General features: G+C 40.4%; 45 protein-coding genes (1 of these 45 running past the window's edge). 24 read left to right on the forward strand and 21 right to left on the reverse strand.

Annotated elements, in window-relative coordinates; translation table 11 throughout:
• Nucleotides 1-209: 209 nt before the first annotated feature.
• The 3 genes from HH219_RS18515 to HH219_RS18525 form a co-directional block, all read right to left on the reverse strand.
• On the reverse strand, nucleotides 210-548 hold the full coding sequence (locus HH219_RS18515) for a hypothetical protein (protein WP_169328293.1): 339 nt from the start codon (nucleotides 546-548) through the stop codon (nucleotides 210-212).
• 98 nt (nucleotides 549-646) lie between these two features.
• A complete protein-coding gene (locus HH219_RS18520) occupies nucleotides 647-1,588 on the reverse strand; it encodes a DUF4238 domain-containing protein (protein ID WP_169328294.1) in 942 nt (313 codons plus the stop codon).
• 247 nt (nucleotides 1,589-1,835) lie between these two features.
• Nucleotides 1,836-2,351 (reverse strand): hypothetical protein, encoded by a 516-nt coding sequence (locus tag HH219_RS18525; RefSeq protein WP_169328295.1) that lies wholly within the window; start codon nucleotides 2,349-2,351, stop codon nucleotides 1,836-1,838.
• 249 nt (nucleotides 2,352-2,600) lie between these two features.
• On the opposite strand from HH219_RS18525, the gene HH219_RS18530 reads away from it, so the two are divergent.
• Nucleotides 2,601-3,563, forward strand: a complete 963-nt coding sequence (locus HH219_RS18530; RefSeq protein WP_169328296.1) for an integron integrase — start codon at nucleotides 2,601-2,603, stop codon at nucleotides 3,561-3,563.
• Between the two features lie 93 nt (nucleotides 3,564-3,656).
• Here HH219_RS18530 and HH219_RS18535 read toward each other — a convergent pair whose 3' ends face one another.
• The 4 genes from HH219_RS18535 to HH219_RS18550 all read right to left on the reverse strand — a co-directional run bounded on the left by HH219_RS18535 (nucleotide 3,657) and on the right by HH219_RS18550 (nucleotide 7,403).
• Nucleotides 3,657-4,325: a GntR family transcriptional regulator gene (locus HH219_RS18535; RefSeq protein ID WP_054205919.1), complete on the reverse strand. Its 669-nt coding sequence runs from the start codon at nucleotides 4,323-4,325 to the stop codon at nucleotides 3,657-3,659.
• 344 nt (nucleotides 4,326-4,669) lie between these two features.
• A complete protein-coding gene (locus HH219_RS18540) occupies nucleotides 4,670-6,166 on the reverse strand; it encodes an aldehyde dehydrogenase (NADP(+)) (RefSeq protein ID WP_169328297.1) in 1,497 nt (498 codons plus the stop codon).
• 13 nt (nucleotides 6,167-6,179) lie between these two features.
• Complete coding sequence (locus HH219_RS18545) at nucleotides 6,180-7,181, reverse strand: 4-hydroxyproline epimerase (protein ID WP_169328298.1); 1,002 nt, start codon at nucleotides 7,179-7,181, stop codon at nucleotides 6,180-6,182.
• A 3-nt stretch (nucleotides 7,182-7,184) separates the two neighbouring features.
• Entirely contained in the window at nucleotides 7,185-7,403 is a 219-nt protein-coding gene (locus tag HH219_RS18550) for a hypothetical protein (protein WP_054452175.1), read from the reverse strand.
• 269 nt (nucleotides 7,404-7,672) lie between these two features.
• On the opposite strand from HH219_RS18550, the gene HH219_RS18555 reads away from it, so the two are divergent.
• The 3 genes from HH219_RS18555 to HH219_RS18565 all read left to right on the forward strand — a co-directional run bounded on the left by HH219_RS18555 (nucleotide 7,673) and on the right by HH219_RS18565 (nucleotide 11,023).
• Nucleotides 7,673-8,962, forward strand: a complete 1,290-nt coding sequence (locus tag HH219_RS18555) for an FAD-dependent oxidoreductase (protein WP_054205915.1) — start codon at nucleotides 7,673-7,675, stop codon at nucleotides 8,960-8,962.
• 25 nt (nucleotides 8,963-8,987) lie between these two features.
• On the forward strand, nucleotides 8,988-10,208 hold the full coding sequence (locus tag HH219_RS18560; RefSeq protein WP_169328299.1) for a Xaa-Pro peptidase family protein: 1,221 nt from the start codon (nucleotides 8,988-8,990) through the stop codon (nucleotides 10,206-10,208).
• 155 nt (nucleotides 10,209-10,363) lie between these two features.
• Complete coding sequence (locus HH219_RS18565; RefSeq protein WP_169328300.1) at nucleotides 10,364-11,023, forward strand: DsbA family oxidoreductase; 660 nt, start codon at nucleotides 10,364-10,366, stop codon at nucleotides 11,021-11,023.
• A 93-nt stretch (nucleotides 11,024-11,116) separates the two neighbouring features.
• On the opposite strand, the gene HH219_RS18570 is transcribed toward HH219_RS18565, so the two are convergent.
• Nucleotides 11,117-11,617 carry an ATP-binding protein gene (locus HH219_RS18570; RefSeq protein WP_169328301.1) on the reverse strand — a complete coding sequence of 167 codons (501 nt, stop codon included), beginning with the start codon at nucleotides 11,615-11,617 and terminating at the stop codon, nucleotides 11,117-11,119.
• 154 nt (nucleotides 11,618-11,771) lie between these two features.
• On the opposite strand from HH219_RS18570, the gene HH219_RS22325 reads away from it, so the two are divergent.
• From HH219_RS22325 to HH219_RS18600, 7 genes are all read left to right on the forward strand, one after another.
• On the forward strand, nucleotides 11,772-11,906 hold the full coding sequence (locus tag HH219_RS22325; protein WP_282960320.1) for a hypothetical protein: 135 nt from the start codon (nucleotides 11,772-11,774) through the stop codon (nucleotides 11,904-11,906).
• Between the two features lie 824 nt (nucleotides 11,907-12,730).
• On the forward strand, nucleotides 12,731-13,309 hold the full coding sequence (locus tag HH219_RS18575; protein ID WP_169328302.1) for a hypothetical protein: 579 nt from the start codon (nucleotides 12,731-12,733) through the stop codon (nucleotides 13,307-13,309).
• Nucleotides 13,310-13,337: 28 nt separating this feature from the next.
• A complete protein-coding gene (locus HH219_RS18580) occupies nucleotides 13,338-13,904 on the forward strand; it encodes a hypothetical protein (protein ID WP_169328303.1) in 567 nt (188 codons plus the stop codon).
• A 48-nt stretch (nucleotides 13,905-13,952) separates the two neighbouring features.
• A complete protein-coding gene (locus HH219_RS18585; RefSeq protein WP_169328304.1) occupies nucleotides 13,953-15,182 on the forward strand; it encodes an HlyD family efflux transporter periplasmic adaptor subunit in 1,230 nt (409 codons plus the stop codon).
• A gap of 58 nt (nucleotides 15,183-15,240) precedes the next feature.
• Nucleotides 15,241-15,918, forward strand: a complete 678-nt coding sequence (locus HH219_RS18590) for an ABC transporter ATP-binding protein (RefSeq protein WP_169328305.1) — start codon at nucleotides 15,241-15,243, stop codon at nucleotides 15,916-15,918.
• The gene (locus HH219_RS18595; RefSeq protein WP_169328306.1) at nucleotides 15,905-18,244 is read left to right on the forward strand and encodes a hypothetical protein; all 2,340 of its coding nucleotides are present in this window, start codon (nucleotides 15,905-15,907) and stop codon (nucleotides 18,242-18,244) included. The genes HH219_RS18590 and HH219_RS18595 overlap by 14 nt, the downstream gene beginning before the upstream one ends.
• A 170-nt stretch (nucleotides 18,245-18,414) precedes the next feature.
• Nucleotides 18,415-19,827, forward strand: a complete 1,413-nt coding sequence (locus tag HH219_RS18600; protein ID WP_054452188.1) for a TIGR00366 family protein — start codon at nucleotides 18,415-18,417, stop codon at nucleotides 19,825-19,827.
• 148 nt (nucleotides 19,828-19,975) lie between these two features.
• Here HH219_RS18600 and ppiC read toward each other — a convergent pair whose 3' ends face one another.
• The 4 genes from ppiC to HH219_RS18620 all read right to left on the reverse strand — a co-directional run bounded on the left by ppiC (nucleotide 19,976) and on the right by HH219_RS18620 (nucleotide 24,974).
• Nucleotides 19,976-20,254 (reverse strand): peptidylprolyl isomerase PpiC, encoded by a 279-nt coding sequence (gene ppiC / locus HH219_RS18605; RefSeq protein ID WP_054205907.1) that lies wholly within the window; start codon nucleotides 20,252-20,254, stop codon nucleotides 19,976-19,978.
• A 93-nt stretch (nucleotides 20,255-20,347) separates the two neighbouring features.
• Nucleotides 20,348-20,773, reverse strand: a complete 426-nt coding sequence (locus tag HH219_RS18610) for a DCC1-like thiol-disulfide oxidoreductase family protein (RefSeq protein WP_169328307.1) — start codon at nucleotides 20,771-20,773, stop codon at nucleotides 20,348-20,350.
• Between the two features lie 63 nt (nucleotides 20,774-20,836).
• On the reverse strand, nucleotides 20,837-23,215 hold the full coding sequence (gene ygjK, locus HH219_RS18615; RefSeq protein ID WP_054205905.1) for an alpha-glucosidase: 2,379 nt from the start codon (nucleotides 23,213-23,215) through the stop codon (nucleotides 20,837-20,839).
• On the reverse strand, nucleotides 23,205-24,974 hold the full coding sequence (locus tag HH219_RS18620) for an MFS transporter (RefSeq protein ID WP_064436072.1): 1,770 nt from the start codon (nucleotides 24,972-24,974) through the stop codon (nucleotides 23,205-23,207). Before HH219_RS18620 ends, ygjK begins: the two co-directional genes overlap by 11 nt.
• 68 nt (nucleotides 24,975-25,042) lie before the next feature.
• On the opposite strand from HH219_RS18620, the gene HH219_RS18625 reads away from it, so the two are divergent.
• Complete coding sequence (locus HH219_RS18625; RefSeq protein ID WP_064436071.1) at nucleotides 25,043-27,535, forward strand: hypothetical protein; 2,493 nt, start codon at nucleotides 25,043-25,045, stop codon at nucleotides 27,533-27,535.
• A gap of 50 nt (nucleotides 27,536-27,585) precedes the next feature.
• On the opposite strand, the gene HH219_RS18630 is transcribed toward HH219_RS18625, so the two are convergent.
• From HH219_RS18630 to HH219_RS18645, 4 genes are all read right to left on the reverse strand, one after another.
• Entirely contained in the window at nucleotides 27,586-29,724 is a 2,139-nt protein-coding gene (locus HH219_RS18630; RefSeq protein WP_169328308.1) for a TonB-dependent siderophore receptor, read from the reverse strand.
• Between the two features lie 123 nt (nucleotides 29,725-29,847).
• Complete coding sequence (locus tag HH219_RS18635; protein WP_054204175.1) at nucleotides 29,848-30,300, reverse strand: hypothetical protein; 453 nt, start codon at nucleotides 30,298-30,300, stop codon at nucleotides 29,848-29,850.
• A gap of 274 nt (nucleotides 30,301-30,574) precedes the next feature.
• Nucleotides 30,575-31,801, reverse strand: coding sequence for an MFS transporter (locus tag HH219_RS18640; protein WP_064435880.1), 1,227 nt, complete (start codon nucleotides 31,799-31,801; stop codon nucleotides 30,575-30,577).
• On the reverse strand, nucleotides 31,801-32,634 hold the full coding sequence (locus HH219_RS18645; protein ID WP_169328309.1) for a nicotianamine synthase family protein: 834 nt from the start codon (nucleotides 32,632-32,634) through the stop codon (nucleotides 31,801-31,803). Before HH219_RS18645 ends, HH219_RS18640 begins: the two co-directional genes overlap by 1 nt.
• Nucleotides 32,635-32,765: 131 nt before the next feature.
• Here HH219_RS18645 and HH219_RS18650 point away from each other — a divergent pair, with 131 nt between their 5' ends.
• Together HH219_RS18650 and HH219_RS18655 are read left to right on the forward strand one after the other, a co-directional pair.
• Nucleotides 32,766-33,935, forward strand: a complete 1,170-nt coding sequence (locus HH219_RS18650; protein ID WP_169328310.1) for an efflux RND transporter periplasmic adaptor subunit — start codon at nucleotides 32,766-32,768, stop codon at nucleotides 33,933-33,935.
• A complete protein-coding gene (locus HH219_RS18655) occupies nucleotides 33,932-37,069 on the forward strand; it encodes an efflux RND transporter permease subunit (RefSeq protein ID WP_169328311.1) in 3,138 nt (1,045 codons plus the stop codon). Before HH219_RS18650 ends, HH219_RS18655 begins: the two co-directional genes overlap by 4 nt.
• A gap of 74 nt (nucleotides 37,070-37,143) precedes the next feature.
• On the opposite strand, the gene HH219_RS18660 is transcribed toward HH219_RS18655, so the two are convergent.
• Nucleotides 37,144-39,918, reverse strand: a complete 2,775-nt coding sequence (locus tag HH219_RS18660) for a collagenase (protein ID WP_169328312.1) — start codon at nucleotides 39,916-39,918, stop codon at nucleotides 37,144-37,146.
• Between the two features lie 294 nt (nucleotides 39,919-40,212).
• On the opposite strand from HH219_RS18660, the gene HH219_RS18665 reads away from it, so the two are divergent.
• Nucleotides 40,213-41,244: a LacI family DNA-binding transcriptional regulator gene (locus tag HH219_RS18665; RefSeq protein WP_054452207.1), complete on the forward strand. Its 1,032-nt coding sequence runs from the start codon at nucleotides 40,213-40,215 to the stop codon at nucleotides 41,242-41,244.
• A 373-nt stretch (nucleotides 41,245-41,617) separates the two neighbouring features.
• Here the strand turns inward: HH219_RS18665 and gtfA are convergent, their stop codons facing one another.
• Complete coding sequence (gene gtfA / locus HH219_RS18670) at nucleotides 41,618-43,090, reverse strand: sucrose phosphorylase (protein WP_169328313.1); 1,473 nt, start codon at nucleotides 43,088-43,090, stop codon at nucleotides 41,618-41,620.
• Between the two features lie 175 nt (nucleotides 43,091-43,265).
• Here gtfA and HH219_RS18675 point away from each other — a divergent pair, with 175 nt between their 5' ends.
• The 5 genes from HH219_RS18675 to HH219_RS18695 all read left to right on the forward strand — a co-directional run bounded on the left by HH219_RS18675 (nucleotide 43,266) and on the right by HH219_RS18695 (nucleotide 50,420).
• Nucleotides 43,266-44,495, forward strand: a complete 1,230-nt coding sequence (locus HH219_RS18675) for an MFS transporter (protein WP_054452210.1) — start codon at nucleotides 43,266-43,268, stop codon at nucleotides 44,493-44,495.
• A 168-nt stretch (nucleotides 44,496-44,663) separates the two neighbouring features.
• Nucleotides 44,664-47,060 carry a TonB-dependent receptor gene (locus HH219_RS18680; protein WP_169328314.1) on the forward strand — a complete coding sequence of 799 codons (2,397 nt, stop codon included), beginning with the start codon at nucleotides 44,664-44,666 and terminating at the stop codon, nucleotides 47,058-47,060.
• 63 nt (nucleotides 47,061-47,123) lie between these two features.
• Nucleotides 47,124-48,074 carry a carbohydrate kinase gene (locus HH219_RS18685; protein ID WP_054452214.1) on the forward strand — a complete coding sequence of 317 codons (951 nt, stop codon included), beginning with the start codon at nucleotides 47,124-47,126 and terminating at the stop codon, nucleotides 48,072-48,074.
• 180 nt (nucleotides 48,075-48,254) lie between these two features.
• Nucleotides 48,255-49,793, forward strand: a complete 1,539-nt coding sequence (locus HH219_RS18690) for a catalase (protein ID WP_169328315.1) — start codon at nucleotides 48,255-48,257, stop codon at nucleotides 49,791-49,793.
• A 105-nt stretch (nucleotides 49,794-49,898) separates the two neighbouring features.
• The gene (locus HH219_RS18695) at nucleotides 49,899-50,420 is read left to right on the forward strand and encodes an ankyrin repeat domain-containing protein (RefSeq protein WP_169328316.1); all 522 of its coding nucleotides are present in this window, start codon (nucleotides 49,899-49,901) and stop codon (nucleotides 50,418-50,420) included.
• 44 nt (nucleotides 50,421-50,464) lie between these two features.
• Here the strand turns inward: HH219_RS18695 and HH219_RS18700 are convergent, their stop codons facing one another.
• Entirely contained in the window at nucleotides 50,465-52,966 is a 2,502-nt protein-coding gene (locus tag HH219_RS18700) for a S8 family serine peptidase (protein WP_169328317.1), read from the reverse strand.
• Between the two features lie 577 nt (nucleotides 52,967-53,543).
• Here HH219_RS18700 and HH219_RS18705 point away from each other — a divergent pair.
• The 4 genes from HH219_RS18705 to HH219_RS18720 are packed head-to-tail and all read left to right on the forward strand — an operon-like array spanning nucleotide 53,544 to nucleotide 56,711.
• Nucleotides 53,544-55,058: a curlin gene (locus HH219_RS18705; RefSeq protein ID WP_169328318.1), complete on the forward strand. Its 1,515-nt coding sequence runs from the start codon at nucleotides 53,544-53,546 to the stop codon at nucleotides 55,056-55,058.
• A 56-nt stretch (nucleotides 55,059-55,114) separates the two neighbouring features.
• Entirely contained in the window at nucleotides 55,115-55,495 is a 381-nt protein-coding gene (locus HH219_RS18710; RefSeq protein WP_231658990.1) for a curli production assembly/transport protein CsgE, read from the forward strand.
• A 16-nt stretch (nucleotides 55,496-55,511) separates the two neighbouring features.
• Complete coding sequence (locus HH219_RS18715; RefSeq protein ID WP_054204189.1) at nucleotides 55,512-55,925, forward strand: curli assembly protein CsgF; 414 nt, start codon at nucleotides 55,512-55,514, stop codon at nucleotides 55,923-55,925.
• Complete coding sequence (locus tag HH219_RS18720) at nucleotides 55,926-56,711, forward strand: CsgG/HfaB family protein (RefSeq protein ID WP_054204157.1); 786 nt, start codon at nucleotides 55,926-55,928, stop codon at nucleotides 56,709-56,711.
• A 406-nt stretch (nucleotides 56,712-57,117) separates the two neighbouring features.
• Here the strand turns inward: HH219_RS18720 and HH219_RS18725 are convergent, their stop codons facing one another.
• The gene (locus HH219_RS18725) at nucleotides 57,118-57,411 is read right to left on the reverse strand and encodes a hypothetical protein (RefSeq protein WP_249118558.1); all 294 of its coding nucleotides are present in this window, start codon (nucleotides 57,409-57,411) and stop codon (nucleotides 57,118-57,120) included.
• 17 nt (nucleotides 57,412-57,428) lie between these two features.
• Nucleotides 57,429-57,671: the 3' portion of an HIT family protein gene (locus HH219_RS18730; RefSeq protein ID WP_054204155.1), read on the reverse strand. The gene runs 234 nt beyond the window's last position; only the last 243 of its 477 coding nucleotides appear in the window; the start codon falls outside the window, past its right edge; it ends in the stop codon at nucleotides 57,429-57,431.

Here is a 57,671-nt window from a genome sequence, read left to right on the forward strand (position 1 = left end):
CAAATTCAATTAAAAAACGAGCTCCTGTAATTAACTCTAAGCGTTTTTAAAGCATTAGGTAATGCATTTGGAACCCATAAAACAGGCTGTTTTTCTTAAAAAAGAGTAATTCTACAGCCACAACGCCCTAATAATGGGCAAAAAATTGTTTGCTAAAATGTTGAGGAACGAAAACAGCAAACTGTTTTTTGTCCTTATTAATTAGCTTGTTATATGCCATTACAGCTTAAAGTACCGAAAACTGATGCAGGAATCACCTCACACTTTTCACCTGTACTAGTAACCTTAATAGCATCACCGCATTGCGTTGATTTTTTAATTAACGCAGACGCTATATATTTTTTAGAACCACAAATTTTGACAGCTTTACGATGCCAATATGGAACTAATTGTTCAGGATCGCTGGCTGGTGCAATTACAGATAAACCATAATTTGTGTTACTACCAGCAACTTCAGTTACCTGATATTCAATATCTATGTTTGCAAAGCTACTCCAGCTAGTAATTAAAGCTAGTGGAAATAGCACAATAGTCAGCGATTTCATCATTGGCATATAACGCTTTGCTAAGCGGCAATAAAATTGTTGGCTAAAATAAGCGAGGAACGAGAAAAAGCCAACTGTTTTTTGTCCGTTTGAGCAACTTGTTAGGCTCCGATTTCACGGAGCAACTCTTTGCCATTTAAAATATCATTATCTTTACCAAAAAACTTGAAATCAAATTTAGGGGCATATATTTGAGCATTTAAGTTAAATAACATTTTACTATTAAGAACAGCGACTAAATTTTCATTAGCTTCAATTGTTTTATCTTCCCCGTCAAACTCTCCTATTAAGGCTAAGTCTTGTGAGATAGGGAAGTAAACTTCAGTTCCTTTTAAACCAAACCCTGGGCTAGAGCGATATAATGGTGGAACATCATCCGGCTTAATCCATGAAAGGTTCATTGGTCTATCGGTGGTAATGAATGGCCCTGATTCATCGTTAGAAGTTATTAACATCCATTGCCTGCCAAATAAACAAGGTAATATTGCATCAATTTGCACCATTTCCATTCTAATCTGGTGCTCTCTTGCAAGCTTTATAGTATATTTTTTAGATTCAAAAAACTCTTTAGCTTCTTCGTAACTAACTTTAGCTTTTGGCTTTTCATCGTCATCTAATTTATTAATTTGGCCTTCCCATGCTTCTTTAGAATCCAGTGTCATTCCCATAATTCGTTCAGCAATTTGAGCCTCAAATTGCCTCATATGCTCTCTTCTTTCAGGAGAGCGTACAGCGATAAGTCCAATGAGATTAAGTATTATGTCCTTGGTCTCACCTGAAAAATCTAAGGTATCTTTTAGCTTTTTAAGTGCGGTAGCTGCCAAGCCTTCAAATTTTGAAAGCTCAGATTCTATATGGTTAGGGTCAACCCCTTCAATTTCCACTCGATTAAAGTCGCGTACTCCACCAACATTTCTAGGTGTCGTTTCAAAAGATTTTTTCCCTTTCAAATCAATTACCGCAAGTCTAGATTTTTTGGATTTACCTCGCGTAAACCCTTTTAAATAGCATTGAGATAAGAAATGGTGGTGCCTTGCAGTCATAGGAGCCTAACGAGCCTGTAGAATTACTCTAACAGCCAAATTCAATTAAAAAACGAGCTCCTGTAATTAACTCTAAGCGTTTTTAAAGCATTAGGTAATGCATTTGGAACCCATAAAACAGGCTGTTTTTCTTAAAAAAGAGTAATTCTACAGCCACAACGCCCAAATAATGGGCAAATAACAGTTGGTTAAAATAAGCGACGCAGGAGCAAAAACCAACTGTTATTTGTCCTGATTAATTTTCTTGTTAGCTTTCTTTGTAAAACTTCTCGAAAAGCCTGCTGAACCGTTTACCTTTTGAAAAATAAAACAAGAATCCAAAAGTAAATATAAAATAAAACATAAGCCCCCAACCAACAAGTGAGCTATTGTTTGGGATTAAATAAATTCTAACTAGGAAAAATACCAGTAAAACACCTGAGAAAGTAACTAGCATTGTTTTAGCTTTTTTATCAGTGCAGATGTACTGCAACAATTTTAAATTTTTGGTTATAAGAAAAGAAACCGATACAAATAAAAGTAAGGCTATTTCAATTTTACCGTTGTGCATATAAATAGCTAAAAAGCATGGAGAAAATAAAAGAGGTAATACTTGTTTTTTATATTCTTCTATTTTTGTTCTTTTATTAAATCCTTCGGGGTTTTTATGCTTCTCGATATCTTCAGTACCTGCCGTTGAAGAGCAACCGCAATTTGTACAATGAGTTTTATTTGAGTCATTACCAAAACTACAGGCGTTACATGTCCATCTATAACCTTTCATAAAACTCCATTCTTGATGAGAAAGCTAACAATTTTGTCTATGACATTTGTCGTTTTATAAACCGACAAATGTCCATATATTACAATGCATTTATCTTAGCCCTCAAATAAACACCTGTAAACAATTAGTGAACTTTGTCTAACTTTTTACAAGTGCAAAAATACCCCAAAATGGTAGAGATCAGTAATATTGGACAAAACACAAACAACTGTCTATATATACAGTAATTTATTTTTGGAGATTCATCCTATGAAGTCACCTTTTTTAACTATGATTTCGGAACAAATGTATTTAAAGCGCTATGCTAAAAGTACCATTAAAGCTTACTTATACTGGATAGCTGCATTTATTCGCTTTAATTCTATGCGACACCCAACAACAATGGGAGATAATGAAGTAGAGCTTTTTTTAAATCATCTAGTTAACCAACAAAATGTTGCACCTAATACGCAAACGCAAGCTTTAAATGCGTTAAGCTTTTTATTTAAGGAGGTCATTAAAAAGCCACTATCGCTATCCTTAGATTTTATCAAGAGCAAACGAGCAACTAAACTCCCCGTCGTTTTAACACAGCAAGAAGTAAACCTTTTTTTTAAAGTGTGCTCTGCAAAACATTATTTACCTTGTGGGCTTCTCTATGGCAGTGGCATGCGGCTAATGGAAGTACTGCGTTTGCGTGTGCAGGATATTGATTTTGACTATAACTGCATCCGCATATGGGATGGTAAAGGAGGAAAAAACCGTGTTGTAACGCTTGCAACTGAGCTCATACCGCAAATACGGACACAAATTCAATTAGTAGATAGTTATTTACAGTTAGACCTAAATAACCCGCTATTTTGTGGCGTGTTTATGCCACATTTATTACGTAAAAAATATCCAAATCATAACAAACAACTGGGCTGGCAGTATTTATTTTCATCCTATAAACTCAGCATTGATCCCCAAAGTAAGCAATTGAGAAGACATCATATAGATGAAAAACAATTACAGCGCGCGGTTAAAAAAGCAGCTTGTGATGCACAAATTAATAAACACGCCACTCCGCATACTTTACGACACTCATTCGCTACGCACTTATTACAAAGTGGTGCTGATATTCGAACGGTTCAAACGCAACTAGGCCATAGCGATGTGCGAACAACTCAGATATATACGCATGTTTTACAACAAGGTGCAAATGGTGTGATTAGTCCATTCTCTAGGTTATAAAACAGGTAAAAAGGACAGCCGTATATTTTTGTCAAATAAATTTAACGCGTTAAAGCACATTATATGAATGTGCTAGCAAAAGTTTACGAAAAGCTACCTTTTTTCGTCTTCTATTTTAAGTAGTAGCTTTTTAATGTCGTTTTTGGCACCCAATATATGTTTTTTCAAAAAGTCACAGGCTTTTTTAGTATCTTTTGCGCGGCAAAACTCTAGTAAAGTACGGTGTTCTTCTGGCGCTGTGGTTAGGCCACCGGCTAACAATATATGCATACGAACATAACGCTCTGAATTTTTACTATACATGTCAACCAGCTCACGGGTTTGTGGTCTCTCTGCGCGGCTATAGAGTTTGCCATGAAAACGGCTATTTAAATCGCCCGTTGCTAGGTGAGTATCGCCTGCATCCATCGCGCTTTCAAGCTCAGTTAAAATAAGCTCTGCGTCGATTAAATCTTGATCTGTTAAACCACCTATTGAATGGCTTAGTAGCTCGGCTTCAAGCAACGCTCTTAAATCAAAGATTTCATCAATTTGTGATGCTGAAAGCTCTGTGGCCGTGGCTCCTTTGTGTGCTTCGAAGTTAACAAGCCCTTCGGCTTCAAGCTGCAATAGAGCTTCACGTACAGGAATACGGCTTACGTTCATCTCTGTTGCCAGTGCCGCTTGACGTAAAGGTTCGCCGGCTTTAATTTCACCAGAAAGAATTTTTGCGCGAATTGCTTCTGCGACTAATTGGGTACGGGTTTTGTGCTCGATAGCCATGGTGATCCTCTTATACCAATCGTGTTAAGTTACTGACCAATTATAGCTACAGGTAAATGGAGTGATAACAAGGCATAAATTTTGACATGGTGTTGATCTCGGCAATTGCTCCTGCATTGCTCTACCTCCTGCATCCATGCAGTCGTACATGAAAAATTTATAACGCAGTTAGCGCTTTATTTAGCTCGCTAGAATGGTTAAATATTTAAGTCGATTGGTATTATATTGCATTTGGCATACATTATACTCAAATTCACTCATATGCCAAGTTAGAATCTGCCTGAACCCTCTATAAATAGGGGATAAGCGGGAAAATACAATCTGTAAATCCCGCCCAATAAATCTTATGCTTGATAACAAATTGGTCGCATAAAACGTAACATTGCATTTGTGCCCACAGAGGTGCTGCGTACATCGGTTGAGCTGGGGAATGGCCCACCGTGGTTCATTGAACCGCACACTTCAACACCTGTTGGCATCTGATTTTTTATCAAACGACCTACTTTATATTGCAGCGCTTCGATAAGGCTATCGGCTTTGTTTAAATCAGCTTCAGTGCCATGAACACTGGCTGTCAGCTGCCCTTGTAATTGGTTTATCAATGTCATGAGCTGGGCTTCACTGTCGTAGCGCACCACTAATGCAGCAGGACCAAACACTTCATCTTGCAAAGCAGGGGTTGTTAAATAATCATCGGCATTGCACGCGAATACATGCGCATTGGCATGAAACGCGTGCTCAAGCTTGCCTTTACCCAATACGCTTAGCTGATCAAGTTGGCAACGTTCTGCTATTTGGTGTTTAAACGTGTTAACAATCCCAGGGGTGAGTAAGGTGTCTGATGGGGCATCATTAATACACGCTGAAATGTTTGCTTCAAGTTCATCACATCCCGTTGGTACTAACCACAGACCTGGGCTGGTACAAAATTGCCCGTGGCCCATAAGCATTGACTGGCAAAGTGACTGTGCGATTTCTTTGCTGTTTTCAATCGCTTTATTGGGCAAAATAACTTGTGGGTTAATACTGCCTAATTCGCCATAAAATGGGATGGGCTCTTCACGCTTGGCGATCGTTGCTTGTAGTTTACTTGCCACATTAAATGATCCGGTAAAACCCACCGCTTTAATTGCTGATGCTGCAACTAGCTGATGCGACATGTCATACGCTTTGCTTTGTATCATTGCAAATACCCCTAAAGGCATCGCACATTCTTTTATAGCGGCAAGCGCTGCACGTGCCATTAACTCACCTGTACCAGGGTGCGCTGTGTGGTTTTTTACAATCACTGGGCAACCTGCTGCCAGTGCTGCTGCCGTATCGCCACCAAGTGTTGAAAAGGCATACGGAAAATTAGATGCACCAAATACAGCAACAGGCCCCAGTGGTAAATAGTTAAGCTCAGTATGTGGTTTTGGTAACGGTGCTCTTGTTGCATCGGCCTCATCCACTATTTTTAAACCCAGTGGTGATGCAGGGTTTTCGCGCAAGGCACTGGCAAACGCTTTAAGTTGATTTACGGTGCGCATGCGCTCGCCTTGTAAGCGTGCAAGCGGTAGGTTGGTTTCTTGATGTGTTTGCTCAAGTAGCTCATCGCCAAGCGCTAATATTTGCTCTGCAATGCACGTTAAAAAATCAGCTCGTTGTGCAAAACTGGTTTTACGGTACTCATAAAATGCCGATTGCGCGGCCTCTATGGCACCGTCTAATTCAGTGGCACTGAGATTAAAAAAGCGCGTTGGTAGTGGTTCATTGCGTGCTGGAGAAAATGCGTTAAATTCACCATTCGCTGAATCACCAACCCATTGCCCTGCGACTAAACTTTGTCCTGTTAATGTCATGCTCTGCTCCTCATTAAATTACTTGAAACCCAAATGCGTATGGGTCATCGTCATCCACAGTGATCGCGCTTGTGCCCGTCACCCTAGACCAGCCTTGAATACTTGGTAAAATAGCTGTTATGCCTGCGATTTTTGTTACGTGTTCAATGCAACCAATAAACTGGCTGCCAATATAACTTTCGTGAATAAACGTTTGCCCTTGAGCCAACTGCCCTTTGGCAAATAGCTGTGCCATACGCGCGCTGGTGCCTGTTCCACATGGCGAGCGGTCAATGGCTTTATCGCCATAAAAAACAGCATTTGCGGCATCTGAATTGGCACTTTTTGGTGTGCCTGTCCATAAAACATGGCTTGCACCTTGAACGGTTGGATCAAGCGGGTGAGTACATTGAACTTTCGCGTTTATCGCATCACGCACCAGCGGGCTATACTGCAAAATTTGCCCAGCGGTTAAATGTTCAATGCCTTTATAATTACACTGTGGCTCAACAATAATGTAGAAGTTGCCGCCATAAGCGATATCTACTGTCAGCTCGCCTAATTCAGGCACTTCAATAACGATCGACTGGTGTGCTAAATAGGCGGGAACATTATAAATTTTTACCCACTGCACTTTGCCATCAGTCATTTCATAATTGATTTGTACACGCCCAGCAGGCGTGTCCAACAGCAGGATTCCGGGTACTTTTGCATGTAATAAGCCATGCTCTAAAGCAAACGTGACTATGCCCATTGTGCCGTGGCCGCACATGGGTAAGCACCCTGATGTTTCAACAAATAAAATGGCTGCATCGCCATCTTCTGTGGTGGGCGGATATAAAAACCCGCCCGACATCATGTCATGACCACGAGGCTCAAACATCAGTGCTTGGCGTATCCAATCATGATTTTGCAAAAAATCTTGACGCTTCTCACTCATACTCAGCCCGCTCAATTGTGGATGACCACTGGTTATGAGCCTAACGGGGTTACCACAGGTATGCCCGTCAATACAAAAAAAGGTCCCTTTGAGCATAACTTAGTCCAATTTAAATTTTGTTAAGTTAATAGGGCTTGCCATCACTTGACTATAAAGCGAGACGTCAGCTGCTTGCTCCTTTGCCATTACAATCATGCCGTGAACACCTTCGTTATTAAGTTCATCGATCATTTTTACTGTTGTTGCACAATTAATGGCGTCGTCTGCATAAAACTGAGTCGTTACTGCTGCACAGACACCTTGCCAAGTTACTGTCATTTTAATTACCTGATTGATGTTTAGACTTGATATAGTAAGTATATTGTATACAATAATCAATATCCCAACTTAAAGTTTGTTAGAAGGTTTATCTTTAGAGGCTTTTTAAAAGTTGGGAAAAACTATTTAAGCAGCTGAAAAACAATGCTTATTTACTGATTTAAAACAGCAGGATTTTTTTCATAAATCACGGTTTAAAGTGAGATGCAATGTATTCGCGCCTGTAAATCAAGTGCTTAGTATTACTTTTATAGAAGAGGTAAGTTATTTTGGCGGATAAAAAAAACCAGCAAGTCGCCGTTATCGGCGCCGGTATTATTGGTATTTGTAGCGCATTACAATTACAGCGCGCAGGTTTTGCAGTCACCTTATATGATGAAAGTGGTTTAGCGCAAGGGTGCTCAAAGGGCAATGCAGGCCACTTTGCTACTGAGCAAGTGTTTCCGCTTGCGCACCCTTCTCTATTAAAAAAGCTACCCGGTATGTTATTCAATCCATTAGGGCCACTTCGGATTGATTGGCGTTATGGGTTTAAAGCCCTGCCTTGGTTTTGGCAATTTGTTAAAAATATGCCAAGTACAACTTACCGTGCTAACACACAAGCACTTAAGGCATTAAACCAACTAGCGATCCCCGCTTATGAGCGCTTACTCAGTGAGTATCATTTAGGGCATTTATTAACTAAAAAAGGCAGCTTATTGACCTTTGAAACCACTCCTCTTAGTAAAATTGAATCCATGCTAGACAGCTATCTTGATCAGGGTATTGCAGTGGAGTTACTTGATGACGAACACGTACGCCTACTAGAGCCCAATTTGGCTAAAACAATTACCTACGCTTTATTATTTAAAGACGTGGCCCACAGTGTTGATCCGCATTTATTTTGCCTGCACTTAGCTGAGCAATTCAGCGCTTTGGGCGGCCAATTTTGCCAACAAAAAATAACCGCGATACAACCAGTAAAGCAAGGTTATACACTCAATTATCATGATCAAAAAGTCACAGCTGATAAAGTAGTCATCGCCGCAGGCGCATGGAGTAAAACACTCCTTAAACCTTTAGGCTATAAAGTCCCCCTTGATACTGAACGTGGTTACCATTGTATGCTAGCCAGTAATTACGGCCTTTCACGCCCAGTGGCCTCTGCCGAACGTCACTTTATTATGACCCCGATGAGTCAAGGCCTGCGTATTGCAGGCACCGTAGAATTTGCCGGCACCGAGCGTAAAATGAATAACAAACGCGCATTGGCATTATTACCTAATGCTAAAGCACTCCTTAATAAGTCAGCCATTTCATTACATGCTAGCAGTACCTGGATGGGGTGTAGGCCATCGCTACCAGATTCATTACCTATCATTGGCAGCGCCCCAAACCACGATAACCTGTATTTTGCTTTTGGCCACCAGCACTTAGGATTAACGCAAGGCGCTGTAACCGCAGAATTAATAACCGCACTGTGTTTAAACCACCCGCCGCAAATAGATATACACCCTTATTGTGTTAGCCGCTTTTCAACGCAACCCGCTTGCAGTAAAGCACAGCCACACGCACAATAGCCGCATATAAATAAAGGAGAGCACCATGACAACATTCGGAATTGGTACGCAAAATAAAGAACACGCACTCGCAAGCCTAAGCGATATGACGGGCGATTTAACGCCTATTCAAGCTGATGAACACCTAGCACGTATTGCCAACGCACAAACCTACATGCAAACTAATGGTATTGATGCAATTTACCTAAATGCAGGAACTAACCTAACCTACTTTACCGGCATGCGTTGGTATGCCAGTGAACGAATGGTGGGTGCAATATTACCGGCTAAAGGCGACGTACAATACATAGCTCCGTTTTTTGAAATTGGCTCACTTAATGGTTTTAAAGTTATTGATGGGCCTATTCGTGGTTGGCAAGAACACCAAAACCCTTATGCCTTATTTGTTGAAATACTCGCAGAAATGGGCATTGCTGCTAATGGCACTGTTGGCATTGACGAAAGCGCACAGTTCTTTATTTTTGATGGTATAAACAAAGCACAAACCGGCTTAAAGCTAGTTAATGCGCAACCCGTTACCGCACATTGTCGTATGCATAAATCAGCCAACGAATTAGCACTGATGCAACGCGCAATGGACATGACTTTAGCAGTACACCAAGCAACAGCCAGCATGCTACATGAAGGCATTAGCACGAGCGAAGTAGAAGCTTTTATCAAACAAGCGCATCAAAAAGTCGGCGCGCCAGGCAATTACTTTTGTATCGTATTATTTGGGCTGGCAACGTCATTTCCTCATGGCGTAAAAGACCCACAAATTCTTAAAAAAGGCGATATGGTATTGATTGACACGGGGTGTAAAGTGCATGACTATCTATCAGACATTACGCGTACCTATGTATTTGGTGAAGCAACGCCACGCCAACGCCAATTTTGGGATTATGAAAAAGCCGCGCAAATTGCCGCCTTCAACGCCGCAAAAATTGGTGCGCCTTGTGAAGCAGTCGATGCCGCCGCGCGTAGTTACTTAGCCGCGCAAGATTTAGGCCCAGAATATCAAACGCCAGGTTGCCCGCATCGCACTGGTCACGGCATTGGTTTAGACATACATGAATGGCCTTATTTAGTGGGTGGCAATAAAACCCCACTCGCAGCAGGCATGTGTTTTAGTAACGAACCTATGTTAGTTGTACCTGATGAATTTGGCGTACGCTTAGAAGATCATTTTTACATGACTGATAACGGCCCTAAATGGTTTACCCAGCCGAGCCACAGCATAGAAGACCCATTTGGTTTAGCTGATTAATTTACTCTCAACTAGCCTATCATTATTCACTGCACGGTAAATTCTTACCGTGCAGTTTACGCACTTATTTTTATAAATTGAAAATCACGCCACTTGAATTAACCCCTTAACGCCTGCATATAGACCTGTACACACTGTAAAAGATAAGCTCACCGATGAAAAAGCTAAAAATCGACATCGTTTCAGACGTAATGTGCCCGTGGTGCATTATTGGTTATAAAAACCTTGAAACAGCCCTTAAGCAATTAAGTGACGAATTTACAGCTGAGATCAGCTGGAAACCATTTGAGTTAAATCCGGATATGCCAATCGAAGGGCAAGATTTAAACGAACATTTAGCACAAAAATACGGCCTGAGCGAAGAGCAAGGCGAGGAAAACCGCAAACGTATTTTAGAAATGGGCGAACAAGCGGGTTTTGCCTTTAACTTTGATGGTAAACGCATCATGATCAACAGCTTTGATCTGCACCGCTTACTCACTTGGGCTGCCAGTGAAGGCAAACAAACCGAGCTAAAACTGGCATTATTTAAAGCCCACTTTACCGATTTAGTCTTTTTGAACGAGCAAGAAAACCTACTTGATGTAGTACAAAGTGTTGGCCTTGATAGAGCCCGCGCAAAAGAGATTTTAGACTCAGGTGAGTATTTTCAAGACGTTCGCAGCGAGCAAAACGCGCTACAGCAAATAGGTATCACCTCAGTGCCAACGTTTATTATCAACGATCAATTCGCGCTTACTGGCGGCCAACCAAGCGACGCATTTGTGCAAGCATTTAAACAAATAACCGAGCAAGAAGCGCAGCAACAGGAATAAAATAACAAGCCACGTAATTCAGAGGGTACCCCATTAACTTTACGTGGCTTTTTTAAACTAATGATAAAAAATTTTTGTGTCTAAATTTTTATTCTAAGTTTTACTTCTTATTATCTCTTTATAATTACTAAACTCGCTCGGGCTTGGCTCTTCAAAATACTGGGTAACGTGATTAAACACAGCTTCAGTGTCAAATGCCGCTCTATTTGGTTGTTCAATGCATCGCTGGGCAATTTGCTGAAGACATAACTCATTCGATACCTTTAAGTAAGTAAACTCAATTTTCGCATCAGTCGTAATAGCTAAACTTTTTAGCCAAGCTCGTTGTTTTTTAGTATTAGCGGGGAAGTCCATCACCACACTCGCCCCTGTTTGCAAAATATTTTGTACATGGGCCTTGAGTAAAGGTTTGAGTAAACCTGAAAGTTTAATGTAATCGGCAAATACTTTTATCTGTTCTGGATAAAGTGCATTCAGCCACTCATCTTCACTGAGCAGCACAGCATTACGCGCATCAGCCACCCTTTTCGCTACGGTAGACTTACCGGCTCCCATTTTGCCGCAAAATAACAGTAAAGATCCGATTGTAGTCATTGAATTCCCTTATTAGATTTTTGTTTATATTACGGGGTTAAAATGGAGATAAAATTGAATACATTCTTAAATTACTTATAATGCAAAAACGATGCAACTAGATAACAGCATTATCTTATTGTTTTAACATTAATCATTGTAAAAGGACTTTAAAATGATAAAACACCTTCTAAAACTTGCCTTTACTGCATTGCTTTTTACCCATACAACCAGTGTTGCCGAGGCTAACGACGCAGAGGAAATTATCCGCTTTACAGATAATAGAACAATGGCGGCGTGGCACTACTAAGCGCTTTGATATCTTTGAACCGTTTTTTTAAATGCCGGAGGCCATGCTTACACATTAGCGGGCTACTTATTTGATATCAAAAACAATCACTGGCTCAGCTATGAAGAAGCCATTAAAGTTGCCCCTGATTTAAATGGTGTACTCAGCCAACAACAACTCAATATCAATATTACCACCGAGGAATTACTCGTTTTACAAATATACAAGTGCCTGCAAACACCCACTATATATATTTATACTTTGATAAGCCCGTTAACGCCAAAAAAAGACGTATATGTTTGCTGCTCACTATTCTTCCAATCCTGACATTAAAGAACTATTAACAGAAAGTTACGAGCGCCGTAAACGCTTTGCACTGACCATGCAAAAACACGCGACTATCCGTGGTATTTAATTGAGATCCAATTAATCGGGCTTAAGCCGCAAAAATTTTAACCTCATCAAATAGAACGCGTTTATTTAAAACAAAAAATAATTTCCTACAACCTAAAAAACATTATGTTTACAAAATAAAAACAGTTCGATAATATAAAAAGTACCCAATTCAGGGTTTACATTTTATATGGAGATTAAATAATTACTAAAACCATCAAAAAAGTAATTATTGGTGTATTCGTAAGCAGTGTGAGTATTGGTGTGTATGCAGCGTGCGGTGATAGCACTTGTAGCTGGGAAAATGGAGAATTCGCTTGTGAGGCGCAAGGGCCAGGAAGTAGCACCTTAACCTGTACAGAGGCCGACCCTTGTACTATTAACTGCCCTTAATATTAGATAGTCACACAGTAACAGTATGCAGTCGTTACTGTTTTTAAACGGAAATTAAAATGATAAAACACCTTCTAAAACTTGCCTTTACTGCACTGCTTTTTTCCCATACAACCAGTGTTGCCGAGGTTAACGACGCTGAAGAAATGATCCGCTTTACAGATAAAGCCAATAAAATAGAGCAATGGCGACGTGGTACAACTAAGCGCTTTGATACCTTTGAACAGTTTTTTTTAAATGCCGGAGGCCGTGCTTACACAGGAGCTGGATACTTATTTGATATCAAAAACAATCATTGGCTCAGCTATGAAGAAGCCATTAAAGTTGCCCCTGATTTAAAAGACCTAATAGTTAACCAAGAGTATACAATTAATATCACCACCGAAGAATTACTCGCTTTTACAAATATACAAGTACCTACAAACACCCTCTATGTATATTTATATTTTGATAGACCTGTTGACGCCAAAAAAAAGACGTATATGTTTGCTGAACAATATTCTGTCGACCCTGCAGTTGAAAAACTATTAATAAAAAACTATGAGCGACGTAAACGCTTTGCACTGACCATGCAAAAACACGCGACTATCCCGTGGTATTTAATTGAGATCCCATTAATCGAGTTTAAGCCGCAATAGAGTTTTGATATTTTAAATGGAGATTAAAATGATAAAACACCTTCTAAAACTTGCCTTTGCTGGGTTGCTTTTTACCCATACAAGCAGCTTTGCCGATATACAGATCACTGAAGAAATGAAAAGCTTTACTGACCAAGCCAATAAAGTAGAACAGTGGCAACGTGGCACCACTAAGCGCTTTGATACCTTTGAGCAGTTTTTTTTAAATGCAGGCGGCGATGCATACTACCAAACAGGCTACCTTTTTGATATCGAGAGTGAGCATTGGCTCAGCTATGAAGAGGCAATTAAAGTCACCCCTGATTTAAATGATGTACTCAGCCAACAACAACTCAATATAAATATAACCACTGAAGAGTTACTTGCTTATACAAATATACAAGTACCTGCACACGCCCACTATGTGTATTTATACTTTGATACACCAACTGACCCAAAAGATGGGACTTATCTGTACTCAGAAGGTGGGGCTTTTACGAAACTATTAGTAAAAAGCATCAAACGACGAAAAAATGCTGCACTTACTCTGCAAAAGCATGCAACGATACCGTGGTATTTAATTGAGATCCCATTAATCGGGTTCAACCCGCAATAGTGTGTAATTCTTAGCGCCATGCGCGCTTAGTAGCTAAAAGGGCAATAAATGTTAACTATTCCAAAGCAAGATTCCAACTTAATAAAATCGCGAACTGTTTTACTGTTTGCCTTGGGTGTATTGGTATTAGTGGCAATAGTTTGGCTTGTGCTAACGGTATTATTTAGCAATAAAGCATACGACATCAAATACTCAGCGGTAGAAAAGGGTGCGGTACAACAACAAGTTGCCGTGTTTGGCCGGTTAAAACCCCGCGTTTCAAGTAGTTTAGTGGCGCAAATAGATGGCCATATAAGCCAATTAAATGTACTTCCGGGTAGCCACCTGGACAGCAATACCGTTGTACTTACGTTATCTAACCCGCAGTTATTACGCCAATACGATATAGCAAAATTAAACTGGCAAAAAGCACAGGCGATGCATGTTTCGGCATTAGCTAAATTACAGCGCGAAGCAACACAACTGGCTAACGACGTTGCTATGGCGCAAAGCGAACTAAAATTTGCTGAGCAAGAAATTGCAACTTTAGGCACATTACATAAGCAGCAACTATTAAGTGATCTTGATTTTTTAAAAGCAAAAACGCGGCTTGAACAAATTCGCTTAAAATTAGATTTAACAAAGCGCAGTGAAAAAGCTTTTTTAACGGCACTTGAATATGAAGAAAAAGCATTAGCCCTAACCCTTGAATCTGAAAAACAACAGCTTGCCCTTACTTACAGCGATGTACAAAACCTTGAAATTAAAACCTCGCAAGGCGGTATTCTCACTGAGCTGCTTGATGGGATTGATGTTGGACAAGCCGTAAGTAAAGGTACGGTACTGGCTAAACTATCAGATAAAAATAGCCTTTATGCAGAGTTACTCGCCCCCGCCAGCGCAGCTGACTCTATAAAAATAGGCATGCCTGTGACGGTTGAAATTAAAGGCACTTCGTATAATGCAAAAGTTGTGCGGGTGTTTCCAAGTATTGAGGCGAATCAAATAAAACTAGAAGCTGCATTTATACAGCAAGTACCTACATCTGCAATCAGTAACTTATCTATTGCTGCCAACGTATTAGTAGCAGACAAAGAAAACACATTACGTATCGCCAAACCGATATATTTAGACCCTCGGCAACTAACACAAAATGTATATATTTACGAAGAGGGAGAAATTTTAGCTAAAGAAGTAACCATAGGCCTACAGGGTGGACAATATATTGAAGTTTTAGCTGGGTTGAATGAGGGGGAGTTAGTATTAAGTACACTCCCAAATGACTTAGCTGAATTATAAAAGTGATGCAAAAATAGGTATAACAACAAAAACGACAACCCCTGCTAAGGAGTGCACAGTGGAGCAGTTAATTACGTTAGAGCAAGTATCAAAGTCATTTTCAGCCAATGCCAAACCCGTATTGGAAAACATCGATTTAACAGTTAATGATGGTGAATCAATTGCTATTTTAGGCCCGTCTGGAAGTGGTAAATCGACTTTATTATCTATTATTGGTTTACTCGATGAACCAACAGCTGGTGACTATTTACTGCGCAATGAAAATATTACAGCGTTGACCCGTAAACAAAAGAGTTTGGTGCGCAATGCCCACATAGGCTGGATATTTCAAAACTTTAATTTAATTGCCAGTATGACAGTGCTGGAGAATGTAGTTCAGCCTATGCGCTTTAATAAAACGATAAAATCAAGTGAGTATATTGACCGCGCTAAAGCAGCGCTTAATGATGTGGGATTACTAGATAAACACGCCACCACGCCAGATAAGCTTTCGGGCGGGCAACAACAACGTGTTGCTATTGCAAGGGCATTGGTCAATAAACCTGCGTTAATATTAGCGGATGAACCGACAGGTAACCTTGATCAAGCCACCGGTGATGAAGTAATGGCGTTGTTACAAGCGCTGTGTGATAAGGGCAGCACACTTATAGTCGTTACCCACGATGAAAACGTTGCACAACGCTGCAAACGCCGGATCAGAATTTTAGATGGGCGGATAGATTATGATGGTAAGTAATCGAGGCTTTGAGCTGTTAACACAGTGGCGACGTTGGCGTGGGCAATATTTAAAACTGGCTATATTATTATTTGGCTTTGCTTTAACCACCGCTCTTTTAAGTATCGCGTTGCGCTTAGGCACTATGCTTTTTTATGAAAACCCAAGCTGGACCAATACCCAAAAGCCTTTGTATACATTAGGTAGATTAAGTGAAGATAACCGTTTAAGTGCAGTTAGTAAACAAGCGCTTGATCAGCTAAAAACACTACCAATGGTTGAAGATGTGTCATGGCTCGTGTTTAAAGAGTTCAACTTTTCGGTTGATAACGCAAAGTTAAGCAATGTCAGAAGTGCTATTTTTTCACCTAATATGGCCGACAATTTAGCGATTGACGTGCTAAAAAATAACAAAGTGTCTGGTGCGTGGATCACTGAAAAGTTTTGGCGAGAAACACTCAAAAGTGATGCCAATATTAAAGGAAAAATACTTTCCTATAAACGCCTTGAGCAAGGTATACAAATTCTTGGTGTTTTAGATAAAAAATATAACCAAGTAGGAGTTAACCATATTGATGTATGGCTACCTGAGGATATTCTGCGCTATTCGACTCCTTTTACTAATGACTCAATGATAGACCGGTTTTTGCAGGCGGCTCCTTTTTATTACGCTTTGTTCTCAGCAAAAATGTCTTTTGATCCTGAGCAAACTAAAAAGCAATTGGAGAGTATAGATTTAAGCGTTAAAGGCATGTCTTTTGGTAAATCACCATTGCCGCTAGTTATTTTCTCAGGGGTAAATTTTGATCCTAAATCGCATCAGCATATGGTGCTTCTGTGGCAATTACTCATAGGTTTAATTGTTACGCTGTTTTTTATTTTAACATTTAGTTTGTTTTCAATTTCTAGCAGTAAAGCAATTGTGTTTGCCGATGAGTATAAAACCTTACAGTTGTTAGGCGCACAATCGAACGACTTTATTCGACCTGCGCTCCTTTTTTCATGTCTGAAAATCGTGGTAATAAGTTTGCTTAGTGTATTAAGTCTATACTTACTTAGTCAGCTAATAATTAGCAGTGCCAGCTACCAATTGTTATTTACTGATAAAGATTTGTCTGTAGATAGTGTAAGTTTTATCAGTGCAATCGCGATGATAGCTGTGAGTGTAATAGTATGTGCCCTCGTCCCCCTTGTGAACTTGCTTAAGGGTTCATTGTTTACTCGTATGGCAAATACTCGGGTATCGTTGTTTCAAAAGGCGTTGGCCGGAGGTATTTTAGTTATTCAATTAAGCGTAGCGCTAACGGCAACCTATGCGCTAAGTCATGTGGCTCACACTCAGTGGCAGCAATATCAGCAAAGTAATATTGACTTATCAGTTGCTCAGATACGTGTTGACTCTGGCCACTTTGCGATTTCTTGGCGCCAAGCCTTAAACCAGATACAGCAAAGCGATCCGCAAGCCGTGATATTGTCATCCCCTTTTGAAAAACTACACCAGTATACACTTGACGACCAGCGTCTTAAGGAATCACTCGATATCAAAACAGTCTACGCGAGTAGCCACTTTTTTGATTTAGTTGATGTGGATATTCAAGGCAAACAATTAGCTAATTGGCAAAATGGCGCAATCATCAACCATGCCCTTGCTAGGCATTTAAGTAGTTCGCAAGAGTTGAGTTCACTCATTGGCACGACGATTAGTTACGGTTTACAAAACCAGCAGCTCACAATTATTGGGATCAGCGACGATATCCCTCATTGGGGGCGCAGACAAAGCATTATGCCTACTCTATACTTACCCTTAAATACATATGATGAGGAAACCTTAAAACACTTTTCCATTTTATCAAGCAACATTGAAGCACTCAGTGAGCATAGTGACTTTAGCCGTTGGTTAGGCGAGCAAGCCACAAGCATTAATATCCAAAAAGCAGCAACATTAGCCGATATTTTGGCCCAATTTGATCAACAATCAACTGATTTACTTTGGTTTAGCTTTATAATTACACTGATCATTCTTGCAGGGATATTTAGTGGCTTATGGTATCAAGTACTGGCACAACTTCGACTAGATAAACAATCTATTTGCGTGTTACTCGCTATTGGAGCTCCTGATAGTTATGTCGTTTTTAGCCGCTGCAAACAAATACTCTTTGCTTTTATATATGCACTGATTACGTGTTTTATTCTTTATAAACTGATTGGCTCGACTTTACTTGACCTTGACTTACTTGCATTGTTCATCGCACTTCTAACTACACTTGTATTGTGTATAACTGCAACATTGTCGCCTTTAGTTAAATTACTTAACACCCCAATCCAGCAAGCTTTGAGAGAATTATAACCAAGCTAAGGCTATGTATTTGCAAGTCATGCATAGTCTTACTCTCCCATTGTTACAATCCTTTACAGATAACTGTCCCTATTATTATCTCGTTTTAAGCAACTCGTGATATTCTTTGGAAAAAAGCAGCACTTCTTTTTTGCTGTGCAAATTACATTTATGGAGAATTTATGAGTAAAACACTCAAAGTCCCTCATACCTTAATTTTACTATTGGGTATGATGGTCACCGCTTTGATTGCTACTTGGTTAGTACCACAAGGTTTTTTTGATACTACATTGTCTGAGTCTGGCCGTGAAATGGTCGTAGCGGGTACCTACCAAACAGTTGCTGAACGCCATTACCTTACCCCATGGGATTTACTTACTGCAATTCCGCGTGCCTTTGCCGCTGCGCAAGATGTGATATTTTTTGTATTAATTGTTGGTGGTGTACTTGCCATAGCGCGTGCAACAGGCACCGTTGATGCGCTAATTGGCCGTTTACTCGAACGCCACGGCAAAAAACCACAACGTTTGATTTTTATGGTGGTCTTTTGTTTCGCATTAGCCTCTAGCAGCATTGGAACGGCGGGTGAATATATTCCGTTTGTGCTAATTTTAGTGGCTTTGTGTAAAGCAATGCGCCTTGATGCAATGACTGCGGTAGGCATGATTGTAGCCGGTTACGGTATTGGTTATGGCGTATCCGCTTTTAACCCCTTTACTGTATTGATTGCGCAACAAATTGCTGAAGTCCCTGTTTATTCTGGTTTATGGTTACGTTTAGCTATATTTGTGCCATTTGTACTAATTGGTTTTCATCATGTGTGGCAATACACTCAAAGAGTTGCAAACGATCCAAGTCAATCAATGATGCTTGATGTGCCTTGTCCGCTCAAAGATAAAGCAACTCCACATTACCCTGAACTTGCAATGCGCCATAAGCTTATCCTTGGTAGTTTCATTGTCACACTAGGTGTTGCTGTCTGGGGCATTGCAACCAAAGGCTGGTACTTATACGAATTAGGCGGTGTATTTATCGCATGGGGCGCATTAATTGCGATACTTGGGCGCCTATCTGCTGATGAAACTGCAAATCGCTTTATTGAAGGTGTTTCAGACTTAGTTACGACTGCTATTTTAATAGGTGTTGCTCGTGGTATAGCATTAATTTTAGAAGATGGACAAATACTTCACAGCTTAGTACACGGTATGTCACTGCCATTATCTTATGTGAGCGCTGAAATATCAGCGATTGGCATGTTAGTAATTCAAACAGTGTTAAATACCTTTATCCCATCAGGTTCTGGTCAAGCCTATGTCACTATGCCACTGATGGCACCACTGGGTGATTTAGTGGGTGTGCCACGCCAAGTTGCAGTACTTGCTTATCAATTTGGTGATGGCTTTTCAAATATGATTATCCCTACCAACGCAGTATTAATGGGTATTTTAGGCATGGCGGGTGTGCCTTATGGGCATTGGTTCCGCTTTTGTTTACCACTATTAATTAAGCTAATGGTTGCCGCATCAATTGTGTTAGTGCTTGCTGTTATGTTTGGTTACGGCTTGGATGTACAACCAAGTGCCGTTGGCAGCTAACTTACTGAATACTTGAACGTAAAAACCACCTTTTTTAGGTGGTTTTTACGTTATAAGCCACTAAAATTGCTAACCGCAGTTGCAAGCTCTTTCGCGCTAAAGCGTGGCCTACAGCGCCATTATCGCTAACTTGCTGCTGGCTGTATTTTTAAGTTCTATAAAGCACTTTTATCACGTGCCAACCAAATTTAGTTTTTACTAAATGTGGTTCTAATATTTCTGCACCAAAGGCTACTTTATCAAATTGAGGAACCATTTGACCGCGCTTAAATTCACCTAAATCACCGCCTTTTTTACCTGATGGACAAGATGAGTGCTTTTTTGCGAGCACTTGAAATTTAGCACCTTTTTTTAACTGCTTGATGATATCTTCGGCTAACTCTTTATGTTTAACCAAAATGTGTAATGCGTGTGCTGTGCTAGCCATTGCTTATCTCTTCTATTTTAACTGCACCAATTTTAACACAACATCATACCCACATTATAGACTGAGGTAACTATATCAAAATGGATTGATATTTTATAAGTAATGCTGATCATAGTCAGCATTGGGTATAAGGCAGTAATCATATTTACCAAATAATGCATAACGATTAAACGCAATGCGATCATACGCCCAATTGCGCACGCGCTTAGGTATTATTCGTAATATTTTAGCCATACGCCACGGCCAACCAAGCTGTATTACAACATCAATAAACGCATCACTTTGCACAGTGCACATACTTTTTTCAATATAGAGCATGGTTTTAAAACTATCCGTTGGATAATTAAAGTACTTAAGTATCGCCTGGCCTTTTGAAGATTGCACACTGCATAATTTAAAACACAGTTTTTTGTCATGCTTTATCATAAAATTACACCACGCACTGCAAAGCTTACACTCTGCATCAAAGAGAATTATTTTATTACTCTCGATTATTTTTTTTGTATCAATTTTAGGCATTACTTACTCCATCTCATCTGAATAAAATGCCTTAAACGTACACATTAAGCAACGCTTTGTTGCTTAATGTAACTCACACCAACGTCCTTGTTGCTGTGTTATTAGTAACAAATGTGCGGCGCTCCACGAGAAATTAGGCGCGCCTTGTTGCTCGCCCGTCAAAGGGTTATAATTTTCACGAATAGGGGCACTTGCCAATAAACCATCTGCATGACTAAGTAACTGTTCACTTAGCTTTTGTGCCTTTTCACAGTAGCCGTAATGGCTCATGCCCACTAAACCAAAATACAGCTGATCAAGCCATACTCGACCTCGCCAATAGATATCAGCACCAAAAGCAGGGTTGCTCAAAGCCGCGCTGCCAAGTGGTACATAGGTATTAAACTCTTGTTCATCAAGCATTACATCAACCACTTGCTGCGCTTGTTCAACACGTGCTACTTGATTAAATAGCGGCGACCAGCCTTCAGGGCCTTTACCGCGCTTAACTAACGGCTTGCCTGCGCAACCATTTGCTAACGGTTGTGGTGCTATTTCAATGTCATAATAATAGCCCGTTGCTTTATCGAACATACATCTATTTATATACGTTCTTAGTTTGGTAGCTTGTTTTAAAAAGTAACTCGCTTGGCGAGGATAATTAAGTACCCGCGCCATTTTACTTAAATAGCGATTATCTGCTGCCATGTATGATGCCTGATCAACGGATTCTTGTAATAATGAATAACCGATCAAACGTCCCGTTTTATCAAAATTTGAGGCAAAGCCTACGTGCCAGTCACTCGCTTTACCGCCTTTTTTTACATACTGCGCCAGTTGTTGACTATCAATAAAGCCAAATACCGCAGCATCATCTCGCCCCGACTCCCAAGATGCCGCCGTTTGTGCAGGGATCTTTATTTGTTTTTGCGGATGGGCCCTAAGCTCATTTTTATAGTTTTCAAGACCGCTTCGCTCAGCCCAACCCGCTGCTGCTAGCACCTCGAAGCGTAATTTACCGTCATCCGTTGTATGGGCTTTATCAACTGTTGCGCCATACTCGGGCACGCCATTGCCATTGTGATCTCGATTAGTTAGCCACCAGTTTCTATAGCCAACCAACTTTGGGAATATTTCAGCAAGCCACTGTTTATCATTGGTATATTTGTATACTTGCCACACAGCCCAGGCCGCTAAACTGGGTTTAGTATTACGTTCGTTCCAGTTAGTACCATCGCCACCACGTTCAGAACTGACATTGTAAGCCACTAAATCAGGAATAAACCCCACATCCCACGGCCTAACTTTATCCGCTGCCGTTATTTGATGCTCAAACACCGCATTTAAGTTCTGTTTTGCAAGCGCTGAGTTAAACGTTGCCAATGCAAATGCCTGTTTATAGCTGTCCCATGGCCAGGTTTGGTTGCCAGAAAACCAGCGCCCTGTAACTGCAGGGCTTACGGTATCAAAACCAACAGCACCTGCTTTACCTCGCCAATTACCGAGTAACGTTTCAACGCTTTTAACAGCTAACTTTTTATGTGTGTTGTCTGCACTGGCTAACGGGCGCAGTGCATTATTAATATAGCCCTGCCAACGCGCAGCACTGCTGGCTAAATATTGCTCGGGTTGTTTTAAAATATCTTTTATAATAGCCTGCTCGCTTGCCACTTCTTGGCTATTTAATAAGTACGAATAAGTTGTATAAAACGTGGTGTCGGTATCAATCGTTGTTTGGCTTACATAACTTAATGCATCGTGCGTGGTACTGACTGATAACGTTTTGTGTAATTGTAACTGCGAGCTGCCAGAAGTTAGCAACTGGCCATAAGCGCGTACTTTGCCAAATAATAGCGCGATAGCGTTATTACTCACTTGCCATTGAGGTAGCAGTTGCGGGTGCACTTCAAAAGGTGAACGCGCATCTTTTACAGTACCGTCTTGAGCTGTTAAGTTACTCACCAACCGCCCTTCCCATCGTAAAGTGAGTGGTTGATTGGTTGTGATCTGTGTTTTAACTAACGAAGTACGATTGCTTACAAAACGTAACTCCATACGAATACTTACGCCATCCCCCGTTAATTTTTGTACTAAAGCGCCCGGCAAGCTGTAACTATTCATGGCGAGTTTAACTTTATGACCTTGGTCTTTATACACACTGAGTTTTTCTAAATAAGGGGCGATAAAATTAAGGTATTCTTCGGTAATAATTGCAGGCCCGGTAAAGCCCCCCATATTATCAACACTTGGTAGTAAATGACCATGCCATGCGCCTAAGTCAAATAATGGACTAAACCGTTGATGCCCGCCTTTAGCAAAATCTTGCATGTAATATGGACTACCAGTACGATCAATTAAGTTTTTATAATGACTATTTGCATCACTCACTGGTTCATTTGCTGTGGCTTGCAAACTCAAAGCCATCATGGCAGCCATTAAAACAAGTCGCTGTTTAAGTTTCACTGTTGGTATCCTTATTATTTCGCGCTAGAAGGTAAAAACCAAAGCCGGTGATAAGCGCAATCACTGCAAATAATAGCCACATGAGTGCCGGACGTTGCAGCTCTTTCACTAAGTAACCATAGCTCCACCCTGATAAAAAACCAGCAAATAAAAAGCCCAGCGCCATAGATACAAAATAGTAACCCATGAACATCGCAGCGCTATTTTTAGGGGCAATACTGGCTACATATTCTTGGCTTTTTGGGGAGGTGAGCATTTCACCAAAGGCGATCAGTAAAATAACGGTGATCATTACAGCTCCGCCCAGTTGCGTCATTAATAAACCCGCGCTCATTAGCAATAACAATAAAAAGGCACCCGCAGTAACAATCAAGCCACTGATCAAAACCGATATCACCTTAAATCCTTGGCATTTTAAACTAACGATTATTTGTAATAATACAATGGCCGCAAAGTCTAAATTAATCAGGTACTCGGGGTTAACTTGCCGATAAACCAGCCATTGCTGGGCAAGTTGTTTGCTTTGTTGCTGAGTAAAATCGCTAGTTGCTATTTGCTCAATAAAAAGCGCTATTTCGCTCACTGGCACGTTTACTTTTAGATGCACTAATTCAAGGCGTATTGCTTCAAGCTCAGTGCTCGTTAAAGGTGATGAAGATACATAATTGACTGACAAAAGCTGAATTTTTTCACTCAATGCCCCACTATCAACAAACGCAAAAAAATCCACCGTTGATTGACCAAAATAACTGAGTAAAACAACCAAATCTTGGGTGTTTGTATAATCACGTATAAACAACGGTAAAGTGTAAAATAGCTGATTATACACAGTCCAAAATCCAGTCAATATGGCTAAGTACAAGGCAAAATTACGGTTACTTACCCGCACTGGCTGTAAATACCAGTTATGGCTTTGCTTAGTGCTAACGCTTTTATCCCACAACCAGTTTAATCCTAGCCATATTACAATTAATACAAAAGCTTGCGTATAACTGAGCCAACTCACTCCTGCGGTCATTAGAATAATCACGCAAGTAAATAACAATAGTGCAAAGCGGCTATTGCCCAATACTTGTTGAGCTTGTTGTAATACCTGTTTAAAGCTGGTATTTACTTGTGAAGATGGTGTGGCTTCGCGATAAAACAACAGCGGAATAAAGTTAAGCAATATCCACACGGCCGACATTACAAATACCGCATCCCAGCTGATCGCACGCATATAACCGGCGACTAATGGGCCAATAAAACCGCCCAAATTAACCATAGTGTAAAAAATACCAAACCCTAGGCCACGGTTAGTATCATTAGTGCTGCGACTAATCGTGCCAACCACGACAGGTTTAAAACACGCTGCGCCAAATGCCACCAACATTAGAATCATAAAGAACGAATTAAAGTCAGTTACTTGACCTAAAAAATAGTAACTAGGCGCCATAATTATAAATGAAATAATAAACAGCTTTTTATAACCATACCTATCGGCCAAAGCCCCGGTTAGCACAGGCAGCAAATATAAAAAGAAGGGAATAATACCTTGCACTGCGCCACGTTGTGCATCATTAAAACCCACCCCACCTTGCTCAACTGGGGTAGTCATATAGACAGATGAAACCGCAAAAAAACCATACCAAGCTAAGCGCTCAAAAATCTCCATAGTATTAGCAATATAAAATGCCAAACCAAAGCCTTTATTAGCTGGGGTTTGCTTACTCTGCTTTGCTGCTGAGTTAGTTGTTATTGGTATTTGATTATTATTCATAGTTTACTTTCACAATTAAACGCAGTATTTTATATTGCATACAATATACATATAAAACAACTATAATTATGAAAAAACTCTCACTCACTTTGTTATTACTGTTACTTGCCGCGTGTCAAAAAGAGCCGCAAGTTGATACTGCGCAGACCGTACAACTACAATCAACAACGTCAAGTGCTATGGTAACTGATCCACAACAGATGCAAGTAGACCTATCAGTACAAGGTTACACCAGTACGTTGCACAAAATGGACATTACATTCTTAGGGCAAACCATCCCCTATACATATAGCGATGGCAAAATTGGTAATAGCCGGGGCTATAATTGGTGGGTAAGTAAACATTTTGCACTGAAGAGCGATTTACCAAAAGAAAAAGTAACGCTGTATCTAGAGCTTTTAGAAATGGCTTACCCACACTATGTTGCGTTATTCGGTATGGAGCCACCTAATATTGAACGCCAGCGTATCGCTGTAGTGTATGGTAGCAGCCGCGATAGAGTGCGCGAGGCCATGCTTGATGATGGCTTTTTACGAGGCGTACATAAAACCGCAGGCGGCGAAACTATGTTTTACAACCGCGCTGGATATAACTTCCCAAGCCATCGTGAGCATCACCAACGCTATATTGTCATTCACGAAACCATGCATGCTTTTCACATGGCTTTAAACGGTCATTCAACCTGGGCGCCTAATTGGATCACCGAAGGCTTAGCCGACTCGGTCGCTCACCATGTTTACGATGCCAAGCAAAAACAACTGACTGTGATGGTGTTTGATCGCGCGCCCATGAATTATATTGAGACCGGTTTAAAGCAATATTACAGTGCCAATAAACCTACTATTGAGCAAATAAACGATGATCCTGCACTTAAACGCGGCCTTAATTTTTTCATCATTCATTACCTTTTAAGCTCCCCAGAACGCGCACAATATTTTGCATATTTTGTGCAGCAGCTTAGACTTGCCAACCCGCACAGTGACGCCACGCTCAGCACAGCCAATTCACTCCTTAAACACACTTTTAAAGATTGGCAGGCAATAGAGCAAGGCTTTGCAGATTTTGTGCAAACTATTAAGCCGAGTTTTCATATTGTATCAGGCCCGTGGGAGCAAGATGGTAATGCTTATTGGCTACGAAATACAGACTCAAATACCTTATCTCGATTGGATATAAACCCAACAAGCAATGCGACTCACCCTGTAATAGACTTTCCCGCGCCGCAACCAAGTGCTTTAATTAACCTAAATAATGAGCACCAAGTGGCTGCTTTAATTAAATTTGAACCAGCACAACTGCAGCGCGGTGAAATAGGCATCGCCATGCAAGGCAAACTCAGTGAACAAACCCAACGATACCGCGCTACGTTTATGGGTAATGAGCAAGCAAATGACGACCAATTACTTAAACTATTAATAGTAGATGCTGAGCGCATATTAATCAGCGAAAATAATATCAGTGGTTTTAACTCGGTGCAGGTTGCCCTAACAACTGAATTAAAAGCAGCTTTGACCACACATAAAGAACTGGGCTTGAATATCACGCTAGATCACAACCAGCTGAGCGTTAACTTAAAAGCAAATAGTGGCACTAAAATAATTACGCAAGTGTTTATCATCCCTTTCTCTGGTGATTTTACACACTTACTCAATACACAAAAAATCAGCTTATTGAGTAAAAATAATAACCATGCAATCACACCCTATTTATTTCCCCATAAAGACGATGATGATTATACATTCGATAAATCTCATACCCAATTACCTAACCCTTGGTTATTCGAAGAATACAGCCTGTTAAGCCGCTTATTTAAGACCTGTCAACAATATGGTGCGCAGTTAGTCGGTTGTGATGAAAAACTCAGTAAGTTGATGAAAAAACTGCCCATAAAGGCTAATCATGCAGCAATTAATTCAGAGCTAATAATACTTCTCAATCGCTACAAAACCCTATTAGGAGATAATGGCTTTAGCGTGCTTTCTGGTATCAGTGCTAGCGTACACTATCATCAAGGCGAGGCTTTTTTAAGAGTGGTCAATCCAACTAATTTTAATCTCACACTTACAGCAAAAGTTAGCTTTAACAATAGTAAAGGCCTATTGCTTAATAACCAACAACTCAACCAAGCTATTAAACCCGGCATTCACAATATTGCTTTATTCAAAATACCCGATACAAAGACTATTACTATTGAGCAGACGCTTAATTGGCAAGGTTTAAATAACATAAGCCAATTACATGCCTCAGCCACCCCATTTAACGGCGTTGAGCTTTCCCTTACACAAAGTAAAGGCAACAACGGACACTGGCTATTTAAGGCACATCTTTCAGGCCCGTACTCAGGTAGAACCAAAGGGGTACTAACGCTTACAACAACACCGTTTACTCAACCTGAGATCATCAAAACACAACAGCATAATGTTGAGATCGCACCTTATGAGCAGAAAATTCATGTATTTGAACTAGCACCAACAAAACAATCACAGCTTATTACTGTAACCGCATTGTTAGATGTCGATGGTGAAGAGATCCGATTAGTGAATAAGATAGTTATGAGGTAGAAAGCTTGCTAAATAAGACTGCCGCACATTGTGTGGCAGTCTGTCATATTTTAAAACTTATAACTTAACGCTAAGTCAACTGAACGAGGTTCGCCCGGCTGTACCCAAATTTGCGTGTATGAGTTAGGGAAATATTTACGGTCAAACAGATTATGGACTTGTAGTTTCACTTCAAATTGCTGCGTTAAATCATATTTAGCAAACATATTTGCCACAGTATACGATGGTAAGTAAAAGTCAGAACCACGTTGACCTAAACGCTCATCCACATAATTAGCGCCAACACCTACCGTTAGTGCACGATCAGCCACTGAGAATTGCTTGCTGATTTGTAAGCTTGCGCTATTTTTTGGAATATTAAGCAGCTCATCTCCTCGTTTTAAAGCAACACCTAAGCCTGTATCTTTTGCATCTTTGTCTACTTGCGCATCAATGTATGCGTAAGAAAACCACATATCAATATCACCTGGTAACTGGCCTGTTACATCAAACTCAAAGCCCTTACTGCTGGCTTGACCAATTGCAGTGTGGAAGCCCGGATTTGCAGCATCTGCGACGATGATATTTTTTTGCGTGCTATCAAAATAAGCAAACGTAACGCCTAGGTTATTATCGAGCAGATTAAATTTAGTACCGATTTCGGCCGATTTTGTTTCATTTGGTTTAAAACCTTGGCCACTTGCATCTGTGCCAAAGTTCAGACGATAACCTTCGCCATAACTTGAGTATAAAGACCAGCTATCGCTTAACTGATAAACCACCCCAGCTTGAGGGCTAAAATGAGTTTCAGATTGTTCAGCATCAAAATTTGTAATTTTATCATCAAGCGTTTGTTTTAAACGATCAATCCGCCCGCCAAGCCTAACATGCAAGTTATCAGTTAAGCGCATTTGATCTTGCAGGTATAATCCAGTTGCGAATTGCTTTTGTACTCTTACAATCGCAGGCACTGGTGTTGGTAATGCATGTTGTCCATAAAGAGGCTGATGAATATCAATTGCATGCAACTGTTCATTCGTTGGATTTGTAGATAACGCTGGGGAGCGGTAAACGCGGTAATCACGGTCATAATCAAACAAATCGTAGTCAATACCCACTATTAGCTCATGCGCAATTGAGCCGGTATCAAACTGCCCTGAGACTTCTGAGCGGATCACAAACTGATCGGTATCGTAGTCACGCTGGCGTCTTTGGCGTGTTAGCGTACGACCATTGTAATACAGCTTTTGTCTCGCGGGAGATACCTCAGCGTCACTCGATGTGCCTGTTAAGCGTGTTGAGCGATAGCTTAAGCCTGAATTTAAGTACCAATCGTTAGAAAACTCATACTGCCATTGTAACTGATGCCCCAGTACTTCTGTTACTGTGGCGCCATCGCCTGGTTCACCTAAAAAGCGTTCAATAGGCATCATGTCAAAATTGCCACCAATCGCAAGAATACCCCGATCGAATGGGATCTCTTGACGTGCAGCTTCTAATTCATATTGCCACACAGAGCGATCGCTTTGCTCAAAGTATACAGAAGCCATTACGCCTTTTTTATTAATTTCTATAGTATCGCGAAAGCTATCACCCGTTTCATAATAGCCTATAACACGCGCAGCTGCTTGCTCAGTTAAACCACCGCTATAGTCAGCCTCAAGGCGGCGTTTATCACGGCTTCCAACTTCTAGAGCTATTTTTCCTTGCTGCTCGAATGTTGGTTTTTTAGTGACTAAATTAATTGTCCCTCCAGGCTCTCCGCGACCATAAAGGGCCGCTTTTGGGCCCTTTAATATTTCAACTCGCTCAATACCAGATAAGTCTCTGGGCCCTGAAAAGCCACGCCCTGCATTAAAACCATTAACTAAATAGCCGCTTGGGACATTTTCATCACCAAAAAAGCCGCGTATAGCAAAGCTGTCCCATAAGCCACCGAGGCTATTTTGTCTCGATACTGAAGCTGATAAATCTAACGCCTCAGTTAACCCTGCCACACCGGTATTTTCGATTAACTGCTGGTTTATCTCCGAGATGGCCTCAGGTGTTTCCAGCACATCAAAGTTACCACGATAAGCCTGTCGCTTTGCAGTAACTTCTATTATTTCGAGTGATTCATCTTTTTTTGCGTAGGCTGCAGTTGAGCATAAGCTAAGTGCAACCCCTATTTGGATAGAGCAAAGTTGGAATGAGCGAAGAGAAAAGTGCATTGTAGTTCCTTTAACAATATAACATTCAAGATTTGTTATATCATAACACTTACTGTACCCATATTGTAAAGAGCTTATTTATAGATTAATTCTTTCGCTGTTTAAAATTAATATACTTACACTTCATTTTAAAGGCACCATAAAGCTTGCACTGCCAATAAACGCGCCAGATTCAACAATTATTTTTGCATCTTTGTAATACACTAAATCCTCTGATAATTTCTTTTTACAGTGTTTAGGGAAAAAACCTTCAAAACTCACTTGCTCTGTTTTATTAATCGTACGTTTAAACTTAAGATCAATATCTCTCAAATACACTTCACCTGCTTTTGTCTCTAATTGATTATCCCAACAGCCATATATTATCCCTAACTGCGAAATCCAAATCATTGCGCTTTGCGCACTAAAATGAAACTCGCCATCTCCTGGCATTTGAAAATATTTAACATCTATTAAGCCTTTGATATAACCAGGTTCAAGGTGAACGGATGAAAACTCCATCACTTCTTGTTTCCAGCCTTTTTGCAAGTAATCAGACATCAGAGCCTGTTGTTGCTGTGTATTTAACTGTTGCATAAATTATCCTTTTAAGTGTTGAATGTGTTTAGGGCCTGTTGACCTTTGTGGATTGAAATTTGTTCAATCTAGGGGCGATTTAATCGCGGCGCGAGGTTTGTAACCTAGCGGGCTAAGTCAAAACCGAGCAACAAAGAGTCAATCGCCCCTAGGAAGAACCCTTTGGGCAGCGCATGTTTGGCATTTATACTGCGTTATCGCCTATTTATGGGGAACAACCACACTGCATAGGCGCTGCCTTGCCTAAATACCAAACATACTGCTGCAAAATTAATCACGAAAGGTCAACACGCCCTAGCTTTTCTTCTTTATTTGGCGAGCTTAAATATAAATGTGCAAGTGCGCTTACTCCTCCTATTAAAGCAAATAAATACCAAATTAAGCCCGGTACTTGCTGCTCTAAATCTAAGGCATAACCAGCTAAAGCACTGCCTATGATTAATCCAAAACCTGCAAATAAGTAAAAGAATCCATAGTGAGTAGACACCGTTCCTGGCGGTGCCGAGTTCGCAATTTGTTTCATAATAAGCGGTAAGCTCATTGCAGTTGCTACACTAAAAAATAAGGCTAACAGCCCCAATTGAAGGTATAGCTGCCACTGACTCTGTACTTCAAATAACATGACTAAAAAACCACTCCCCATCAATGTAAGCCCTGCACTAATAAACAGAGCATCTTTATTAATACGCTCAGTCAGCGCCGTAATGGGTAGTTGTACTAGGATTGAAATCAATGCGCACATACTTAATAACCAAGTCACACTATGCAGTGGCATATCTAATTGACCTAAAAAAATAGGCATCGCAAATGAGATTTGGTTGATCAGCATAAAGTAGCCCATCATCACTGCGCAAAGTTGTAAAAATGCACGATTACCCAACACTGTTTTAATTAAATCACGAGTATTAAGTCCTGCACTTTTTTGTGATTTTTTTGCTGTTGGTAAATAATAAATAAACGCGATACCAAAACATAAAAAAGGAAACGCAGCTACGCCGCACAGTAAACCAAAACTCATTGAAATTAATAATAAACCGCACACAGGACCAAGCAGCTCGCCAGCGTTTCTTGCAACACCAACGAGCGCAAACATGTTTGCTTTACTGATCCCTTGCGCATGTGCAAAATAGGCTTGAGCAGCAGGTGTAAACAATGCCCCCGCAAAGCCCGTCAAAAATGCAGCTAAAAACAAAACAACAATGTGATCGGCCCATAAAAACAGTAAAAAACCGACTGCTCGTAAAAAACACCCTGCTATTATCAATCGCTTAACACCAAGCTTGTCAGCTAACACACCACCGACTAAAAACAAACCTTGTTGACAAAACGAGCGAACTCCCATGACTACGCCGATCAATGTGGCGCTCAAAAGTAAGTTCTCTGCTAGATAATGGCTCAGTAATGGGATCAACATATAAAAACCTAAGTTAAATACAAATGCAGCAAACAGCATCAATTTGTACTCAGGGGTTAATCCACGAAAAGGTGCTAATGCGTGCATTAAGGTTGCTCTTCAAGCGGCTTTTGCGCGATCAAAATAGAATGAAAATTATCACTATAGGTCTGAATTTTTAATTTAGGAGTAAAAGGCATTAAATCACTCAGCTCAATACTGGGGTAAAGTAGCTGACGTAAATTAAATGCTGTTCTCACGACAACAAAGCTTCCCGCTCGCATGCGCGTAAATAAATGCGATAATATTTGCCTTTTTACATCGCTTGACCCCGCTAATGCAGCCAGCCACACTACATCAAACTGTTCAAGGTCTTCAAATTCACAAATATCTGCACAACTAAATTTTTGATTCTGCTGTGGGTAAACATGTTTTTGCACACGCTCACCAACGGTTAATGCCTGTGCGTCAATGTCTAGATTGCTCACCTTCATACCTTGCTGAGAAAGGAGCATTGACGTAATAGGCAGCGGCCCACTGCCAGCCATTAATACGTTTAAATTTTGCTTACCTGATAAGGCATAAATAGCATTTGACTCTAAACCAACCGCTCTTTGGTAATGACTAAACCAAGGGTAATCAGACTCTAAGGTCGAGATAGGTGCGGTAGAGGCAAGTACTTTTTGCGCCCAGTAATGTTCATAGCGCCCCGACGCGGCTGCAAAAAGTGACGCTATATCACTTTTAATTGTATTGAGGCAAGGTTCAGCTAAAACTTGGCTAGCAAATTTTTCATCTTGTTGATTAGACAGTAAAGCCATAAAGCGCTCATACAATGCCATGTTCGGCGCTTCAAAAGAATCCATCTTTATATTTTTGATCATTTGAAATACATCACAAATTTGCGACGCATGTTGATAGGGTGAAATTGTTTGAGACATACATACCTAATTTAGGAAAAATTGTTACACATAATTAACTAAAAATGTTATAACATATCAAAATAGATAATTACAAGCATTTCCCTGTATTTAATAAGGGTCCTTGATAATAAAAAAAGGAATGAATTTTCATGCTCAAAATGTTTTACGGCATCAAAGGACGATGGTTTTTAACACTCTTAATGATTATATTAATCGTGTTGGCTGGCTATTTTATTACACCTTCGTCAAAGGCAAACTCTGAGCCAACTAGCTCTTCAGCTAAGCCTTTGCCACTTATAAGTGTAACGCCCATAACGCCTAAATTGATGAATACTAAGCTTGAATTATCAGGCGTTGTAAAACCAATCGAAAACACTGATATTGCTTTTGAAGTTGCAGGGAAAGTAATCTACTTACATCCGAGCTTTATTGATGGCGGGATCGTTAAAAAAGGCACTGTGTTGATCAAACTTAATCCATTTGATTTAACGGCCGCAGTGACACTTGCAGAGGCTAAAGTTGCAAAAGCCAGCGCAGAGCTTGAAGAAGAAAAAGCCAAAGCAAGCGTTGCCAAAGCCACGCTTTTACTTGCTAACACGCCTTCTACCAACCCCCTTGCAAAACGAGAGCCGCAAGTTAAAAGTGCCAAAGCTTTATTACTTGCCGCACAAACGCAATTGCAAATTGCACAAACAAACCTTGCCCGTAGTGCATATAGGGCACCTTACGACGCACTCGTTCAAAACCGCGCAGTAGGCCTTGGTCAGGTTATCAGTCAAGGGCAAACGCTGGGGCGTTTAGCTAATGTTGCTAAAGCCGAGGTTCATGTTGCCATTGCAGATAATAAATTAAGTGTGTTGCCTAGTTTACCAATAAACAATGTGATTATTAACCATCATCATGTTATTCATACTGGCCGCTTAACACGCAGTATTGGTACGCGCTCTTCTTCAACTCGTAGCGCTATTTATATTGTTGAAATTACGGATCCCTACGGATTACTTAATCAAGGAAAAAGGATCGAATTTGGTGAATTTGTACACGTCTCTGTACCAACAAGACACTTTAAGAATGCAGCAGTTGTGGCACAACATATGGTTACTAATAGCCGTATATGGGCTTTGTCTGCAAACAATACCTTACAGTCAATCCCGGTTGAAATCTTAAACATGCAAAAACACAATTTAATGATTCAACTACCTAGCGATGAATCAATTATTTTAGTCGATAAACGCCCTGAAATTGTAAGAGAAAACATGGCAGTAAATGTCATTAACTCAGCTCTAGCGACAGCCCCTCTTGAGGGCAACTCACTATGACGACACAGCACACACCAGCAGCACCTTATAAAAACAGTGTGATCGCTTTTTTTTGTCATCGCCCATTGGTTGCTAACTTATTGATGTTATTTATTATTGCGATGGGATTGTTAAGCTTTAACAGTATTCAAAGACAAATGTTCCCAATAGCTAAAAACCCTGAGATCCATATACAAATTCAATATTTTGGTGCCTCTGCAAAAGAGCTTGAAGAACAGGTCGTAGCCAAAATAGAGCACGCCCTCAATGGCCAAGCGGGCATTAAACGAGTTCAAAGCCAAGCTAGGCAACATAGCGCCAGTATGACCATTGCTTTATACGCAGATCAATCCAGTGAGCAAAGGCTAAATGAAATCAAACACAAATTAGATGCCATCGCTGATTTACCAAAAGCAATGGAACCTATCATTTTACAAAATAAGCCGCAGTTACAAAATGCAGTAAGCTTAGTACTAACCGGGCCAGACGATAAACTCGCTTTAAAGCAGTTTGGTGAACATATTAAAAGAGAGTTGTTAGCCCGAGACCTAATTAGTCACGTACAAGCAACAAACTTACCCGATGTTGAGTTTTCAATAGAGGTAACTCGCTATCAATTACAACGCTACGGACTGTCATTACAGGACATTGCTGATCTTATTAGTCAACATTCGCAAAATATCAGCGCGGGTCAAATTGCTACTAAAAATGGCAAAATCAATCTACAAATGCCAGCCCGAAAAGAAACAATAGCGAGCTTAAACTCCCTGCCAATATTGAATACTGAGCATGGCGAATTACTCACATTAGGCAATATTGCCACTATAAAAAAATCACTCACTGAGCAATTGCACCTAGCAAAGTTAAATGGCAAAAATGCTTTTTATATGCGTATTTTAGCCGATGAGTCACAGTCAATTACCGCTGTGGCGCAAAGTGTACAATCTTATTTAGCGTATAAAACCCCTCTGCTGCCTGCGGGGTTTTCTTTGTACCAATTAGTCGACACCACCTACTATTTAGAAGGACGACTTAATATGATGTTAAACAATTTAGCCCAAGGGGCATTGTTAGTTTTTATTGTATTGAGTTTATTTTTACGGGTGCGCTTGGCCATGTGGGTAATGCTTGGCTTGCCAGTTAGCTTTTTAGGCGCTATTTGGTTAATGCCGTTTATCGGCGTAACGCTTAATGTTGTATCACTTTTTGCGTTTATTATGGTGTTAGGCATAGTGGTAGATGATGCCATTGTTATTAGTGAAAGCGCTGCGAACGAAACAACCGATTACGGCCATAATGTTGAAAATATAATCACAGGGGCTAGTAAGGTCGTTGCCCCTGCTACATTCGGTGTACTCACCACAATGGCTGTGTTTATGCCATTTATGTTTAGCACAGGCCCTAACTCAGGGCAATTTATCGCCATTGCGGGCGTTGCTCTACTGTGCTTATTTTTTAGTTTGATAGAATCCAAAATGATTTTGCCCGCACACCTTGCTCATAGCCCTATCAAGCCTCTTTCTAAAACCCACTGGAGAACAAAGTTTGATCACGCCTTTAATCAATGGCTAGCGGATACATTTGTGCCAGTTTTAAAGCATATTATTCACTTTAGGTATCCAGTATTAATGCTCTTTATTGCATTTTTAGCTGGCGCTATTTTACTTGTAAAAACAGGTTTAATTGGCTTTACTGCCGTACCTAAAGTTCCGCATGATTTTCCATCTATTCATATTCAAATGGATAACAATGCGTCGCATCAACAAACATTGCATGCTGTTAAAAGTATAGAACAAATGGTTTTACAAGTAGAGCAACAAACACAGCAAATCTCAGGGCGTTCGCTTGTAAAAGACACCTACATTTGGCTCGATAATGATACCGAGGGCGAAGTGCTCGCCCCCTTGGTTGATGAAGATAAGCGCCCCTTTGATGCATTTGAATTAGCACGTCACTGGCAAGCTGCGATGCCGACGCTACTTGGCGTTAAAGCAATTACCATTGAATCTGATGTTATTGATATTAATCAAAAGCCTGAACTAAGCTATCAATTATATAGCGATAATTTAAGTATGCTAACTGCTGCCACTTTAGATTTGAGTACCGCTTTATCTGAACATGAGGCCATCACACAATTAACATCAAACTTAAACACAAATCAGCAAGAATGGAAAATTCAGCTAACACCTAAAGGACGCCATTTGGGGCTAACTTCAAACCAAGTTGCTAAACAGGTATTTGCCTACTTTTATGGTATTGAGGTACAGCGAGTTGTTACACAACAACAAACCGTCCGATTTATGGTTCGAGGGGATTTAAACGAACGCCAATCTTTTTCATCTTTAAATAACCTACCTATTAGTGTAAATGAGCACTCACAAGTGTTTTTTTCAGAGATAGCAACACTCACTACAACGCAAAGCAGCCATGAAATTCATACAGAACAAGGCAGAAGAACATTTAATGTCTCTGCGTTTATTGTTCCAAGTAAAAAGCCGCAAACAAAAGCGATACATTTAGCAATTGAAACCCAAATATTACCCGCTATAAAAGCCCGCTACCCTGATGTGTCTTTTGATTTAGGTGAACATTTAAAGGAGCAGCAACAAGAACAAAGCCAAGTCACTTCGTTTGCTATAATCGCGTTATTAATGGTGTATAGCTTATTAGCAATACCACTGAAGAGCTATAGCCAACCGTTCCTGATTATTTTTGTTATACCGTTTGCCACGGCAGGCGCGTTGTATGGGCATTTACTGCTGGGGTATACACTAAGTATGATGTCGATTTTTGGCATAGTTGCCGCATCTGGCGTCGTTATAAACGATGCTCTCGTACTATTAACACGAGTCAACCAACTGCGTAATAAAATGCCTCTAAATGAAGCAATTTGCCAAGGTGCTGCCGCTCGCTTTAAAGCAATTTTAATAACATCACTCACTACATTCATTGGTTTATTACCCTTGATGTTTGAAAGCAGTTTACAAGCACAGTTTGTGATCCCAATGGCTGTTTCATTAAGTTTTGCTGTGCTATTTGCCACACTAACGTCTTTGATTCTTTTGCCTTGCTTACTTTATATTGCGAATGAGCTTAAAACCATACCGCAGCAAGGTGCAAAAGCAATTAAACTACAGCTATTAAAGGCATTTTAACTGTTTAAAAAATCTACAAAAAAGCCCATTTACATGGGCTTTTTGTGGGTTTTTATTACATTATTGGTTTCACTTTAACGGCAACCACCGCTGTTAAAGTCAACGACTAGGCTTGCACCTGTGCTATTGCCTGATACTTTTAAATAACCCCAATATTGACTCTGGTTGCTAATGTAAATACATTCGCCATTCCCTGTATTGCTTGACTGTGCTTGTTCATTCACACCATTTGGCCAGCTACTATTTGAATAGCTAAGGCTAATATCACCACTGCCATTTGCGGTCGTGATCGCCACACCATTTTGTCCTTGCACATCGCCAATACTAAACCACATTGGGTCGTTGTTACCTAAACAAATCACATCGCCATCATTTAAACGCCCACTACTGCGGCTCCCTTGTGTTGCACATACATTTGGTACGTTACTCGCAGCGCCAGTGTAAGACGCTGTAAGTTGCACGTTATCAAACATATTATAGCCCCGAACCATGACTTGATATGTACCAACTTGTGCAGGGTTTATTGCACATTGCTCACTGTTACCACCCACATACGGACGACAATCGTAGCTATTTACAGTTGGGGTAGCTTCATAACTGACATATAAATCAGCATCGCCTGTGCCACCATTTAAGTTAAACACTAAATCAGTCGCACCTTGTGGTACATCAAAACTAAAATACAACAATTCGTTCTGAGTACCACTTATCACTGTTGCCTGACCATTAACTAGTTCACTATCTCCAACACTTGTATCTGCTTCAACACTGGTAAGCGTTGTTACTGTTTGGCTACTACCTTGATTATCAATAACCGTTAGTGACACTGTATATTCACCCGCAGTCGTGTAAATGTGTGCAGGATTTGCTTCATTAGAGCTACTACCATCACCAAAGTCCCACTGGTAGCTTGCAATTGCCCCATCGCTATCAACACTGCCGTTGCTTGTAAAACTGATTTCACTATTTTGCATGCCGGCATATGGGCCGTTGATCTGTGCTGTTGGTGGATTATTGGTCGGTGTACCTGCAACTAAATCATCACACCATTGCACAAACTCATTTTCGTAACTATTTGCCCATTGAACTGTTTTAGCTTTGTATCCATTCCAATCGCCAACACGAGTATGAGCAAGCATGACATTGATTTCGCTATTATGACGTTCAAACATAAAACGAACGGCTAAATAGCCCCAGCGATAAATGCGGTCTTGATCAAAACCGTCATAGTTAGTGGCAAACACTTGCGCTAATGTATAACGAGAGCCATCACTGATGGTATTTTTAGCGGCTTCATTATTATCTAAATTAGCAACGTATTCTGCAACGCCTTCAGACCACCAAACAATATCTTGCGTTGGTGAATTAAAGTTACCGTATAAATCAAAGCGGCCATCAAGATAATGTACATATTCATGCTCTAAATTCCACACGTAATGCTCTGCATTGGCGTAACTTGCTTCATAAGCAATAAAATTTGCTTGATTACCCACAACAGAAGGGTCACCTTCTAAATACATCCCACCATTATTTGTATTAATACCAAAAATAGCACCCGCATATTTACCATAATCGTCGCTGCTATCAAATATATTTACTTGTAAAAAACTGTTGTTATCATCAGCTACTGGAGTGTTATTTGTTGCTAGTTTATTATGAAATAAGCCCTCTTCCGCCCCCATTGCATCACATGCCGCAGCGTGTTGGATTGCAGTCATATTTTGCGAGCGAATTTTAATGGTGCTGCTACAACTGTAGCTTTGCGAAAGTGCTTGCTGGGTAAGTTGCTCCACAAACCCACAAATACCATAATCATTACAATCCGCGTAATAGCTGACAGAATCCGCTGTCGCAAGCCATACCGCATCGCCATAACCAAAACTGTTATAGGTGCTGAAAATAGCTTTAATGCCTGTATCTACCGTCGCTTGAATAACAGTGCCTGAATATTTCTTAAGCCGCGCTAGTTCACTTGCCGCATTAACAATTAAGTATTGTGCATCTGATCCAATCATCCATTGCTGTTGCGTAAACGTATTCAGTTTAACTACCAAGTCGGTATCTTTGCCTACAGCAGTAACAAACGCATCATTCCACTGACCACGATAAAGTAAGGTAAATATACCATTTACGGCACTGCGCATATTCCATTTTGCAGCATAACTTTCGTTAAAACGTGTAAGCCACCCCTTAACCACACCTAAGTAGCGGTGCTGTTGTTCTGCACTATCCATAGTAATTATCACTTCTGAAAGTGTTTTACCGTGGCCGTCATTATCATCATAAAAATGGGTATTATTAACAAATGCATCAATTGCACCTACAACCGCTGGCGTAACCCATGTCGCAAAACTAACACTATCGTTATAAAACTCGGCATAAAAGCCTGTGCGAAGGTATAAAAACAGCGCCTCTAACTCAACATTACCACCGCCTGCATAAGTCTGTGAGAGTGACTTTGCATGGTTAGCAACAGCGAACATTTTATCAGACGTAAACACCTGACTTTGTATTGATGCTGAGGCACTAAATAGTTCATTAATGCATTGTGAACCTTGGTTTTTAACTTCAGTAATAATGGTTGATGTACTCGCCGTTGCTAATGCATCCAAATCACATGTAACAGCCGCGGCTTGCATTGTCATCATACGTGCGCTCAAAAGCTGCGGTTGGCTCTGCACTTTAGCAATTGGTGCTTTTTCGTTATGGTTTTGTTCAACACCATGATGATGCACACGCTCAACAGCTGCTGACTTAGGCTTAAATGTACGCTCCCCTACTTCCTCAGCCAATGCCATTGTACTCATGCCCAATATTGGTAACGCCAGAATCAGTGTATTAATTTTCATACTCTACCTTCAATTATTAGTGTGTTCTCAATTCAGAACGGGTTATTGAGGTATATTTTGTAACATTATATTATAATTGTATACAATATATTTTATATAACATTAACGAATATTCATATATTGGTTTTAACAAAATATTAAAAGGCAGTTCTTTTGGGTTGTTTTTTTTCAAAGGGGTTGAATAAACATAGACAGGAACCCTAAACCGGCGTTTTTCATAGAATTAGTGCTTTGATTTAAAGCCTAGTATGGTAATTTACTCTTTCAATCAACATCCTCGTTTGAGTAGGTTATATGAGTACAAAAAACCATTGGACACTAAAAAGTATTGCAAAAGAATTAGGTGTTTCAAATGCCACAGTGTCAAATGCGTTTAACCGCCCGGATCAATTATCTAAAAATCGCAGAGAATCAATTTTAGCGGCATGTAAAGAGTTGGGATATTTTGGTCCGAACAAAGCCGCTCAGTCTCTACGCCGAGGTAAATTTAATATTATTGCGTTAGTGCTTCCTGATAGCGTTGAATATATGGTGTCAGATCCGGTGGCGAGTAGTTTTATGAGAGGGGTCGCGTCTGTGCTAGAAAAAAGCGGCAATAATCTTTTATTGTTTTCTGGCAATAGTGACAATTTAAACAGTGTGGTTGATTTTGTTGATGGCTTTATTTGCTATGGCCGCCCACGAAACCAGCTCTTAGTAGAACAACTAAAAACTGTGCCTAAACATGTAGTGACTGTTGACTTTGACATAGGCCGCAATGCCTCTGTAAATATAAATAATGAACAAGCTAGCTACGAAGTTGCAAAACATGCCCTGCAACATAAAGATGACCAAGTCGCTATTTTAGGCCTGCGTTTGCTCGATGAAAATGTATTATGCCGCGTATATGAACACCATGAATTTGAAGCTGGGCAATCAATCGCGCACCAACGATTACGCGGCTATCAAAAAGCCTTAGCAGAACAAGATATTACCATTGGGGAAGATCGCATTTGGAATATTCCTGAAAGTACTGAGCGCTATGCAAGTATTGCTGCTAAAGAGGCGCTGAGCTGCCTACCTCGCCCTTCAGTCATGCTGTGTATGAGCGATCTTATCGCCCTTGCGACAATGCGAGAAGCGATTAAAATGGGCCTAACAATTCCTGACGATATAAGAATTGTGGGGTTTGATGGCATTGATGAAGCGCAGCGATTCGTACCCAAGTTAACTACAATCCACCAAAACAGTGAAGAAAAAGGCGCATTAGCTGCTAATTTGTTTATTACCAAAGAAGAAAATAAAGCACTCATTAACCACGAACTGCAATTGGGTCAAAGTGGCTAGGGGTTGTTGACTTTGGCGGATTAAAATTTGCTCAAACTAGGGGCGATTTAACCGCGGCGTCAGGTTCGTAACCTTGTGGGCTACATCAAAACCAAGCAAAGCTTCCGCGTTCTGTTCACGCCTTTTACCACCCTCCATGTAGGCAACAAAGAGTAAATCGCCTTAGGCAAAACCTTTTGAGCAGCGCCTGTTTGACATTAATGCTGTGTTATCGCCTATTTATGGCGAATAACCACACTACATAGGCGCTACCTTGCCTAAAGAACAAACAGACTGCTGTAAATTCAACCTTGAAAGGTCACATACCTTAACCTTTCAAGGTTAACACCTGTTTAATTTTCAAAGGTAACCACACGCACTGTCTGAGCTCTCATTAAGCTAATAAATCATTTAACGAAGTAAGTACTTGCTCTGATGAGGTATGCTCAATGATGAGTGCTTCACGAGTTTCAAAGTTTATTTTGAATTCAATAGCATTGTCATCTTTACGCCATTTTAGGCAACAACTATTTGTGTTTCCTGTAACACTAAACTCGCCATTAAATGCGTTATGTGTATTGCGAATAGTAATCAATTTAAGAAGCCCTTTAACCACTGGCTTTGCTAATGATTCACAGATGATATCGGCATCTAAATACGGGCGGTTAATATCGCGACCCACGTTTGATTCTGCCAATAATGTCATATCATTTTCACAAGCAAACAGTCCGCTATAATAAACTTGGGGCACACCTGGGGCAAAAAACTGGATTGCTCTTGCAACTAAGTAATCAAAATCACTCGCGCCTAAGGCATTATAATAGGTGCAATTAACTTGATATAAATCGACATTACTCGCAGCAGCCCCAGTCGCTTGGCGACTTTGGTTATTACTATTTGCGTGAATAGTCTCGACTAAGTTATCTATTTGCGCCGCATTTAAAAGGCCCGGCTTCTCGCCCATAGGACCGGCATCGATAATGCCAATGCCATCGTGTGTATCAAGCACGGTTAGGCAGTTTCGAGGTGAAATTTTAAGCCATTGCACTAATGCATCGCTATTATTAGTAAATAAGCTATGCAAAATCAGCGGTGGTAATGCAAAGTCATATACCATATTAACGCGTTTAGCGACTTCAACCTGTGTTTGGTAGTGGCTATGAATTTCAGCAATAGTTTCCATGCATAAATCATTAGCCTGTGCTGATAACTTATCTAAATAATCAAAAGTTTGATCTAGCATAAAACAGTTAGTTCCAGCTTCTTTTATCGCATAACCTGCGGCATCTAAGCGGATGATATTGACATTATTCTGCGAAAACTTTGTCAAAACATTATCTAAATACTCAATACCTGGCGTTGACTTTACATTGATATCTATTTGATTATCAGTAAATGTTGTCCAAAACTCATACGTTTCCCCATCTTCACAGGTAATAGCCGTAAAACAACTCCCTGGACGTGGACGGTAGATTGCTTTTTGCTCTTGTTCACTCATACCACCAGGGAATACATCTTCTTTTGTTAAGAATAGATCCCAGTAATCTGATTTCTTACCATTTTTTAATACATCTTTAAACTGAAAAGACTGTGCTGAAACATGATTTACAATTAAGTCAGCCATTAAATCATAGTGTTCACCTAACGCTTGAATATCTTGCCATGTGCCAATTCGCTCATCAACAGCACTATGGTCTATCGGGTCAAACCCCGCATCACTGCCATCTATTGGATTATAAAAAGGCAGTAGATGTACACCACCAAACACATTTTTTAGCGGGCCATTGAGTAAATCGGATAAAGCATTGATGCCTTGTCCTGTGATGCGATCTGCATAGGTGATCAGTTGAACTTTATTCTTCATCATGTGTAAATACCAAGTTGAATCTTAATCGATTAAGATATATCTTTAACTAGGAAACCAATTTTTACAAGAAGTTTTTACAACTTTGATACAAAAACGGGATGGTTAAACTATCATTTTATAATTAATGTACTGAGTTAATTATAAAAATGCTTAATCACCTAACGAGGATATAAAGATGAATAAAACGCACACTCTCGTTAGCAATACTTCATTGCAACACATACGTTGGCTCACATATATGATGTTCTTTATGTTTGCTATGACCTCAGATGCAGTTGGCATGATCATCCCTGAGCTTATAAAAGAATTTAACCTAACGATGACACAAGCCAGTGCATTTCATTATGCTCCCATGGCTTTAATCGCTCTAAGCGGGCTTTTCCTTGGGTTTTTAGCTGATAGCTTTGGCCGCAAACAAACTATTATGTTGGGCTTATTACTATTTTCTATCAGCTGTTTTTTGTTTGCCGTTAGCAGCAGCTTCATTATTTTTGTATTACTTTTATGCTTAATAGGCTTAGCCATTGGTTTATTTAAAACAGGTGCACTGGCGCTACTTGGCGATATTTCACAAAGTAATAACGAGCATACAAAAACCATGAATAAGGTAGAAGGGTTCTTTGGTATAGGCGCTATTGTTGGCCCAGCTTTAGTGAGCTTTTTACTAACCCAACAAGTAAGTTGGACTTATTTATATGTCATTGCAGGTATTATGTGCTTAATTTTAGCTGTACTTGCTTGGCGTGCTGACTACCCACCCGTCGTAAAAACCACAGCAAAACCAACCTCACTTGCAACCACCATGAAGATGGTGAAAAACCCTTATGCACTGGGCTTTTCATTAGCTATCGCACTGTATGTGGCAACTGAAGTGGCTATTTATGTATGGATGCCGACCTTACTCGCAGATTACACAGGATCATGGACACTGATGGCGACATATGCTCTGACTATCTTTTTTATCCTGCGTGCCGCTGGCCGTTTTATCGCCGTGTGGTTACTTAACCGCTTTAGCTGGCAAAGTGTCATGGTTTGGCTAAGCTTAGGGATAGCTGGTTGTTATATCGGAACATTGATAGGAGGCGTCAATGCAGCAGTCCTGCTGTTGCCTCTTTCAGGCTTGTTCATGTCGATGGTATACCCAACACTAAACTCTAAGGGTATTTCATGCTTTGCGGTGCAACAACATGGTGCCGTTGCGGGTGTTATTTTGTTTTTTACCGCCTTGTCAGCGGCTTTAGCGCCTCTGTTTATGGGTATGATTAGTGACATGTTTGGACATGTAAAATATGGCTTTATTCTAGCAACAGGCTTTGCAATATTGCTCTTTGTCGCTATGTTATATAACTACTTTAAAGACCCTTCAGCGCAGGCATTGCATCACATTAACGCACAACACGATTAATTTGGTGCAAAAAAGTAATATAAAAAGTCGTTTAAAAACAATGAAAGAGCAAAAAACAAACATTTAAATACAAAAATAAGTTGCTTAATGTAAAATCTTTGTTATTTTTACTTAATCGATTAAGTAAAAATAACAAGCCCATTGGGTCAGTAATCAACGAGGCATATTATGACAACACACAACACAACACTTTATTTACTAAGCGCACTTGCTTTAGCTGTTAGCCAAGGTTTATATGCGCAAGAAGCACAGCAAGAGACCGAAGCTAAAAAAGGCCTTGAAACCATTGTCGTAACCGGTGTACCAAGACGCACTACTATCATGGCTTCAAGCGTTTCAGTTAGCAGTGTTTCTTTGAATGAGATTCAAGTTGCAACTCCTCGTTCAACAGCAGAAGCCTTTAGAATCATTCCGGGTGTTCGTTCAGAATCGACCGGTGGTGAAGGTAATGCAAATATTGCTGTTCGTGGTTTACCTGTTGCCTCTGGGGGCGCAAAATTTTTGCAACTCCAAGAAGATGGCCTTCCTATTATGCAGTTTGGCGATGTTGCATTTGGTAACGCCGACATTTTTATGCGATTAGACAGCACAGTACAAACGGTGGAGTCAATTCGTGGCGGGTCAGCTTCTACCGCGGCCAGTGATGCCCCTGGCGGTATTATTAATATTATTTCAAAAACAGGTGAAGAAGAGTCTGGCTCTGTTGCGACCACAATTGGACTTGATTATGACTCGTTACGAACTGATTTTGAATACGGTACTTACTTAAACGACAGTGTGCGCTTTCATGTGGGCGGTTTTATTCGTCAAGGTGAAGGCCCTCGTGAAGCGGGTTATACCGCTAACAAAGGCGGTCAAATCAAAGCAAACCTGACAAAAGAATTTGATTCAGGCTATGTTCGCCTTTATTACAAGCATTTAGACGACCAAAGCATTGGCTACTTACCAATGCCAATGTACGCTGATGGTAGCTCAATTAAAGGGTTCGATGCACAAACAGACACGCCACATTCAGCACAGTTTCTATCTACCACTCGCTTAGATGGTAATAACCAAATTAGCCGCGGTGATATGCGCAACGGCATGAACCCGCAAGTCGACGCAGTTGGCTTTGAAGCCGTGTTTGATTTAGACAACGATTGGCGTATTGAAAACCGCTTTAGAAAATCATCCGTTAGCGGTAACTTTACTTCTTTGATCCCCGCAGAAGTTGGTAACGCAGGTGATATTGCCGCAAGTATTGCGGGCAGTGGCGCAACATTAAACTACGCAACGGGCGGTTCAAAAGGGCAAGCCTTTACAGACGACCTTGCAATGCGTATTCATACCTTCGATGTCACCATGAATGACTTTGGCTCAATCGTCAATGACTTAAAACTAACCAAAGAGCTCAGCGACGATACCAGCGTAACCCTTGGCTATTATGCATCGAGCCAAACAATTAGTATGTCGTGGCTTTGGAACTCATACCTTATGGAGCTAAAAGGCGATAATGCAGCGCTCCTTGATGTTTTTGCACAAAATGGCGATAGCTATTCTGATAGTGGATTATATGCCTATGGCACTCCTTTTTGGGGTAATTGCTGCCAACGTAACTACGACACTGATTACGAAACCCGCGCACCGTATGTTGCCTTTTCAACCAAGCTTGGTGATGTAAGTATTGATGCCAGCGCTCGTTATGACAGTGGTGAAGCACGAGGTACTTATGCTGGCGCTGTAACATCAACCGTTGATATGAATCGTGATGGAGCGATTTCAATCCCAGAACAAAATGTTGCCGGTATTGATATCAGTAATCCAAGTATAGTTGATTACGACTGGAGCTACACTTCTTACTCTGTCGGCGCTAATTATCAAATTGACTCAAGTCTTGCTGCATTTGCACGTATTAGCCAAGGTGGCCGCGCCAATGCTGACCGCTTATTGTTTGGTAAAGTTCAAGCAGATGGCTCTGTTGCTGATGAAGACGCCGTTGATGAGGTAAACCAATACGAGTTTGGTGTTAAAAAGCGTTTTGATTCACTCTCAGTATTCGCAACCGCATTCTATGCTGAAACAGAAGAACAAAATTTTGAAGCAACATCACAAAAGTTCTTTGATCGTGAATACGAAGCAAAAGGGATTGAGCTTGAATCCACCTACTTTTTAGATGCGTGGGATTTTCGCGGTAACTTTACGTGGACCGATGCTGAAATTGCAAAAGATGCGCTAATACCTGAAGTTGTGGGTAATACACCACGCCGTCAAGCTGACTTTATTTATTCATTGATGGCCCGTTACAACTTTAACAAAGGTTCTGCTGGCATGAGCTTTATTGGCACCACTGACGCCTATGCTCAGGATAATAATAATCTTAAATTTGACGGCTACACGCAGGTCAATGGCTTTGTAAGCTACGATCTAACTGAAAACCTTAACCTTGCTTTGAACGTAAACAACCTGTTCGATACTGTTGGAATTACTGAAGCTGAGGAAGGCAGCGTTCCAGATAATAATATTATTCGTGCCCGCGCCATCAATGGTCGTACAACGTCATTAACGTTAAAGTACTTATTTAACTAAACGAATACTCTCTCCCTTGTTGAGTGCCCAGCTATTTTGCTGGGCTTTTTAAGGTATTAACACATGAAAAAATTATTGAGCTTTGGCGAACTACTGATAGATATGCTGCCGGTTGATAATGACAATAGTGCCTACGCACCTATCCCTGGCGGAGCACCTGCAAATGTCGCTGTTGGGTATCAAAAATTAGGCGGTAACGCTTATTTTTGTGGTGGCATGGGCGATGATCATTTTGCACGTCAATTGCGACGCTCACTTGATCATTATCAAGTCGATACCGAGTATTTATTTACCATCGAAAAGGCACAAACAGCGCTTGTTATTGTCAGCCTGGACGAAGTGGGTGAACGTAGTTTTAATTTTTATCGTCATAACACTGCGGACTTGTTAGTAACTAAAGCACATATTGATAAAATAAATTGGTCAGCATTGAGTACATTTCATTTTTGTTCTAACACATTGACTCACAGCAACATTAACACGACGACATTGAGCGCATTACAGGCCGCTAATACCAATAACATATTAGTGAGTTTTGATGTTAATTTACGCTACAGTTTGTGGTCAGACACTGCTGATATAGCAGATCGTGTGTTTGCTTGTTACCGTTTTTGCGATGTTGTTAAATTGTCTTATGAGGAATTAACGTTTTTAGCAAAGCAAGCTGCTATTTCGCCATTAGAATACACTCAGTTACTGTTAGATGAAGGCGTCACCTTAGTGTTTTTAACTGACGGTGCTAACCCAGCTAAAGTCTATCATCAAACATTCGTTATCGAACAACCGGCCCCCCAAATTAAGCCTGTTGATACAACTTGCGCAGGCGATGCCTTTATTGCAGGCGTGCTCTATCACTTAAACCATGCCCATACAGCAGTTGAATTAACTGAAAAGTTAAACCACAGTCACTATGTGAAAGAAGCGCTGAGTTTTGGCCTTAAATGTGGCTCGAAAGCCTGTTTAATCAAAGGCGCTTTCCCTGCATTACCCTCTAAGCAGACTTTAATCGACTAAGTTTTTACCTAAAAAGGCCTGATGAGGCCTTTTTAATTACACAACCTTCGTAGTTATACATTCAAAATACAAATCACACCAATCTAAACAATCAATTTTACCGAACAACGTTCATTACATACACTGAGCTCAGTTAAAAAGCTTGCGAGGCGCAAGCGCTAAAAATACATGAGGTCGACTATGAATACTCAATTAAACAAAATTAAAAATAAACCAGCACTAACACTGAGTGCACTTGCTTTAGCCATTGCGCTTCCAACAAGTGCCAGCACAACATTAACCAAAGACAACGGTGCGCCAGTGGGTGATAATCAAAACTCTATCACCGCCGGTGAACACGGCAGTGTATTACTTGAAGACGTTCAGTTAATTCAAAAATTGCAACGCTTTGCTCGCGAGCGTATTCCTGAGCGTGTTGTACATGCACGTGGCACTGGTGCGCATGGGGTATTTGTTGCGAGTAAAGAATTAGATGATTTAACTATTGCAGCCCCATTTAGTGAAGCGGGTAAAAAAACTGACGTATTTGTACGTTTCTCATCGGTTATTCACTCAAAAGGAAGCCCTGAGACACTGCGTGATCCACGAGGCTTTGCTACCAAATTTTACACTGATGAAGGGAACTGGGATTTAGTGGGTAATAACCTGCCAGTATTCTTTATTCGAGACGCCATTAAATTTCCAGATATGGTGCATTCATTAAAGCCATCTCCCGTTGATAATATTCAGGATCCAAATCGATTTTTTGATTTTTTTTCGTATGAGCCGGGATCAACACACATGCTGACGTGGGTTTACAGTGACTACGGTACACCTGCAAGCCTGCGTAAAATGGATGGCTGGGGCGTACATGCTTACAAAATGATTAATAAATCGGGCGATGTAAAATACGTTAAATTTCATTGGGTAAGCCAGCAAGGTATTGATAATTTAGACGCTAAAGCCGTGGCAAAAGTACAAAGCCAAGATTTCCAGCATTTAACCCGTGATTTATACACCGAAATAGGCAAAGGTAATTTTCCAAAATGGGATCTTTACATTAAAACATTAGATCCATCACAACTTGATGACTTTAATTACAACCCATTAGACGCCACTAAAATGTGGTTAGATGTCAAAGAAACCAAAGTCGGTACTATGACCTTAAACCGTATGCCAACTAACTTTTTTCAATCTACTGAACAAGTTGCAATGGCACCTGCCAATATTATTCCGGGTATAGAGCCATCTGAAGACCGTTTATTACAAGGGCGTGTATTTTCGTACTCAGATACACAAATGTACCGCTTGGGTGCTAACCACCAGCAATTGCCAATAAACCGTGCAAAAGTGAATGTAGTTAACTACAACCAAGACGGCGCAATGAACTACGGCAACACAACAAGTAATGTGAACTACCAACCAAGCCACGAAAATGTAGCTGAAAACCCAATTGCCCGTAGAAGCCAAACGCAGCTGAAAGGTTATGTACAACAAGCCGCGATTAAAAAGCAACAAAACTTTGCTCAAGCAGGTGTTTTATACCGTGGTTTTAGTAAACAAGAGCGTACAAATTTAATTAATAACCTAGCAGGCGATTTAGGAAAAGTGCAAAACAGCAGTGTTAAACACAAAATGCTTAGCCACTTCTACAAAGCAGACAGTGAGTACGGTACACGTTTAACAAAAGCTGTAAAAGGCGATATTAAAATGGTTAAACAACTTGCAGCTACCTTGTAAATAGCCTGTTGTTTAAGTTAGTCCCAACTAAACGAACACTTATATAAGCAACCACAACTATGAGGAAGGGAGTAAACTCCCTCCTCTTTTTAAAAGGCGACTGTTATGCGTAATTTATTAATTATAGTAACTGTATTAATAAGCTTTACCAATAGTGTTAATGCTCAAAATACAACAGATACACAAATAACGAGTACGCAAGCTGAAAACCACAACTCGCCACAAGCACAGTACGATAGTTTACTCGCTTACTACTTTGCCGCAGCACGTACCAACGATACCGACGTAATTGAACAATTTGTAGAGGCTGGTATTCCTATCAATAGCTATAACATTAAAGGCTACACCGCGTTGATGATTGCCACTTATCATGGCAATAAAAACACGGTCAACACGCTTTTACACTTAGGCGCTAATGCCTGTTTAGAAGATAACCGTGGTAACACAGCGCTTATGGCTGCAATTTTTAGAGGTGAATTTAGTATCGCTAAAACACTCGTATCACTTGATTGCGACAACGCACACCAAAACAACGCAGGTCAAACAGCTGAACAATTTGCACATACCTTTGGCCAACAACATGTAATTGAACTATTAGCAGCAACTAATGACAAAAGCCAACCATAAAAAAAGCCCAGCGGGGAAACTGGGCTTTGAACAGTTCAAAAGTTTTAGTTAAATGTAACTGTCACTGTGTTCGAACATGCTGACTCAGTAACACATACTTGATAGTCGTAACTATCTAATGTTGCGTTACGCTCAAAATCACGATAGCGACCATTGTCAGATACTGTGTCTAGTAACTCACCATTACGGTATATGCTCACTTGCTCTGCAGCAACTGTTGGCCAAGTAAGATCAACTCGCATCGTACCCAAGCGTGTTTTATTAGCTCGTTTTAGTGACAGCTCAATTTCAACATCAGTTACTACCACTGTTTGTGTGAATGTATCGGTGAGTCCTTCACTGTCAGTGGCTGTCAGTTGCACTTCATAGCTACCAGCTTGTGCAAATGCATGTACAGGGCTGCTGTCTGTTGATGTATCACCGTCACCAAAATCCCATGCCCAACTAACAATATCATTATTGCTGTCAGTACTCGTGTTGTTAAAAGTCACCATCAGGCCTTGTGTGTCAAACTCAAAACCTGCTTGCGGAGGTTGAGGGCTCACTTCACCAATGGCACTAAAAGTAATAGACCAATTGTTTAATGTGCCAGTGTCTGCTGAAAGCGTATCTTCAACATGGAGAGTCCAATCACCTGTTGCTACTTCACCATTAAAATTAGCAAGTGTATAGCTTTGTACTAAGTCATCAGCTCCGCCTCCGGTTTGACTATGAAGCGTTGTTGCAGTACCTGCAGGTGAAGTCAGCGTTACAACCAAATCACCGATATATGTGTGTGAAATATCAATATTCGCTTGCGTTGCAAATACCGTTAATGGGTCAGCAACGGTGATCACGGAATCTATCCCATCAACATTACTATCAGGAATATCAATAGATGTGTCGTTACTGTAAGTAAAGTCATTTAAACCAACAGGATCAACTAATAAACTTACCGATTTTTGCTTCGCCAGTTCGCCTGAAGACGCATTCACAGTAAAGCTATAGCCCCCCCATTGCGTCGACTCTTGAGTAGGTACTGACAATGTAATAGCTTCACCTGGCATAGCAGTATTAGCAGATAAACTGGCACCAGCTAAATCACCCACAAGTTCAAGGTTAACAACACCATCCCACTGCGCGATTGACCCAATCTCAAATGTATAGGTTGCCACATCACCCGCGGTTATTTGCTGAGAACTTGGCGTAACTGATAATTTAAAGCTCGGCGTAGGATCTGCCTGCTCTAACGCTTGGTTCGCGTTTAAGCGTTTACCCGATACGGTTTTACCTTGCAGTTGTGCATTGTCATCACCACTGTCCATTAACAGTTGTTTGAGCTCACTGGTTGAAAGATCTGGATTGATAGATAATACCAATGCAGCCACACCCGCAACATGAGGTGTTGCCATTGACGTACCTGAATAACTTGCGTAACCATTACCTGGGACAGTTGATAGAATGGCGCTACCTGGCGCGCCTAAATCAACAGTAGTTGCACCCCATTGTGAAAAATCAGACATATTATCGCGGCTATCAGTACTAGCTACGGATAACACACTTTCGTGCTCATAATTTGCCGGATAGCTTGGGTTTTGATCGTTATCAACAGCATCATTACCCGCTGCTGCAACAAAAAGGATGTCGGCTTGTTCACTGGCTGTGATCGCATCAGCAAGTGCCTGACTAAAGCCACCACCGCCCCAGCTATTATTAAGCACACGAATATTTACACCGTCATTTTTTAAACCCACCATGTAATCAATACACTTGATTGCATTAGAAGTTGAACCACTACCTTGTGCGTCCAAAAACTTACAACCAACAATTGCAGCATCATGGTTTACACCCACTACCCCGTTATTGTTATTACCTGTGGCACCAATAGTACCTGACACGTGCGTACCATGGCCTTGATCATCCATTGGATCACCTGCACTAGTAATCGCATTAATACCGTAAATATCATCAACATAACCGTTATTATCATTATCAATACCATCACCTGCAATTTCACCTGGGTTAACCCACATGTTTGCAGTTAAATCACTGTGACTATAATCAACACCAGTATCAATTACACCCACAACAACATCTTTACCACCCGTGGTAATAGACCATGCCTCTAATGCATCAATATCGGCATCAGCAGTACCACCCGTTTGTCCTTCATTATGGAGGCCCCATAATTGTGAAAAATCAGGATCATTGGGTGTATTAGCAATACTTACACGGTAATCGGGCTCAACATACTCAATCGCGCTATGCGTTTGTAGTAACTTGATAGCCTCTTTGGTACTCATTCCTGTTACTTCAAACTTAGCTAAACGCCCTGACAAAATAGACGAATAATTATCATCAACTCCATCTTTATTCAAATCACTGATTTTAGCCTTTACCAAACTACGCGCTTGTAACCGAATAGCCTGTGACGTACCTTTTTTATACATGACTAACAATGAGTCTTGGCTCGCTTGAATAGAAGACTGCGCAGAAATATTCGTTACTTGTGCTGCTGCAAGACATGGCAAAATAGCCAAGCTTAAAATAGATAATTTAGTTTTCATTTACTGTATCCATAGTTAGAAAAATTAACTCAATGCAAAAGTGCAACTAAGTTTTGTTAACTTCACTACTTTGAAAAATATTACATGGCAAGATCAATAAATGACCACAAAAAAGAAAACACACAAGAAAAATTATGACCGCAACTGTAAAATCATTCTTTAACATGGGTTTTACCCATAACCTTCAAGAAAACCCATTCATTTTTACTGGTAAATTTATAGCTGCTCGACTACGCCAGTCTCATCATTTTTTACCAGTTACCAACAACAAAAACTTAACAAATTAGCAACATCAAATTAAGTCTTTGAAATTAAATGAAAATAAAAACCCTAAAAAAAGATGATTTAAGTCATTTCGATAACACAATACAGTAAATCGTCAGTTGATTTCGGCTCGCTTTTAAATAACACACAATACAGCACCGCCATCAACATAACTCTTCACCTCTTTGATGAATGAGTATTTTGCTCTTGATATTACAAAACTTAAATCGGCAAGGCATGCCGAACACAATGCAGGAATTGGCGGTATACCCATCAAGTCACTGCGCTAATAATTATAAGTTAAGGAAAAATCATGACATTGAAAAAATCTTTATTAACATGTGCAATCGCAGTTGCGTTGAGCTCAAGCTTTGTTGCACACGCAAGTATAGAAAATAAAAATCAATCAACTTCGGTACTAGCAAGCCAAGTCTCAAGTACTGCGGTAGGAAATGTTCTAACAATTGAACAAACATCATTACAAGGTATAGGCAATGATGCCACCGTAACACAACAAGGCGATGGCCTTGAGGCTAACGTAAAAAGTTTAGGCGATAACAACAGTATTACGGTCGATCAAAAACAAATTCAAAATCTATCACTAACTTACACTGTCGGTGACAACAATACGTTAAGCCACAGCCAAGACGGTGAACTCAATGGCGCATTATCAGACGTAACAGGTAACGACAACACGATTGATGTCGCACAATATGGCAGTGGCTTTTTTGGCATTAATAATGAAGCTATCAACATCATCCAAGGTGATAACAATGATGTTGCAGTTACGCAACAAGACGGTGGCCATTGGTTCTATAATCTAGACTTACAAGGAAACGATAATACTCTTAGCGCATCACAATCAGGGTTATTAAACGAAGCAAAGATTGCATTGATCAGCGGTGATGAAAACTCAGTTGAAGTCAATCAAATTGGTCTGTTTAATGCTTTTGCAATTGACGAGCTTGTTGGCAACGAAAATGAGCTTTCAATCGACCAAGATGGTAATTTCAATGACGTTACAATCACTTCACTGCGTGGTGATGATAACCGCTTAGAAGTAGAGCAAGCCGGTGATTCTAACAAAGCAACTTTCGCTGATGTAGAAGGCGATGACAATAGACTCTCAATAGATCAAGAAGGTAATAACAACGTATTTACTTCTGATTTATTTGCAGGCACTGATAATGAAGTATCAGTAAATCAACAACAAAATGACAACCAAGTTGGCGCTGATGTTGTTGGTGATAATAACGAACTCACCGTTGTACAAAACGGTTCTACAAATGAAACATATTTAGGTGTTATTGGTTCAAATAACGAATTCATGAGTAACCAAATTGGTAATGAAAATAGCGCACACATTGCCAACTTTAATGGCGAAGGTAATGATGTAGACCTCGCTCAAGCGGGTGATATGAATACCGCGTTAATTCAGTCTTCGTACCCAGATACTACAATTGCATCAAATAACAACGACATCAACATTTACCAACTAGGCACTGCGAATGAAGCAGTTGTTACTTTTGGTAGCGTAATTGATAGCAATAACAACAGCGTTGATTTTTCTCAAAACGGTGAACTCAATGCGATTGATTTAGTAATGGAAGGTAATAACCATTCAATCGATATTTCCCAAGAAGGCGACATGAATATGGTGGCTGGAATTGGTAGCGGCGCATTTATTATCGGCGGCGATAATATCAATTTCGAAGTTACTCAAGTAGGTAACGGTAACCTTGTTGAAGGATCAATCATTAACTCAAATAGTTCTGTGATCATCACCCAAGTAGGTGATTTCAACACAGCAACCATTACACAAGAGTAAGGATATAGGGGGGTTATCGCCCCCCTATACGTTATACCATGTTAATTAAAACACTTATGACTTCATTTAGCTTGCTGTGTGTATTGACCTACAGCGCTTTTTCTCATGGTGCTGATGAATTAGAAATAGATGGTTTGGTACTTGATCGCAGTATTAGCCGCTTTGGTCATCAATTTTATTTTGAATTTTCTAACTTATGGCGCGATCTCCCTTCAACTGCGGGTTTTAACGTCGAAATAAAAGAAACTGTGTTACCTCGCGCTGGCACTCAACTTACCCTTATGATGAATAATCAAACTGTTTACGTAACCTATTTAGGACGTCGACTTGAACCAATTAGTGATCGCGTTGAGCACGCACTCTATGGCGTTATGGATGCAATGGCACGCTCAAATTTACACAAAGCTTCGCCAGATATGGCAAAAAACGGATGGTAAAATGACTCCCAATTTTATGAAATATATAATAACAATTATTACAACGGTTTTTTCTTTCACCTTGTGTGCAACCGAGCTTGTCTATACCCCAATAAACCCTAGTTTTGGCGGTAGCCCATTAAACGCTAATATGTTGCTCAATAAAGCGCAATCACAAAATAAACATAAAGCCCCGATTATAGAGCAAAGTTATGCTGAAAAATTTCAAGATTCCTTAGAGCGTACGTATTTAAATCGTATGGTACGTGAAATCACAGATATTGCTTTTGGCGAGGATATTGATGACAGTATTTTTAATCAAGATTCTATTTTCTTAAGCGGGGATTATGAGATTCAAGTGATCACTAGTACTGTTGATTCAATAACAGTACGTATTACCAACACCACTGATGGCAGCATTGTAGTTATTGAAGTCCCGAGGTTTAGCTAAATGAAAAAATTATCAATTACAGCATTTGCCATTGCATTATCTGCTCTTTTATCAGCATGTAGTAATGTGGGCCACTTGATCCCACCATCTAAAGAGTTAGCCGCTACTTTAGCACCTACTGATACCTTTACAGCACTGCAACAACTCCCTAAGCCAGCAGGTAGCATTGCCGTTTCTGTGTATTCGTTTCGCGATCAAACAGGTCAGTATAAACCACAAGGGAATGTGAGTTCATTTTCTACCGCCGTCACGCAAGGTGCAAATTCAATTTTAATGCAAGCACTGCATGAGTCTGATTGGTTTATCCCTGTTGAACGAGAAGGCTTACAAAATATACTAACAGAGCGAAAAATCATTCGCGCTTCTCAAGCAGATCAACCCAATGCTGTTGAACTCCCACCTTTAACGACGGCAAAAATAATCTTAGAAGGGGGTATTATTAGCTACGACACCAATGTAAAAACAGGTGGATTTGGCATGGAATATTTTGGCATTGGCGCATCAGAGCTATACCGAGAAGATGCAATCTCTATTTATTTACGCGCCGTAGATGTACGTACAGGACAAGTTTTACTTTCGGTTGCTACAAGCAAAAAAGTACTTAGCCAAGAAATGCGGGCAGGCTTTTTCCGTTATGTCAGCTACAAACGTTTAGCCGAAGCTGAAGCAGGCTACAGCGATAACGAGCCAATGAGTATTTGCGTCACTCAGGCAATTGAAAAAGCCCTCAGCGATTTAGTCATTAAAGGCATTGATAAAGGAATATGGGCAACAAAGCGTAGTTAATCTTTCCCCAACAACAGCCTTAGTAAATAGTTAAGTCTATTGCCAAGGCTGTATCTAAATAGCCTTCGCTAGTAGTTATTACCAACTGCAATGCATAATCCTGCGATGCAAAAAAAGAATATCCACGACAAATGCTTACCTCGGGTAAACGTTAGCGACATAATACCACTTAGGATAAATACCACAGCAATAATGTGCAGAATATCAATGATATAATTGCCACTTGGATGAATATACCCAAACCACCTCAAGATACGAGTTTCAATTGGAATTAAAAGCGATTTAGGCAAGGCATTGATTGCAAGTAATAGTGGTTCTATTGTTAAAATCAATAACGCAGTATAAATCGCTTTTAAACCAACCCCCTGGGCGTTTCACAGGAACTTACTATCATCGTTGTTACTTCTTAAAAGGGACTGCCATTCTTGCAAACTAACGCCTTGATATTAAGCCCCTGTGAAACGCTGAATTCTGTATTTTGAGGTGGTTTGGGTATACAGTAGATGATCGCCGCAAATCCCCACCAAGCAATGGTAGTTAAATGCCAAGCGAAACGTAATACACGCTTTGTAAACCAATCACTGCCAAGTAATTTTGGTAAATTGTCGCGTTTAAATAAGCGGATCAAAATATACTTTTCACCCAAGTATGAGTGAACTATTCCGCAAAATAACAATAAAAGTGCAGCTGCCTCTAACATAATGATCCTTCAGTAATCTAACAACTAAAACGTGGCACATGATCTTGAAGTAACTTGGCTAACACAGCAAGTTCGCTGTCATCAGCACGCTCGCAATCATGAGATGATAAATAGCCTTCATATTTTTCTATAAAGGGCCCGAATGTTGGTTCTATATGATGAAATTCAGATCCACTTCCCGTACCATGCATAGGTGATAATTTACTATGTAGATGATCAATTTCATAGCCTTCTAAAAACATACCTGTTCGCCCTACTCC

The organism is Pseudoalteromonas sp. NEC-BIFX-2020_015 (assembly GCF_012952265.1).
Classification (GTDB): Bacteria; Pseudomonadota; Gammaproteobacteria; order Enterobacterales; family Alteromonadaceae; genus Pseudoalteromonas; species Pseudoalteromonas neustonica.

Coding starts and splice junctions, on each gene's coding strand:
- HH219_RS18720 (WP_054204157.1), top strand. CDS start 55,926: ATGAAAAAATTATCAATTACAGCATTTGCCATTGCATTATCTGCTCTT.
- HH219_RS18705 (WP_169328318.1), top strand. CDS start 53,544: ATGACATTGAAAAAATCTTTATTAACATGTGCAATCGCAGTTGCGTTG.
- HH219_RS18610 (WP_169328307.1), bottom strand. CDS start 20,773: ATGCCTAAAATTGATACAAAAAAAATAATCGAGAGTAATAAAATAATT.
- HH219_RS18540 (WP_169328297.1), bottom strand. CDS start 6,166: ATGACATTAACAGGACAAAGTTTAGTCGCAGGGCAATGGGTTGGTGAT.
- HH219_RS18710 (WP_231658990.1), top strand. CDS start 55,115: ATGACTTCATTTAGCTTGCTGTGTGTATTGACCTACAGCGCTTTTTCT.
- HH219_RS18665 (WP_054452207.1), top strand. CDS start 40,213: ATGAGTACAAAAAACCATTGGACACTAAAAAGTATTGCAAAAGAATTA.
- HH219_RS18725 (WP_249118558.1), bottom strand. CDS start 57,411: ATGTTAGAGGCAGCTGCACTTTTATTGTTATTTTGCGGAATAGTTCAC.
- HH219_RS18660 (WP_169328312.1), bottom strand. CDS start 39,918: ATGAAAATTAATACACTGATTCTGGCGTTACCAATATTGGGCATGAGT.
- HH219_RS18525 (WP_169328295.1), bottom strand. CDS start 2,351: ATGAAAGGTTATAGATGGACATGTAACGCCTGTAGTTTTGGTAATGAC.
- HH219_RS18545 (WP_169328298.1), bottom strand. CDS start 7,181: ATGCTCAAAGGGACCTTTTTTTGTATTGACGGGCATACCTGTGGTAAC.
- HH219_RS18585 (WP_169328304.1), top strand. CDS start 13,953: ATGTTAACTATTCCAAAGCAAGATTCCAACTTAATAAAATCGCGAACT.
- HH219_RS18685 (WP_054452214.1), top strand. CDS start 47,124: ATGAAAAAATTATTGAGCTTTGGCGAACTACTGATAGATATGCTGCCG.
- HH219_RS18695 (WP_169328316.1), top strand. CDS start 49,899: ATGCGTAATTTATTAATTATAGTAACTGTATTAATAAGCTTTACCAAT.
- HH219_RS18655 (WP_169328311.1), top strand. CDS start 33,932: ATGACGACACAGCACACACCAGCAGCACCTTATAAAAACAGTGTGATC.
- HH219_RS18515 (WP_169328293.1), bottom strand. CDS start 548: ATGATGAAATCGCTGACTATTGTGCTATTTCCACTAGCTTTAATTACT.
- HH219_RS18680 (WP_169328314.1), top strand. CDS start 44,664: ATGACAACACACAACACAACACTTTATTTACTAAGCGCACTTGCTTTA.
- HH219_RS18520 (WP_169328294.1), bottom strand. CDS start 1,588: ATGACTGCAAGGCACCACCATTTCTTATCTCAATGCTATTTAAAAGGG.
- HH219_RS18630 (WP_169328308.1), bottom strand. CDS start 29,724: ATGCACTTTTCTCTTCGCTCATTCCAACTTTGCTCTATCCAAATAGGG.
- HH219_RS18580 (WP_169328303.1), top strand. CDS start 13,338: ATGATAAAACACCTTCTAAAACTTGCCTTTGCTGGGTTGCTTTTTACC.
- HH219_RS18640 (WP_064435880.1), bottom strand. CDS start 31,801: ATGCACGCATTAGCACCTTTTCGTGGATTAACCCCTGAGTACAAATTG.
- gtfA (WP_169328313.1), bottom strand. CDS start 43,090: ATGATGAAGAATAAAGTTCAACTGATCACCTATGCAGATCGCATCACA.
- HH219_RS18635 (WP_054204175.1), bottom strand. CDS start 30,300: ATGCAACAGTTAAATACACAGCAACAACAGGCTCTGATGTCTGATTAC.
- HH219_RS18625 (WP_064436071.1), top strand. CDS start 25,043: ATGAAAAAACTCTCACTCACTTTGTTATTACTGTTACTTGCCGCGTGT.
- HH219_RS18535 (WP_054205919.1), bottom strand. CDS start 4,325: ATGGCTATCGAGCACAAAACCCGTACCCAATTAGTCGCAGAAGCAATT.
- HH219_RS18700 (WP_169328317.1), bottom strand. CDS start 52,966: ATGAAAACTAAATTATCTATTTTAAGCTTGGCTATTTTGCCATGTCTT.
- HH219_RS18600 (WP_054452188.1), top strand. CDS start 18,415: ATGAGTAAAACACTCAAAGTCCCTCATACCTTAATTTTACTATTGGGT.
- HH219_RS18675 (WP_054452210.1), top strand. CDS start 43,266: ATGAATAAAACGCACACTCTCGTTAGCAATACTTCATTGCAACACATA.
- HH219_RS18715 (WP_054204189.1), top strand. CDS start 55,512: ATGAAATATATAATAACAATTATTACAACGGTTTTTTCTTTCACCTTG.
- HH219_RS18650 (WP_169328310.1), top strand. CDS start 32,766: ATGCTCAAAATGTTTTACGGCATCAAAGGACGATGGTTTTTAACACTC.
- HH219_RS18595 (WP_169328306.1), top strand. CDS start 15,905: ATGATGGTAAGTAATCGAGGCTTTGAGCTGTTAACACAGTGGCGACGT.
- HH219_RS18550 (WP_054452175.1), bottom strand. CDS start 7,403: ATGACAGTAACTTGGCAAGGTGTCTGTGCAGCAGTAACGACTCAGTTT.
- ppiC (WP_054205907.1), bottom strand. CDS start 20,254: ATGGCTAGCACAGCACACGCATTACACATTTTGGTTAAACATAAAGAG.
- HH219_RS18570 (WP_169328301.1), bottom strand. CDS start 11,617: ATGACTACAATCGGATCTTTACTGTTATTTTGCGGCAAAATGGGAGCC.
- HH219_RS18645 (WP_169328309.1), bottom strand. CDS start 32,634: ATGTCTCAAACAATTTCACCCTATCAACATGCGTCGCAAATTTGTGAT.
- HH219_RS18530 (WP_169328296.1), top strand. CDS start 2,601: ATGAAGTCACCTTTTTTAACTATGATTTCGGAACAAATGTATTTAAAG.
- HH219_RS18565 (WP_169328300.1), top strand. CDS start 10,364: ATGAAAAAGCTAAAAATCGACATCGTTTCAGACGTAATGTGCCCGTGG.
- HH219_RS22325 (WP_282960320.1), top strand. CDS start 11,772: ATGATAAAACACCTTCTAAAACTTGCCTTTACTGCATTGCTTTTTACC.
- HH219_RS18575 (WP_169328302.1), top strand. CDS start 12,731: ATGATAAAACACCTTCTAAAACTTGCCTTTACTGCACTGCTTTTTTCC.
- HH219_RS18560 (WP_169328299.1), top strand. CDS start 8,988: ATGACAACATTCGGAATTGGTACGCAAAATAAAGAACACGCACTCGCA.
- HH219_RS18690 (WP_169328315.1), top strand. CDS start 48,255: ATGAATACTCAATTAAACAAAATTAAAAATAAACCAGCACTAACACTG.
- HH219_RS18620 (WP_064436072.1), bottom strand. CDS start 24,974: ATGAATAATAATCAAATACCAATAACAACTAACTCAGCAGCAAAGCAG.